Genomic DNA, 54826 nt, shown 5'->3' with positions numbered 1-54826 from the left:
CACCGGAGACGTCCGACCCGGCGGCGAGGCGCAGGTGCGCGAGCTCGCGCACCTGAGCATCACCAAGGTCGCGGTCGACCCGGAGATGTCCAACAACTGCTACCTGCTGCGCTGCCGCGAGAGCGGCGAGCAGGTGCTCGTCGACGCCGCCGCCGAGCCGGAGACGCTGCTGCCGCTCGTCGGGGCGGCCGGGCTGTCGGCCGTCGTCACCACGCACCAGCACTGGGACCACCACCGGGCACTGGCCGCCGTCGTCGAGGCCACGGGGGCCGAGGTCCTCGTCGGCGAGCCCGACGCCGACGCCGTCACCGAGCAGACCGGTGTCGAGGTCACCGGCCGCCTCGCGCACGGCGACACCGTGCGGGTGGGGCGGTGCAGCCTGCGCGTGCTGGCCGTGGCCGGGCACACGCCCGGCTCGGTGGCGCTGGTCTACGACGACCCCGCCGACCCCGACGGGCACCCGCACCTGTTCACGGGCGACTCGCTGTTCCCCGGGGGCGTCGGGGCCACCTTCGGCGACGAGGCGGCCTTCCGGCAGCTGGTCGACGAGGTGGAGCACAAGATCTTCGCCACGCTGCCCGACGAGACCTGGTTCTACCCCGGCCACGGGGGCGACTCGACCCTCGGTGCCGAGCGTCCGCACCTGCCCGGGTGGCGCGAGCGCGGCTGGTGAGAGCCGTCCGTCAGGCGGCGTGGCCGTCGCGGCCCGCCTCGGGCCCGTCGGTGGAGCCCAGGATGTCGCGGATGTCGCCGTAGGGCCACGAGCCCGGGCCGAGCACGGGCGGCAGCGCCCGCGCGGCGGGCTCGTCGGCCTCGGTGCGCGCGGTGACCGTGGGGGCCGCGGGCCGCTGCGCGGGCGCCACGGCGGCGGCCACCGGCAGCGCCGGACGCGACGGCTCGGCCGCCGAGCGGGTCAGGCCGTTGAGCGCGGCGAAGACCTCGAGCTCGGCCAGGTCCGGCACGGTGCCGTGGGCCAGGTGGGCGATGAGCTCCTCGTGGGACAGGTCGGCGGCCACCACGACCGCCAACGTGTGCACCCCGCGCTGCTGGATCCACATCCACATGGTCAGCGGCCGGATGCCCCGGCGGCGGGCCTTGGCCGAGAGGAGGCGGATCTCCTCCTCGGGCAGCTCGTGGACGCGCAGCAGCGTCTCGATGTCGCCGAGGTTCACCCGCTGGGGGTGCCGCTCGACGTAGCGCAGGCGCCGGGTGCGCTCACGGGACCGCTGCCGGTCGCCGAGCGGCGCCGCGGCGAGGCCGGCGGCGGTACAGACGAGCAGGACGACGAGGAGCACGGCGACGGTGGCCATGGGTGCCTCCGGGGGATCGGGGAGGGTGCGGACACCCATCTCAACGACATCCCTACCCCGGAGGAACTTGTTGCCAATCATTTGAGATTGCTGTCTAGACCGCCTCGGGCCACCCGCTCAGGGCGCGCAGCCCCTGGCAGAGCGGGATCCGGGAGGAGGGGCGGTTGTTACCGTCCTGTGGATTTAACGTGGCCATGGTGTGGCACCGGCCCCGTCGGCCCACCAGGACTCAGTGGTACGTCGCCCGCACGCTGTCGGTGACCGGGTGCGACTGGCAGGCCAGCCGGATGCCGTCGGCGAGGTCCTCGTCGTCGAGCACGTCGTTGTTCGTCATGCTCACCTCGCCCTCCAGCAGCCGCACCGCGCAGGCCGAGCACTCGCCCTCGCGGCACGAGAACGGCGCGGCCACGCCCTTGGCCTCCAGGTGGTCGAGCAGGGTGGTGCCGGGGGCCCAGTCGTCGAAGGAGTGGGTGGTGCCGTCGAGCTCGACCTCCAGCCGCACGGGTCCCCGCCCGACCTCGGTCTCGGCGTCGGTGTCGGTGACCTCGACCTGGGTCTCCCCCGCGCCGACGGCGTCGCCGAACGGGTTGCCGCCCAGCGAGACGAACTTCTCCTGGTGGCGGCGCGCGCGGGGGAAGTCGAGCTCGCGCAGGGCGGCGACGGTGGCCTTCATGAACGGGGCCGGGCCGCAGACGAAGGCGTCGCGATCGGCGTACGCCGCGGCGAAGGCGCGCAGCTGGGCCTGGTCGGGCAGGCCCTGCACCGACTCGAGCCAGTGCACGACCTGCAGCCGCTCGGGGTGCTCCCGGGCCAGGCGCGCCAGCTCGGCGGCGAAGATCACCGACCTCTCGTCGCGGTTGGCGTAGAACAGCACGATCCGTCCGGTGCCCCGGGCCAGCGCGGTGCGCAGGATCGACATGACCGGGGTCACGCCGCTCCCGCCGCCGAAGAGGAGCAGGTCGGCATCGAGGGAGGCCGGGGTGAAGATGCCGCTGGGGGGCAGCGAGCGGATGGTCGACCCGGGCCGCAGGTGGTCGCAGATCCAGTTCGACGCGTAGCCCTCGGCGGTGCGCTTGACGGTCACGGTCAGCGGGCCGTCGTCGTGCGGGCTGGAGGACAGCGAGTAGCAGCGCGCGGCCACGCCGGTGCGGTCGGAGGGCACCGCGAGGGTCAGGAACTGCCCCGGCTTGTAGCGGAAGTGCTCCTCGGCGCCCTCGGGGACGCGGAACGAGATGGAGCGGGCGTCGGCGGTCTCCTCGACCACGTCGACGACCTCCAGGTCGAAGCTGTCGATGTCCACGCGCTCAGTATCCGTCCTCGGCCCCGACGGGGACCGCGCCGTCCCGCACAGCGGCCTCGATGCTCGCGGCCAGGCGCGAGCAGCCCTGCTGCAGGCCCCGCCCCGACCGGTCGCTGCCCCGCCGGGACAGCTCGGGGCAGTGCTCGCGCGCCGCGGTGCTCCACTGGACGGAGGTGTGGTGGTCGCTGTTCTTCTTCACACCGACCCGGGCCCGGCAGTCCAGGCAGTCGACCGGGGTCAGCCTGGCCGCGGTGTAGAGCCGCTGGTCCTCCAGCGTCTCGGGGCTGGTCGGCACGAACGAGGCCATCAGCTGCCTGTCATGACGCCGGGGTCCCCAGCCTGGTCCCCGGCCTGGCGGCGGGCCAGGTTCTCGGCCACCTCCTGCTGCCAGTACTCGTTGGCCAGCGTCGTGTCGACCTCGAACTCGAAGCGCTCGGTCATCTCGGGGGTGACGTCGGCGGCGTCGACGTAGAACTGCTCGTACCAGCGGCGCAGCTGGTAGACGGGGCCGTCCTCCTCGCAGAGCAGCGGGTTCTGCACCGGCACCTTGTTCTTCCAGATGGCGACGTCCTGGAGGAACCCGCTGCCGAACATGTCGGCGTACTTCGCGGCGATGAACTGCGCGGTGGCCTCGTCGAGCCCGTCGGGCTTCTTGACCGAGATGCCGTACTGGAGGGTGAAGGAGTCGGGCCCGGTCGGCACGTGGCAGTTGATCAGCACGACCTCGGTGCGGAAGCCCTTGTAGTCCACGTCGAGCCAGTTGATCATGTACGACGGTCCGTAGTAGGTCGCCTCGGACCTCAGGAAGAGGTCCTCGTCGCCGTAGCCGCCGCTCACGTCGGGGCGGCCCTTGGACTCCATGTACTGCGTGGCCCGCGGCCCCTCGAACACGTTGCGGAAGCTGGTCGGGAACGACAGGTGCACGTAGTAGAAGTGCGCCATGTCGACGACGTTGTCGATGAGCTCGCGGCAGTTGGAGCCCTCGATGGGCACGACCTCCCAGGCCCAGTCGGTGTAGGCGTCGGTGCCGATCCCGGGCAGCTCGGGCGGCAGCAGGTCGTGGTCGGGGGCGGAGCCCTCGGGGTCGTGCCAGATCAGCAGCTGGCCGTTGCGGACCTCCGTGGCGTACCGCTGGGTGCGGGCCCGCAGCGGCACGCGCTTGGCGTAGGGGATGGACTTGCAGCGCCCGTCGCCGCCCCAGCGCCAGTCGTGGAAGGGGCAGGCGATCTCGTCGCCCTTCACGCTGCCCTGCGAGAGGTCCCCGCCCATGTGGCGGCAGTAGGAGTCGAGCACGTTCAGCCCGCCCTGGGAGTCCTGCCAGACGACCAGCTGGCCGCCGAAGCCCTGGACGCGGTGCGGCAGGCCGTCGGCGAAGGTGCTCGCCAGTCCCAGGCAGTGCCACCCGCGCGCGTAGCGGTCGGGTGCGGTGCCCCGGTCGAGGAGGCGGGGGGTGCTGCTGGTCGTCCCGCTCATGGCGTCTCTCCAGTCGTGTCGGTGGACCAAAACGAGAACAGGTTATAGTTTTCTCCAGTGTGGCGCCAGCCACACCCGTCGCGACCCCGGCGAGCGGGACCCCACCGAAGCGGAGACCCACCATGCACCTGGCTCTCGAGCCCGAGCAGCTCGCCCTGCGCGAGGAGCTGCGCGAGTACTTCTCCGCGCTCGTCACCCCCGAGGTGCGGGCAGGGCTGTCGGCGGCGACCGGCGAGTTCGGCGAGGCCGGCGTCTACAAGGACGTGATCCGCCGGCTGGGCAGCGACGGCTGGCTGGGCATCGGCTGGCCCGCGGAGTACGGCGGGCAGGCACGCTCGATGGTCGACCAGCTGGTCTTCACCGACGTCGCGGCCGACTTCGGGGTGCCGATCCCCTACCTGACGCTCAACACCGTCGGTCCCACGATCATGCGCTACGGCAGCGAGGAGCAGAAGGAGTACTTCCTGCCCCGCATCCTGGCCGGCGAGCTGCACTTCTCGATCGGCTACTCCGAGCCCGGCTCGGGCACCGACCTCGCCTCGCTGCGCACCCGGGCGGTGCGCGAGGGCGACGAGTTCGTGATCAACGGCCAGAAGATGTGGACCTCGCTCATCCAGTACGCCGACTGGCTCTGGCTGGCCTGCCGCACCGACCCCGACCTGCCCAGGCACAAGGGCCTGTCGATGATCCTGGTGCCGGCCGACTCCCCCGGCTTCTCCTACACCCCGGTGCACACGGTGGCCGGCGTCGGCACCAGCGCCACCTACTACGAGGACGTGCGGGTGCCGGTGGGCAACCTCGTCGGCGAGCTCAACGGCGGCTGGTCGCTGATGACCAACCAGCTCAACCACGAGCGGGTCGCCCTGACCTCGTCGGCACCGCTGGTGCAGTCGCTGGCGCAGGTGCGCCGGTGGGCCCAGGAGACCAAGAACCCCGACGGGCAGCGCGTCGTCGACACCGAGTGGGTGCAGGTCGCGCTGGGCCGGGCGCACGCCCGCATCGAGATGCTGACCCTGCTGAACTGGAAACTGGCCTCCGACGCCGACCAGGGCGTCGACCTGTCCCCCGCCGAGGCGTCGGCCACCAAGATCTACGGCTCCGAGCTGGCCACCGAGGTCTACCGCTCGCTGATGGAGGTCGTGGGGCCCCAGGCGGGCCTGGCCGCCGGGTCGGCGGGCGCGGTCCTCGCGGGCCGGCTCGAGCGCTACCACCGCTCGGCGCTGGTGATGACCTTCGGCGGCGGCACCAACGAGATCCAGCGCGACATCATCGGCTACGTGGGCCTCGGCCTGCCGGCAGCGAAGAGGTAGGACCCATGGACTTCACCTTCACCCCCGAGCAGGACGAGGCGGCCGAGCTGGCCGCCCGCATCCTCGCCGACCGCACCGGCACCGAGCGCCTCAGGACCGTCGAGGCCGCCGGCGACCGCTTCGACCGCGACCTGTGGGCCGCCCTCGGCGAGGCCGGTCTGCTGTCCCTGGCCGTGCCCGAGCAGCACGGCGGGGCCGGCCTCGGCCTCGTCGAGCTGTGCCGCGTGCTCGTCGAGGTGGGCCGCCGGGTCGCCCCGGTGCCGCTGGCCACCCACGGCGCCGTCGCGCTGCTGCTGGCCGAGCACGCCGACGGCGTGCAGCAGGACCGCTGGCTGCCCGGCGCGGCCGACGGCACCACGGTGCTCGCCGCCGCGGTCTCCGAGGAGCGCAGCCACCTGCCCTCGCGCCCGGTCGTCCGCGCCGAGCCCGAGGGCGAGGGCTGGGTGCTCAGCGGCACCAAGGTGATGGTGCGCGCCGGCGGGGCGGCGGCGGCGTACGTCGTCAGCGCGAGCACGGACCAGGGTGCCGGGCTCTTCCTGGTCGAGGCCGGGACCACCGGGCTGCGCAGCGCGCCGGGGCGCACCAGCGACGGTGACGAGGTGGCGCGGCTCGACCTCGACCGCGCCCCCGCGCAGGCGGTCGGCACCCCCGGTGACGACGCGGCGACCCGGCTGGGCCGGCTGCTGACCGCGTGCACCGCCGCCGAGCTGCTGGGCGTCACGGAGGGCGCGCTGCACCTGACCGCCGGATACGCGAAGACCCGTGAGCAGTTCGGCCGCCCGATCGGTACCTTCCAGGCCGTCTCGCAGCGCCTGGCCGACGGCTACATCGACGTGCTCGGCCAGCGCCTGGTGCTCTGGTCGGCGGTGTGGCGCCTGGCCGAGGGCCTGCCCGCCGCGACCGAGGTCGCCGTCGCCAAGCTCTGGGCGGCCGACGCCGCGCACCGGCTGGCGCACACCACCGTCCACGTGCACGGCGGCGTCGGCATCGACCTCGACGGCGAGGCCCACCGCTACTTCACGACGGCCAAGCGCTTCGAGCTCGCCTTCGGCAGCGCCACCGAGCAGGCACTCAGCATCGGTCGCGCACTCGCGACCGAGCCGGCCTAGTCACCAGACCCGGGCCGGCACCACCCAGCACCACCAGCACCACCCAGGAGCACCGAGGGAGAGGGAGCACGACATGGCGGAGACGGTGCAGCAGCTGCTGCGCGAGCGCCTCGAGGACGACGGACCGGCGATGGTGCACGGCGACCGGTCCTGGACCTGGCGCCAGCACCTGGCCGAGGCCTCGGCCGAGGCGGCGGCGCTGGTCTCGGGGCTCGACCCCGACCGCCCGGTGCACGTGGGGACCCTGCTCGACAACGGCCCCGAGATGCTGCGCGCCATGGCGGGAGCAGGCCTGGGCGGCTACGTGCTGTGCGGGATCAACACGACCCGGCGCGGCGAGCCGCTGGCAGCCGACGTACGCCGCGCGGACTGCCAGGTGCTCCTCACCGACGCCGCGCACCTGCCGCTGGTCGAGGGCCTCGACCTCGGCGGGGCCCGCGTCGTCGACGTCGGCTCCGAGGGGTGGGCCGACGAGGTGGCCGCGGCGGGGCCACTGGTACCGCACCGCGAGGTCGGCGCCATGGACACGATGATGATGATCTTCACCAGCGGCACCAGCGGCGACCCGAAGGCGGTGCAGGTCCCGCACATCCTGCCCGTCTTCTCGGGCCTCGACCTGGTCGGCCGCTTCTCGCTCGGGCCCGACGACGTCTGCTACCTGGCGATGCCGCTGTTCCACTCCAACGCGGTGGCCGCCGGCTGGGCGGTGGCGCTGACCTGTGGCGCCACGATGGTGCCGGCCACCTTCTCGGCCTCGCGGTTCCTCGACGACGTCCGCAAGCACGGCGTCACCTACATGAACTACGTCGGCAAGCCACTGGCCTACGTGCTGGCCACGCCCGAGCGCGACGACGACGCCGACAACACGCTGCGCGCGGCCTTCGGCAACGAGGCCAGCGACCGCGACATCGACGACTTCGCACGCCGCTTCGGCTGCCGCGTCGTCGACGGCTTCGGCTCCACCGAGCTGGCCATCATCATCCAGCGCGAGGACGGCACCCCGCTGGGCTCGGTCGGCAGGGGCACCGACGGCGTGGCGATCTACGACAGCGAGAGCGTGACCGAGTGCCCGGTCGCGGTCTTCGACGAGCACGGTGCGCTGACCAACGCCGACGAGGCGGTCGGCGAGCTGGTCAACACCCAGGGCCGCGGCTACTTCTCCGGCTACTACAACGACCCGCAGGCCGACGACGAGCGGATGCGCCACGGCATGTACTGGTCGGGCGACCTGGCCTACCGCGACGCCGACGGCTGGATCTACCTCGCCGGGCGCACCGCCGACTGGATGCGCGTGGACGGCGAGAACCTGGCCGCCGGGCCGATCGAGCGGATCCTGCAGCGCCTCCCGGGCCTGAGCCGGGTGGCGGTGTACGCCGTCCCGGACGAGCGGGTCGGCGACCAGGTGATGGCCGCGATCGTGCTCGAGGACGAGGCCCGGCTCACGCCGCAGGAGCTCGAGGAGTTCCTCGCCGCCCAGCCCGACCTGTCCCCCAAGGCGTGGCCGCGCTACGTGCGCCTCAACGACGACCTGCCCTCGACGGCGACCAACAAGGTGCTCAAGCGCGAGCTGGTCGCCGAGGGCGTCAGTGCCGGCGGCGGCACGCTCTGGACGCGCGAGGAGCGCGGGCGCGCCTACGCCTGAGGAGCCGCCTCAGCCGCGGACCTTCTCGAGGCCGGCGACGGCCTCGTCGAAGCCGGCGACCAGCTCGGCCATCACCTCGGCGACCGGGCGCACCTGGTTCATCCGGCCCACGATCTGCCCGACGGGCATCGCGACGACGTCGGGGTCGCCGGAGGCGTTGATCCGGTTGTGGGCGTCGGAGACCAGCAGGTTCTGCAGGGGCATCGGCAGCGGCGCCGGGGCACCCTCCTGCGCCCAGGCCTCGGTCCAGCGGGTCTTGAGCAGCCGCGCGGGCTTGCCGGTGTAGACCCGGCTGCGCACGGTGTCGCTCGAGGTGGCGCGCAGGAACGCGGTCTCCCAGCCGGCGCTGCTCGACAGCGAGCGGTACTCCTCGGTGCCGAGCCAGATCGAGCCGGTCCACACGCCCTGGGCGCCCAGCGCCAGCGAGGCCGCGACCTGGCGTCCCGAGCCGATGCCGCCGGCCCCGAGCACCGGCACGTCGGGCCCGACGGCGTCGACGATGTCGGGGGTCAGCACCATGCTGGCGATCTCGCCGGTGTGCCCGCCGGCCTCGTAGCCCTGGGCCACGATGATGTCGACGCCGTTGGCGACGTGGCTGGTCGCGTGCTTGGCCGCGCCGGCCAGGGCCGCGACCGCGACCCCGTGCTCGTGGCACTTCTCGATGACGTCGACCGGGGGCGAGCCCAGTGCGTTGGCGATCAGCACCGGACGGTGCGCCAGCGCGATGTCGAGGTGCGAGCGGGCCACCGAGTGCAGCCACCCGAGCACGCCCTCGCGGCCCTCGCCCTCGGGCAGCGGCGGCACGCCCAGCTTGAGCAGCGTCTCGTCGACGAACCGGCGGTGCTCCTCGGGGATCATCGCCCCCAGGTCGAGCGAGGAGCCCTCGGTCGGCACCTTCATCGGCATCACGATGTCGACGCCGTAGGGCTTGCCGTCGGTGTTGTCGTCGAGCCAGCTCAGGGTGCGCTCGAGCTCGTCGGTGTCGTTGAACCGCACGCAGCCCAGCACGCCGAGCCCGCCGGCGCGCGAGACCGCGGCCGCGACGTGCTCGGAGGGGGTGAAGGCGAAGATCGGGTGCTCGATGCCGAAGCGGTCGCAGAGGGGGGTGCGCACGGGGGTCTCCTGGTCCGGGGGTCAGACCGACGCGACGCTGGCGTCGGTGATCATCTTCTTGGCCGCGACGTACTGCGCCTTGCCGGTGGCGTTGCGGGGCACGCGGTCGACGAGCGTGAGGTGGCGCGGCAGCTTGTAGCCGCTGAGGTGCTCGCGCAGGTGCTCGCGCAGCTCGTCGAGCTCCAGGCTCGCGCCCTCGCGCAGCTCGCACACCGCGGCCACCGCCTGGCCGTAGGTCTCGTCGGGGATCCCGACCACCAGCACGTCGTACACGGCCGGGTGGCCCTTGATGGCCATCTCGACCTCCTCGGGGAAGACCTTCTCGCCGCCCGTGTTGACGCAGTTCGAGCCGCGGCCCAGCAGCGTGATGCGGTTGTCGGTCTCGATGCGGGCGAAGTCGCCGGGCACCGAGTAGCGCTCGCCGTCGATCTCGATGAAGGTGGCGGCCGACTTCTCGGGGTCCTTGTAGTAGCCGACGGGCACCGAGCCGCCGCGGCCGAGGCGGCCGGTGCGGCCGACGTCCTCGGTCATGTCGAGGAGGCGCCCGTCCTCGCCGATGACGACGCTGCGCGGCCCGAGGCCGATGACCGGGCCGTCGGTGCTGATGTGGTCCTTGTCCTGCATCCCCATCCCCTGGAAGCCGGTCTCGGAGGCGCCCACCGAGTCGGTGAAGATGGCGTCGGGGAAGGCCTCCATCCAGCGCTGCTTGATGGGGTGGCTGAAGATCGCGGCGCTGCTGGAGATCGCGAAGAGGCTCGAGGCGTCGTACGCCGTGCCGGTCGCGGCCTGGCGCTCGTACTCCTCGATCAGCGGGCGGGCCATCGCGTCGCCGGTCATGAAGACGAGCTGCACCTTGTCCTGCTCGATGACCTCCCAGGTGCGGCGGGCGTCGAACTTGGGCTCGAGCACCGTGAGGTGGCCGGCGAAGAGGTGCATGAGCAGGCCCGCCTGGGCCCCGCCGTGCATGAGCGGGCTGAGCGGGAAGGTGACCATCCGCGGGTCGGTGGCCTGCTTGGACTGGTCGTGCTCCTCCAGCTCGGCGCCGGTGTAGAAGTCGATGCCGCCGCCGAGCACCCGCCAGAAGTCCTCGTGGCGCCACATCACGCCCTTGGGGAACCCGGTCGTGCCGCCGGTGTAGATGATGTGCAGGTCGTCGGGGCTGCGCTCGGCGAAGTCGCGCTCGGCGCTGTGGCCGGCCACCGCCTCCTCGAGCGTCACGCCGCCGAAGGACGTCAGGTCGCTGTCGTCGTCGGGTGCCCCCACGTCGCGGATCGCGACGTAGGTGCGCAGCCGCTCGTGCTGCGGGGCGCAGGCCGCGACGAGCGGCGCGTAGGTGCGCTCGTGGACCAGGGCCACGAGGTCGGCGTTGTCGAAGAGGTAGTTGAGCTCGCTCTCGACGTAGCGGTAGTTCACGTTGATGCTGACGGCGCGGATCTTGAGGACCGCCAGCACCGCCACGACGTGGTCGATGGAGTTCTTGGCGTACACCCCGACGTGCTGGCCGGGCTCGACGCCCTGGGCCTGCAGGTGGTGGGCCAGGCGGTTGGCCCGGGCCTCCAGGTCGGCGTAGGTCGCCACCTCGTCGCCGAGCTTGACGGCAGGGTTCGCGGGGACGACGTCGACGGCGTGCTCGAAGAGGTCAGCTATGTTCTTGGCCACATCGCGAGACTAGAACACGTTCTCGTTCTTGGCTAGAGTCTCTCGACATGACCGCCCAGAGCGACTTCCCGACCGCCCCCGACGGCCCCGACGGCACCGCTGAGCAGCCGCACTGCCTGGTCGAGCAGGAGGGCCACGTCCTCACCGTCACCATGAACCGGCCCGAGCGGCGCAACGCGTTGTCGGGGCAGATGCTGCGGATCATGGAGCAGGCCTGGGACCGGGTGAACTCCGACGATGAGATCCGGGTCTGCATCCTGACCGGCGCCGGCGGCTACTTCTGCGCCGGCATGGACCTGCAGGCCGCCGACGAGAAGCCGCCCTCCGAGAGCTTCGAGTCGGGCGAGTACGACCCCACGGTGATCAAGGGCCTGCTCAAGGGCTTCCGGCTCACCAAGCCGCTGGTCGCCGCCGTCGAGGGCCCGGCCATCGCCGGCGGCACCGAGATCCTGCAGGGCACCGACATCCGGGTGGCCGGCGAGTCCGCGAGGTTCGGGGTGGCCGAGGCCCGCTGGTCGCTCTACCCGATGGGCGGCTCCGCCGTCCGGCTTCCGCGCCAGGTCCCCTACACGGTCGCGGCCGAGCTGCTGCTCACCGGTCGCACGCTGCGCGCACCCGAGGCCAAGGAGCTCGGCCTCATCGGCCACGTCGTGCCCGATGGCCAGGCGCTGGCCAAGGCCCGCGAGCTGGCCGACCTGGTCGCCGCCAACGGCCCGCTGGCCGTGCAGGCGATCCTGCGCACGATGCGCGACTCCGAGGGCAGGCACGAGGACGACTGCTGGGCCGACGACGCCCGCGTGGGCGCGGCCGTCTTCTCCTCCGACGACGCCAAGGAGGGTCCGCGCGCGTTCCTGGAGAAGCGGGCACCCCGCTTCACCGGCCGCTGACGCGGGGCGGCGCCGCGGTCCTCGTTGGGCTCAGTCTGGCTCAGCCGACGGCGCGCTCCCCCGTCCAGTACTGCGCGCGCAGCGCCTTCTTGTCGGGCTTGCCGAGCCCGGTCAGGGGCAGCGCGTCGGTCGCCAGCACCTGCTTGGGCACCTGCACCGAGCCCTTGCGGTCCTTGACCAGCTGCTGGATCTCGGTGACCACCTCGTCGGTGAGCTCGCACCCCTCGCGCAGCACGACGATCGCGGTGACGGCCTCGCCGAACTTCTCGTGCGGCGTGCCGATCACGCCGACCTGCGCGATCGCCGGGTGCTCGGCGACGACGTCCTCCACCTCGCGGGGGAAGACGTTGAAGCCGCCGGTGACGATCATGTCCTTGGTGCGGTCGACGATGTACCAGAAGCCGTCCTCGTCCTCGCGGGCCACGTCGCCGGTGTGCATCCAGCCGTCGCGGAAGGTCTCGGCCGTCGCCTCGGGCAGCCTCCAGTAGCCGCCGGCCAGCAGCGGGCCGGCGACGCAGATCTCCCCCGGCTCGCCGGGCGCCACCGGTCGGCCGTCCTCGCCGAGCAGGGCGGTGCGCAGGAAGGCCGACGGCCGCCCGCAGGAGGCCAGCCTCCGCTCGTCGCCGCTCACGTGGTCGTCCTTGGCCAGGTAGGTGATGACCATCGGCGCCTCGGACTGCCCGTAGTACTGCGCGAAGACCGGGCCGAAGCGGTCGATCGCCTCGCGCAGCCGGACCGGGTTGATCGCCGAGGCGCCGTAGTAGACGGTCTCGAGCGACGAGAGGTCGCGGGTGCGGGAGTCGGGGTGGTCCATCAGTGCGTAGAGCATCGAGGGCACCAGCATCGTGGCGGTGATGCGCTGCTCCTCGATGGTGCGCAGCACCTCGGCGGGGTCGAACCTGCCGAGGACGAAGAGGGTGCCGCCCTTCATCACCGTCGGCACGAAGAACGCCGCGCCGGCGTGCGAGAGCGGGGTGCACATCAAGAAGCGCGGCGACTCCGGCCACTCCCACTCCGCCAGCTGCACCTGGGTCATCGTGGTCATCGCCTGCGCGGTGCCCACGACGCCCTTGGGCCTGCCCGTGGTGCCACCGGTGTAGGTGACGGACACGACGTGGTCGGGCGCCAGCGTGGCCGCCTCCAGGCGACGTGGCTCGCAGTGCTCCGCGGCCGCGGCGAGGTCGTGGCCGACGTGGGCCAGCTCGTGCGGCACCGGGCCGATGGTCAGCACCTTCTCGAGCCGGGGGCACCTCTCGAGCAGCCCGAGCGCCCGCTCGACGAACATCGGTTGCGGGTCGATGGTCAACGTGGTGATCTCGGCGTCGTTGATGACGTAGGCGTGGTCCTCGAGCGAGCCGAGCGGGTGCAGCGACGTGCGCCGGAAGCCCTGGGTCTGCCCCGCGCCGATGATGAACAGCACCTCGGGCCGGTTCAGCGCCAGCAGGGCGCCGGCGGTGCCGCGCCCCGCCCCGAGCGCCTCGTAGGCCTGCACGTACTGGCTGATCCGGTCGGCGACCTCCCCGCCCGTGAGGGTCACGTCGCCGAGGTGCATGACCGGGCGGTCGCGGTGGCGCTTGAGGGCGGCCGCCATCAGGTGGCCGTTGTGGGTACCGGTGCGCAGGTCGGAGTCGCTCATGGCGCTGAGACTAGAACGTGTTCCAGTTCTGCGCCAGGGGACCTTCCCCGTCGGTCGAGCAGCGAGGGCCGAAGGCTCGAGCGACGCCGAGACCCAGCGAGCACACGGCGTACGGCGACCACGTCGGTCACCGGGTCTCGGCGACGCTCCTCGCTGGCGCTCGTCACTGCTCGACCAACGACCACCGCCGTTGGTCGAGCAGCGAGGGCCGAAGGCTCGAGCGACGCCGAGACCCAGCGAGTCCATGGCGTACGGCGACCACGTCACTCACCGGGTCTCGGCGACGCTCCTCGCTGGCGCTCGTCACTGCTCGACCAACGACCACCGCCGTTGGTCGAGCAGCGAGGGCCGAAGGCTCGAGCGACGCCGAGACCCAGCGAGCACACGGCGTACGGCGACCACGTCACTCACCGGGTCTCGGCGACGCTCCTCGCTGGCGCTCGTCACTGCTCGACCAACGACCACCGCCGTTGGTCGAGCAGCGAGGGCCGAAGGCTCGAGCGACGCCGAGACCCAGCGAGCACACGGCGTACGGCGACCACGTCGGTCACCGGGTCTCGGCGACGCTCCTCGCTGGCGCTCGTCACTGCTCGACCAACGACCACCGCCGTTGGTCGAGCAGCGAGGGCCGAAGGCTCGAGCGACGCCGAGACCCAGCGAGTCCATGGCGTACGGCGACCACGTCACTCACCGGGTCTCGGCGACGCTCCTCGCTGGCGCTCGTCACTGCTCGACCAACGACCACCGCCGTTGGTCGAGCAGCGAGGGCCGAAGGCTCGAGCGACGCCGAGACCCAGCGAGCACACGGCGTACGGCGACCACGACGGTCACCCGGTCTCGGCGACGCTCCTCGCTGACGCTCGTCACTGCTCGACCAACGGCGGGGCCGAAGGCTCGAGCGACGCCGAGACCCCGCCCCCACACGGCGTACGGCGCCGGCCTCAGGCGAGCAGCTCGGCGACCGAGCGGACCTCGTCGGCCGTGTTCAGGGAGAGCATCAGCGTGGTCACGCCGGTCTCCTCCCACTGCGCGACCCGCTCCTTGACCTCGCCGGTGGTGCCGATGATGTGCATGTCGTCGACGAGCTCGTCGGGGATCAGTGCGGTGGCCTGGTCCTTCTTGCCGGCCAGGTAGAGCTCCTGCACCTCGGCGGCGAGCGACTCGTAGCCCATCCGCACGAAGACCTGGTTGTGGAAGTTCGCCTCCTTGGCGCCCATCCCGCCCATGTAGAGCGCCACGACCGGCTTCATCCCGTCCACGACGCGCTGCTTCTCGGCGGCGTCGGCGACGACCTGGAAGTGGCAGGTCGCGGCGATCTCGAAGGTCTCGCGGGTGCGCCGGGCGCCTTCGCGGGCGAAGCCCTCGTCGAGCCAGGGCCGGTACATGCCGGCCGACCTCGGCGTGTAGAAGATCGGGATCCACCCGTCGGCGATCTCCGCGGTCTGCGCGACGTTCTTGGGCCCCTCGGCGCCCAGCCAGATGGGGATGTCGGCCCGCAGCGGGTGGGTGATCGACTTCAGGGGCTTGCCCAGGCCGACCGACCCCTCGCCGGCGTACGGCAGCGGGTAGTGCGGTCCGTCGTTGGTGACGGGACCCTCGCGGCGCAGCACCTGGCGGATGATGTCGACGACCTCGCGGGTGCGGGCCAACGGCTTGGCGAAGGGCTCGCCGTACCAGCCCTCCACCACCTGGGGCCCGCTCACGCCCATGCCCAGCACCATCCGGCCACCGCTGAGGTGGTCGAGGGTCAGCGCGTGCATGGCGATCGAGGTGGGGGTGCGCCCCGACATCTGCACGATCGAGGTGCCCAGCCGCACGCTCGTGGTCTCCCGGCCCCACCAGGCCAGCGGCGTGAAGGCGTCGGAGCCCCAGGCCTCGGCGGTGAAGACCGCGTCGAAGCCCGACTCGTCGGCGGCCCGGACGATCTCGGCGTGGTGGGTGGGCGGCTGTGCGCCCCAGTACCCCAGCTGCAGTCCCAACTTCATGGGCGACAGCCTGCCAGACCCCTTGCACGGAAGATAGAACGTGTTCTACTTTCGTCCTCATGTCGCGCACCCTGTCTGCCCCGGTCACCGTCGCCTTCGACTACACCCGGTCGACCGGGCCGGTCCTGGGCCGGTTCCTGACCGGCCTGCGCGACGGCGTGGTCGTCGGCGGGCGCACCAGCGACGGCGAGGTCGTCGTCCCGCCCCCGGAGTACGACCCCGTGACCCACGCCGCGACCACCGACTTCGTCGAGGTCTCCCCCACCGGCACCGTGGCGAGCTGGTCGTGGGTGGCCGAGCCCGTCGCCGCCCAGCCCTTGGACCGGCCCTTCGCCTTCGCCCTGGTGCTGCTCGACGGGGCCACCAGGCCCTTCCTGCACGCGCTCGACGTGGCCTCGCCCGGCGACGTGGCCACGGGCATGCGGGTGCAGGTCCGCTGGCGCGCCCAGCGCACCGGCGCCATCACCGACATCGAGTGCTTCGAGCCGGTCACCGACCAGGCGGCCCCGCCGCCCGGCCCGCGCAGCACGCTCGACCCCGTCACCGGCGTGGTCACCCCGGTCGCCCTCGACTACACCTACGCCGCCTCCCCCGAGGAGTCCGCGTTCTACCGCGGGCTGGCCGAGGGCCGCGTCCTGGGGCAGCGCTGCCCCACCTGCGCCAAGGTCTACGTGCCGCCTCGCAGCGCCTGCCCGGCCGACGGCACTCCCACCACCGACGAGGTCGAGCTCTCCCAGACCGGCACGGTGACGACCTTCTGCATCGTCAACGTGCCGTTCCTGGGCCAGCGCATCACGCCGCCCTACGTGTCGGCGTACGTGCTGCTCGACGGGGCCGACATCGCCTTCCTGCACCTGATCCTCGACGTCCCCGCCGACCAGGTGCGGATGGGGATGCGGGTCGAGGCCGTCTGGAAGCCGCGCGAGGAGTGGGGCACCACCATCGAGAACATCAGCCACTTCAGGCCGACCGGCGAACCGGACGCCGCCTACGACACCTACAGCCAGCACCTCTGAGCCGGGAAGAGAGACGCATGAGAGACGTCGCCGTCGTCGGGTTCGCCCAACGGCAGATGCAGGAGTTCGACGGGTCCCCCACGTGCGTGGAGCTGCTCGTGCCGCTCTTCGCGGAGTGCTACGAGCAGACCGGGTGGACCCGGCGCGACATCGGCTTCTGGTGCTCCGGGTCCTCCGACTACCTGGCCGGCCGCTCGTTCTCGTTCGTGCAGGCCGTCGACGCGATCGGGGTGATCCCCCCGGTCAACGAGTCGCACGTCGAGATGGACCTGGCCTGGGCGGTCTACGAGGCCTGGCTCAAGATCCAGACCGGCGAGGTCGACACCGCGCTGGTCTACGCCTTCGGCAAGAGCTCGGCGGGGCTGCTGCGACGCACCCTGGCCCTGCAGCTCGAGCCCTACACGATGACGCCGCTGTGGCCCGACACCGTGTCGCTGGCCGGGCTGCAGGCCCGCGCCGGCCTCGACGCCGGGCTCTGGGACGAGCAGGCCATGGCCGAGGTCGCCCACCGCTCGCTCACCGACGCCGAGACCAACGAGTACGCCGTGCGCAGCGGCGGCTCCTCGGTCGCCGAGCTCCTCGCCCGCCCGGTGTACGCCGACCCGTTGCGCAAGCACGACTGCGCACCGGTCACCGACGGGGCGGCCGCCATCGTGCTGGCCGCCGGCGACCGGGCCCGCGAGGTCCGCGACCGGCCCGCATGGCTGAGCGGCATCTCCCACCACGTCGACCCGATGAGCATGGGCACCCGCGACCTGACCCGCTCGCCCTCGACGGCACGCTCGGGCGCGGCGCTCGACCTCGACGGGGTCGACCTCGCCGAGCTGCACGCGCCGTTCAGCCACCAGGAGCTGGTGCTGCGCCGTGAGCTGGGGCTGGGCGACGACGTGCGGATCAACCCCTCGGGCGGCGCCCTGACCAGCAACCCGATGTTCTCGGCCGGTGGCATCCGGATCGGCGAGGCGGCCCGGCGGGTGTGGGACGGGGAGTCCGACAAGGCGCTGGCCCACGCGACCAGCGGCCCGGCGCTGCAGCAGAACCTCGTGTGCACCCTGGAAGGACAGCGATGAGCAAGCAGCCAGCCGCCGTGATCGGGGTGGGCCAGACCCACCACCGCGCCAAGCGGGACGACGTGTCCATGGCCGGGCTGTGCCGCGAGGCGATGGACCGGGCCCTCGAGGACGCCGGCCTCACCCTCGACGAGATCGACGCGATCGTCGTCGGCAAGGCCCCCGACCTCTTCGAGGGCGTGATGATGCCCGAGCTGTTCCTGGCCGAGGCGCTGGGCGCGGCCGGCAAGCCCCTGCTGCGGGTGCACACCGCCGGGTCGGTGGGCGGGTCGACCGCGATCGTGGCGGCCTCGCTGGTGCAGGCCGGGGTGCACAAAAGGGTGCTCACCGTCGCCTACGAGAAGCAGTCGGAGTCGAACGCGATGTGGGCGCTGTCGGTGCCCGTGCCCTTCAACATGCCGGTGCACGCGGGCGCGGGCGGCTACTTCGCCCCCCACGTGCGCTCCTACATCCGCCGCTCGGGCGCGCCCACCCACGTCGGGGCGGTCGTCGCGGCCAAGGACCGCACCAACGCCCTGCGCAACCCCTACGCGCACCTGCACAACGAGGGCACCACCGTGGAGTCGGTGCTGGCCTCGCAGATGCTCTGGGACCCGATCCGCTACGACGAGACCTGCCCCTCCTCCGACGGCGCCTGCGCGCTGGTGATCGTCGACGAGGACGTCGCCGCCTCCTCGCCCAACCCCGCGTGGATCCACGGCACCGCGATGCGCTCGGAGGCGACCACGGCCGCCGAGCGCGACCAGGTCAACCCCCAGGCCAGCCGCGACGCCGCCGCCTCGCTGTGGAAGCAGGCCGGCATCACCTCCCCCATCGACGAGATCGACGTGGCCGAGATCTACGTGCCCTTCAGCTGGTTCGAGCCGATGTGGCTGGAGTCGCTGGGCTTCGCCGAGGAGGGCGCCGGCTGGAAGCTCACCGAGTCGGGCGAGACGGCCATGGACGGGCGGCTGCCGGTCAACTGCTCGGGCGGGGTGCTCTCGTCGAACCCGATCGGCGCCTCCGGCATGCTGCGCTTCGGCGAGGCGGCGCTGCAGGTGCGCGGCGCGGCCGGGGAGCACCAGGTCGACGGTGCGCGCCGGGCCCTGGGACACGCCTACGGCGGTGGCTCGCAGTTCTTCTCGATGTGGGTCGTGGGGGCGGAGAAGCCCCAGCACTGACGCCGTAGGCTCAGCGCATGATCGAGCTGCGCACGCCCACCCAGATCGAGCAGATGCGTCCCGCGGGACGCTTCGTGGCCGACGTCATCACCCGGCTCTCCGAGGTCGCCGACGTCGGGATGAACCTGCTCGAGCTCGACGCGGTGGCCCACGAGATGATCCGCGAGCGCGGCGCGGAGTCCTGCTACATCGACTACCACCCCTCCTTCGGCGCCTCGCCCTTCGGCAAGGTGCTGTGCACCTCGGTCAACGACGCGGTCCTGCACGGCCTGCCGCGCGACTACGTGCTCGCCGACGGCGACCTGCTCAGCGTCGACTTCGCCGCCAGCGTCGACGGCTGGGTCGCCGACTCCGCCTTCAGCATGGTCGTGGGCACGGCGCGGGCCGAGGACCTGCACCTGATCGAGGTCACCGACCGGGCACTGGCCGCCGGCATCGGCGCCACCACGGTCGGCAACCGCATCGGCGACATCTCGGCCGCCATCGGCGAGGTGGCCCGGGCCGAGGGCCTGAAGGTCAACCTGCAGTTCGGCGGGCACGGCGTGGGCCGCACGATGCACGGCGACCCGCACGTGCCCAACGACGGGCGGCCCGGGCGCGGCTTCAAGCTCAAGCCGGGGCTGGTCATCGCGATCGAGCCGTGGTTCGTGCACACCACCGACGAGATCTACACCGACGCCGACGGCTGGACCATCCGCAGCGCCGACGGCGCCCGGGGCGCCCACATGGAGCACACCGTGGCGGTCACCGAGGACGGCCCGCTGGTGCTCACCGCGCGTGGCTGAGGCCGCTCAGGCGTAGGCCACGCCCAGCTCCTTGATCCCGTTGATCCAGCTGTGGCGCAGCCGCCGCTCCGGGTCGGTGCGCCGCACGACCGGCGCGTGCTCGGCCAGCGCCTCGAAGATCAGCCGCACCTCGAGCCTGGCGAGGTTGGCGCCGATGCAGTAGTGCGCACCGTGGCCGCCGAAGGACAGGTGCGGGTTGGGGTCGCGGGTGATGTCGAAGCGGAACGGGTCCTCGAAGACGTCCTCGTCGAAGTTCGCGCTGGCGTAGAACAGCCCCACCCGCTGGCCCGCGCGCACCGCCACGCCACCGACCTCGACGTCGCGCAGCGCCGTACGCTGGAAGACGCTGACCGGGGTCGCCCAGCGGATCACCTCGTCGACCATCGTCGAGGGGCGCTCCCGCTTCCACAGCTCCCACTGGTCGGGGTGGTCGAGGAACGCGGCCATGCCGTGCGAGATGGCGTTGCGGGTCGTCTCGTTGCCCGCCACGGTCAGCAGGATGACGAAGTAGCCGAACTCGTCGTCGGTGAGCCCCCGGCCCTCCTTCTCGGCGCTGAGCAGCTTGGTGATCAGGTCGTCGCGGGGCTCCTCGCGGCGCGCGGCGGCCAGGCCCATGGCGTAGCCGAGGATCTCGGCGGCGGCGACGTCGGGCTCCCCCTGGTAGTCGGGGTCGTCGGAGGCCAGCATCTCGTTGGACCACTCGAAGAGCTTGCGGCGCTCCTCCTGCGGCACGCCGATCAGGTCGGCGATGGCCTGCAGCGGCAGCTCGGCGGCGACCTCCTCGACGAAGTTCCCGCTACCCCGCTCGACGGCCTCCCGCACGATCTGGTGGGCACGCTGCTCCATGACCTCCTCGAGCCGCGCGATCGAGCGCGGCGTGAACCCGCGCGAGATGATCTGGCGGGTGGAGGTGTGCTCGGGAGCGTCCTGGTTGAGCAGGATGACGCGCTGCAGCTCGATCTGCTCGCGCTGCATGCCCTCCTGGAACCGGATGATCGCGCCGTTCTCGGAGGCCGAGAAGTCCTTGCTGTTCTTGGAGACCGCGGCCACGTCGGCGTACGCCGACAGCGCCCAGTAGCCGCTCCCGGACTCGACCGACATGCCGTCGCGCGAGGACTGCGGCTGCTCGACCCAGTGCACCGGCTCGTGGCGTCGCATCGCCCGCAGCTGCTCGTGCGGGACGCCCTCCCACAACACGTCGGGGTCGGTGGGGTCGAAGGTCGCGGGGACCGCCCCCTCGACGCTCATCGGTAGGCCACCTGCAGCTCCTTGACGCCGTTGACCCAGCCGCTGCGCAACCGGTTCGGCTCACCGAGCTGACGGATCTGCAGCCCCCGGTCGGCGATCGCGTTGAACATCAGGTCGACCTCCATGCGCGCCAGGTTGGCGCCGATGCAGTAGTGCGCACCGTGCCCGCCGAAGGCCTGGTGCGGGTTGGGGTCGCGGGTGATGTCGAAGCGGAAGGGGTCCTCGAAGACGTCCTCGTCGAAGTTCGCGCTGGCGTAGAGCAGCCCCACCCGCTCCCCCTTCGGCACCAGGACCCCACCGATCTCGACGTCGCGCAGCGCGGTGCGCTGGAAGGCGGTGATGGGGGTCGCCCAGCGGATGATCTCGTCGGTCGCGGTGCGGGGGCGGTGCTCGCGGTAGTGCTCCCACTGCGCGGGGTCGGCCATGAAGGCGTGCTGGCCCCAGGTGATGGCGTTGCGGGTGGTCTCGTTGCCGGCCACCGCCAGCAGGATCATGAAGAAGCCGAACTCGTCGTCGGTCAGGCCGCGCCCGTCGACGTCGGCGCTGATCAGGCGGGTGACGATGTCCTCACGGGGGTGCTGGCGCCGGTCGTCGGCCAGCGCCATGGAGTAGGCGAGGATCTCGGCGAAGGCCACCATCTGGTCGCCCTCGACCTCGGGGTCGTCGTAGGACATCAGCTGGTTGGACCACTCGAAGAGCCGGCCACGGTCCTCCTGGGGAACGCCGAGCAGGTCGGCGATGGCCTGCAGCGGCAGCTCGGCGGCCACGTCCTCGACGAAGTTGCCCTCGCCCTTGGCGACCGCGTCGTCGACGATCTTCTCGGCCCGTTGCTTCAGGCTGTCGTGCAGCGCGTTGATGGCGCGCGGGGTGAAGGCGCGCGAGACGATCTGGCGCAGCTTGGTGTGGTCGGGGGCGTCGTTGTTGATCAGCAGGAAGCTCGAGCCCTCCACCTCGTCGCGCGTCATCTCCGGGCCGAAGCGGATGATCACGCCGTTCTCGCGTGTCGAGAAGTCGGTCTGGTTCTTCGAGACCGCGGCCACCTCGGCGTGCCGGCTCACCGCCCAGAAGCCCTCGTGGTCGGGGAACCCAGCGCGGGCCTCGGCCCGCTGGGGGACGAAGGAGACCGGCGCGGTGCGGCGCAGGCGCAGCAGCTCCTCGTGGGGGACCCCCACCGCCAGGGTGTCCGGGTCGGTGGGGTCGAAGACCGTGTCACGGGTGTCGAGCTGGGTCACTGGCACTTCTCCATCGTGGCGGCGGGTGGAACGTGTTCTAGTGAGAGAGGTTACATACCGGCAGTACGCCGTGCTAGCCGTCTGACGAGATTTGTTTGGCTGAAGTGAGAACGTGTTCTAGTTTGCTCCCATGGGCACCCCAGTGATCGTCGACGCCGTCCGCACCCCCCTCGGCAAGCGCAACGGCTGGCTGGCCGGTGTGCACCCCGCGCAGCTGCTCGCCTTCGTGCAGCGCCAGGTCGTCGAGCGCGCGGGCATCGACCCCGAGCTCGTCGAGCAGGTCGTCGGCGGCTGCGTCACCCAGGCCGGGGAGCAGTCCAACGACATGGTCCGACGCGCCTGGCTCTACGCCGGCCTCCCCCAGCACACCGGCGCGACCGCCATCGACGCCCAGTGCGGCTCGGGCCAGCAGTCCGCCCACCTGGTCGCCGACATGGTGGCCGCCGGCACCATCGACGTCGGGATCGCCTGCGGGGTCGAGGCGATGTCGCGCATCCCGCTGGGCGCCAACGTCCCGGCCGGGATGGGCGACCCGCGACCCGCGGACTGGTCGATCGACCTGCCCAACCAGTTCGAGGCCGCCGACCGCATCGCGCGGAACCGCGGGCTGGGCCGCGCCGACCTCGAGGCGTTCGGGCTGGCCAGCCAGCAGAAGGCCCGGGTCGCGGTCGACGAGGGTCGCTTCAAGCGCGAGATCGCGGCGTACGACGCGCCGGTGCTGGGCGAGGACGGCTCCCCCACCGGCGAGACCCGGCTGGTCGACACCGACCAGGGGCTGCGCGAGACCACGCTCGAGGGGCTGGCCGGGCTCCGCACGGTGCTGCCCGACGGGCTGCACACCGCCGGCACCTCCTCGCAGATCTCCGACGGGGCCTCGGCGGTGCTGATCATGGACGAGGCGAGGGCGCGCGCCCTCGGGCTGCGCCCGCGCGCGCGGATCGTGACGCACTGCCTGGTCGGCTCCGACCCCTACTTCCACCTCGACGGGCCGATCGACGCGACCCAGCGGGTGCTCGACCGCACCGGCATGTCGATCTCCGACTTCGACCTCTTCGAGGTCAACGAGGCCTTCGCCTCCGTCGTGCTGTCGTGGGCAGGCCAGCACCACGTCGACATGGACCGGGTCAACGTCAACGGCGGCGCGATCGCCCTGGGCCACCCCGTCGGCTCCACCGGCACCCGCCTGATCACCACCGCCCTGCACGAGCTCGAGCGCCGCGAGCTCTCCACCGCCCTGGTCTCCATGTGCGCCGGCGGCGCCATGGCCACCGGCACCCTCCTCGAGCTGATCTGAGCGCCGCCCGCGGGAGTTTTATCGGGGACCTGATGGAACTCGCGCTGCCCTACTGATCCTTCGTGCAGGCGACGCGAGTTCCGTGTTGCTGCGGCGGCCGGCGGACTCAGTTATCCACAGGCGCGCGTCCTGACGGGTGCACCCGGCGGGCACCCGGAGCCAGACTCCGACCATGCTGGCTCACCTCACGGACGACCTCGGGGTCGTGCTGCGCCGCGACCTGGTCGCCGCGGGGCTCGACGACAACGCCATCGCGCGACGATGTCGAACGGGCGAGCTCACCCGCCTGCGGCAAGGGGTGTACGTCGCCACCGCGGCGTACACCGCCGCCGACGCGTCGGGGCGGCACCTCATGCTCTGCCGCGGGGTGATGCGCCTGTACCCCGCCGACGTGGCGCTGTCCCACACGAGCGCCGCCCTGGCGTACGGCGCCCCTGCGTGGCAGGTCCCTCTCGACGTCGCTCATGTCACCGGGCTCGAGCCGCAAGGGACGCGAACCCAGGCGCGGGTACGGCACCACGAGGGTGTGTGCCGTGTGGGGGACGTCTCGCGGCGTGAGGGGCACTGGATCACCGCCCCGGCTCGCACGGCGCTCGATGCGGCGTCGCTGCTCGATCGCGACGCGGCGGTGTGCGTGATCGACTGGTTCGTCGAGAGCGGTCACACCACCCTGGCCGAGTGCCGCCAGCAGCTGCTGTCGAGGCGGGAGTGGACCGACCACCTCGATCTGACCATGAAGCTCGACCACGCTCGCGAGGGGTCCCAGAGCGTCGCGGAGAGCCGCTGCCACCTGCTCTTCTCCGACCACGGACTGCCCAGGCCCCTGCAGCAGGTGGAGGTCCGCGACGAGCGGGGCTGGCTGGTCGGCATCGTCGACTTCGCGTGGCCGGAGCACCGGGTGGTGCTGGAGTTCGACGGGATCGAGAAGTACCACCGCTACCGCAGGCCCGGCGAGAGCATCGAGGAGATGGTCCTGCGGGAGAAGTGGCGAGAGGACCGCATCCGCGAGGTCACGGGCTGGACGATCATCCGGATCTCGTGGGCCGACCTGGAGCACCCCGCGCGCCTGGTCGAGCGGCTGCGACGCCAGCTCGCCCGGTCTGCCTGAGGTACGGAACTGGCGCTACCTGCACGAACCTTCAGCCAGGTAGCGCGAGTTCCATCGGGCACCCGATAAAACTCCCCCGCGGCGGCCTCAGGAGGGGCGGTAGCCGGAGGGGACGGCCCAGCTGCCGCCGGCGGAGCGCAGCTGCTCGTAGATGTCGTACTCAGGGGCGTAGTGCTCGAGGAGGCGGGTGCGGGTGGTGTCGGAGAGGGCGGGGGTGGCGGTGGAGGTCGACCAGTTCTTGGTGACCAGGTCGACCTGCTGGCCCAGCTGCTGGGCGATCCACGACTGCCACACGTCGGCGGCCTCGAGGGCGAAGATGCGGTCGACGCCGATGGTCAGGTCGTCGTCGAGGGCCACGAAGCGGGCCTGGCGCCCGGTGATGGCGCCGGGGGCGCCGTCGAGGTGGGCGGCCACGAAGTCGTCGAAGCTGGTCTCACCGGTCCACTTGCCGTCGGCCTTGCCCTTCAGCGCCGGGCGCTGGCGGTAGCGCCACCACGACTCCAGCCACGACACCGGCTCGCGGAAGAGCGTCACCAGCTCGTAGTCGCTGCGCTCGTAGCCGGCGCCCTGCAGCACCGGCACCATCCGGTTGGTGAAGGTACGGCAGTTCATGTGCTTGAGGCGGGGGTTGACCCGCATCAGGATCTCGGCGTGGCCCTTGAGCGTGGTGACCAGCGTCGTCGAGGCGCACTTGGGCATCGACAGCATCACGAACCCGTGGGCAGGCAGAGCGATCACGTGCCCGAACCTACCGTTCACCCGCCCGACCGGAACCGGACGCCCCCGCATGCGTTGATACGACCATGTGCGACGACCACGCGCCCCACCACGCGCCCCACCGCGAGCTCACCGCCCCCGACGCGGCCACCCGTGCCCGCCTGACCCGCCGCAGCACCCTGGGCGCCGCCGGCGCAGGTCTGCTGATGGCCGGCGCGGCGGGGGCCCTGACCGGCGCGGCCGCGGCCCCGGGCAGCCCGGCCGCCCGCACCGGCGCCTCCCGCACCTCGCGGCTGACCCGGGGCACCCACCTCGTGCACGCCGACCTGCACAACCACACGCTGCTCAGCGACGGCGACGGCGACCCGGCGGCGGCGTTCGACTCGATGCGCGAGGCCGGTCTCGACGTGGCGGCCCTGACCGACCACGCCACCCTGTCCGACAACCTGCTCGGCGACGTGCTCACCGACCTGCTGCCGCCCGAGTACACCCAGGCCGCCGGCCTCACCCCGCGCGGGTGGCGCGCCACCGGTGCGTACGCCGACGCCGCCGACGTCGACGGGGCGTTCACCGCGATCCGTGGCTTCGAGTGGTCCGAGCCGCTGATCGGCCACGTCAACGTGTGGTTCAGCGAGCACTACACCGACGTCCTGCAGGCCGGCCTGATGCAGCCGCTGCTCGCCTGGCTGCGCCGCGAGCCCGGGCTGGTGCTCGACGGCGGCGCCGGCGCGCTGGCCGGCTTCAACCACCCGGGCCGCGAGCCCGGACGCTTCCAGGAGTTCGTGTACGACGCCCGCGTGCGCGACCAGGTCGTGGGCCTGGAGATGTTCAACCGGCGTGACGACTACCTCTTCGAGGGCTTCGCCGACGGCCGCGACTCGCCGCTGTGCGTGTGCCTCAACAACGGCTGGCGCACCGGCATCACCGGCGTCACCGACGAGCACGGCACCGACTGGGGCTTCCCCGAGGGCAAGGGCCGCACGGGGCTGTGGGTGCGCGACCACAGCCGCCAGGGGGTCAAGCGCGCCATGCGCCGGCGCCGCTTCTTCGCCACCCGCACCTCCGGGCTGCGCCTCGACGCCACCGCCGCCACCCGCCAGGGTGCCCCGGTGCGGATGGGCTCGGTCGTCACCCTCCCCCGCCGCGGCCGTACGACGCTGACGCTGCGGCTGGACCTGGCGCGCGACCGCTCGTGGCGCGGGCGGCGCCTGGCCGCCCAGGTGCTGCGCCCCGGCACCGACGCCCCGCTCGTGGCCGACGTGGTCGACTTCGAGGTCGGTCCGCTGCTCGACCTGCGCGTGCCGGTCGACCTGGCCGACGGCGACTGGCTGCTGGTGCGGGTCTCCGACCCGGACGAGCCCAACGCGACACCGGGCCCGGAGGGCCACCCGTGCAACGACCTGGGGATCGCCTACACCAGCCCGTGGTGGCTGGAGACCCGCTGAGCCGCCGCGGGGAGGCTCACTCGGGCGCGGTGGTGCGGTACTGCCCGCGGAAGAACAGCAGCGGGTCGGACTCCTGGGCACCGACCTGCAGGTCGAGGGCTCGCCCGATCACCACGTAGTGGTCGCCGGCCTCGTGCACGGCGTGCACGGTGCAGTCGATGTGCGCCAGGGTGCCGCTGAGCACCGGCGACCCGGTGTGCTGCGAGGGCGTCCAGTCGACGCCGGCGAACTTGTCGACGCCGCGGCTGGCCATCTGGTTGGACAGCGCGGCCTGGTCGGCGGCGAGCACGTTGACGCAGAAGCGGCCCGAGCGCTGGATCAGCGGCCAGGCGCGCGCGGTCTTCGACGGCACGAACAGCACCAGCGGCGGGTCGAGGGAGACGCTCGAGAACGACTGGCAGGTCATCCCGACCGGCTCGTCGCCGCTCATCGTGGTGACGACGGCGACGCCGGAGCCGAACTGGCTCAGCACGTCGCGGAAGCGGCGGGCCGCGGCGGTCGCCGCCGGGTCCTCGCCGGGCACGGCGACGTCCTCGCCGGGCCCGAGGTGCAGGTCGTAGACCGAGTCGCCGAGCCAGGACTCGATCAGCTCGGGGCTGGGCCAGGTCTCCCGGGCGTCCGGGTTCATCCCCTCGGGGATCTGGGCGTGCTCCGACATGGTCTCGACCTTAGACATCACTGCCCACCCGAGAAGTCGTGCCCCCAGTAGGAGACCGCCGTCGACTCGCGCGCCACCCACCGGGCGTCGTCGACCTGGAGGCCGTCGGTGCCGAACTCGATGTCGAAGCCACCGGGCGAGCGGACGTAGAAGGAGACCATCTCGTCGTTCATGTGCCGGCCCAGGGTCGCCGAGAGCGGCGCACCGTGCTTGCGCACCCGCTCCAGCGCCCGCCCGACGTCGTCGAGCTCCTCGACCTCGAGCATGATGTGCACGCAGCGCGCCGGGTTGGGCATCGGCAGGAACGCCAGCGAGTGGTGGCGCGGGTTGACGCCCAGGAAGCGCAGCCACACCTTCGAGCCGGCCTCCTTGCCGACGAACTCACCGGGCATGCTCATCGAGTCGCGCAGCCGGAAGCCGAGCACCTCGGAGTAGAAGCGAAGCGCCTCGACGTCGTCGTCGACCGGCACCACGATGTGGCCCATCCCCTGGTCGCCGGTCACGAAGCGCGCGCCGTACGGCGTCACGACGGGCCGCGACTCGTAGGTGATGCCGTGGAAGAGCTCGAAGACGTTGCCGAAGGGGTCCTCGAAGCGCAGCAGCTCCTGGACCCGGCGCTCGTCGAGCTCCTCACCGCTGCCCTCCTCGAAGGCGACCCCGGCCTCCTTGAGGTGCTCCCTCGCGGCCTGGAGCGCCTGGTGGTCGGCGACCTCCCAGCCGGTGCAGGCGAGCTGGTCGACGTCGGCGGGCACCACGACCAGGCGCGCGGAGACCGCGTCGATGCGGAAGTAGAGGTGGTCGGGGTGCGGCCCGCGCCCCTCGGCGAGGCCGAGCACCTTGGTCGCGAAGTGGCGCCACTGCTCGGGGTCGGTGCTGGCCACCCGCACGTAGCCCATGGAACGGATGTCGATGCTCACGGGCGAGCCCTCTCCTGGTGGCGGGCGAGGAAGGCGGTGGCCACCTCGCGGAACTCCTCGGCGGCCTCGATCTGGGCCCAGTGGCCGCAGTGGGGGAAGACGTGCAGGCTGGCGCGCGGGATCAGCTTGAGCGCGGCCATCGCCCCGTCGAGCGGGTTGACGCGGTCCTCGCGGCCCCAGGTCAGCAGGGTGTGCTTGCGCAGCCGGTGCGCCTCGCGCCACAGCATCCCGTCCTCGGCGGTCTCGGGGTCCCAGAAGGACATCCCCATCGAGCGCATCGCCTCCTGCGCGCCGGGCGCGGTGGCGTCGGCGTACCGGGCGGCGACGAGCTCGTCGGTGACCAGCGACTGGTCGACGACCATGGTCGAGATGAAGGCGCGCAGCCGCTCGGGGGTCGGGTCGCCGCCGAACTCCATCAACCGCTGCACCCCTTCGGTCGGGTCGGCGTGGAAGAGGTTGAGCGAGAGCCCGCCGGGGCCCATCAGCACCAGCCGCCCGACCCGGTCGGGGTAGGACAGCGCCAGCCGCATCGCCGTGCCGCCGCCGAGGCTGTTGCCGAGCAGGTGGACCCGCTCGATGCCCAGCTCGTCGAGCAGCGCGACCACGGCGTCGGCGGCGAAGCGGTAGTAGTTGCCGACCACCGGCGGCTTGTCGGAGCCGCCGAACCCGGGCTGGTCGACCAGGACCGTGCGGAAGGTCTGCGCGAACCCGGGCAGCGCCGGGCCGAAGTTCGACCACGACGAGGCGCCGGGCCCACCGCCGTGCAGCATCACCAGTGGCAGCCCACCGCCGACGTCAGTGGGCTCCCCCGCCTCGTAGTAGCGCAGGGTGATCTCGCCGGCGGCGTCGGTGGCGACCGTGGCCTCGTGCTGGACGGAGTCGGGAGTCACGGTCAGTACATCCCCGGGTCGACCTTGTGGCCGAACTCGTGGGCGCCGAACATCTGCAGGGCGCGCTCGGGGTCGTTGGCGGCGTGCACCCGCCCGGCGTGCGCGTCGCGCCAGGCGCGCTGCAGGTAGGTGCCCTGGGCCAGCGCCCGGCCCCCGGACGCCTCGAAGAGCTCGTCGATGGCGTCGATGGCGCGCTGCGAGCCGATGACCTGGTCGCGGCGCACCTTCAGGCGCAGGCGCAGCGGGATCTGCTCGCCCCGGGCCACGTGCGCCTGCTCCTCGCGGATGTTGCCCACCAGCAGCGCCCAGGCCGCGTCGATCTCGCTGGAGGCGCGGGCGATGCGGACCATCGCGAAGGGGTCCTTCGAGGCCTTCTCCCCCAGGTACGCCGCGCGGCTGCGCTGCTGCTGCATCTCGACGTGCTCGGCGTAGGCGCCCATCGCCATCCCGATGATCGGGGTGGTGATGGTGCCGGTGAAGATCGAGTGGAAGGGCAGCTTGTAGAGGTCGCTGGTGTTCTGCGCCTGGCCCGGGCCCCGGCACGAGCCGGTCTCGCCCATCGAGAGCGTGAAGGCCTCGGGCACGAACACGTCGTCGACCACGACGTCGTTGGAGCCGGTGCCCGAGAGCCCGACCATGTGCCACACGTCGTTGATGGTGTAGTCGGGGCGCGGGACCATGAACGTCTTGAAGTCGACCACGTTGCCGTCGCCGTCGAGGACCAGCCCGCCCAGCAGCACCCAGCTGCAGTGGTCGGCGCCCGAGGAGAAGCTCCACTTGCCCGAGAGCCGGTAGCCGCCTTCGGTGACCACCGCCTTGCCCGTGGGGGCGTAGGAGGAGGAGAGGCGGGTGGCGGTGTCCTCGCCCCACACCGCCTGCTGCGCCTCGTCGGCGAAGAGCGCCACCTGCCAGGGGTGCACGCCCACGACGCTGCTGACCCAACCGGTCGAGCCGCAGGCCGAGGCGATGTCGCGCACCGCGGTGTAGAAGTCGACCGGGTCGGCCTCGAAGCCGTCGAAGCGGCGCGGCTGCAGGAGCTTGAAGAAGCCGGTCTCCTCCAGCTCCTTGATGTTGGCGTCGGGCACCACCCGGAGACGCTCGGCCTCGTCCGCACGCTCGCGGAGGCCCGGGAGCAGGTCGCGCACCCCGTCGAGAACAGCCTGGGTCATCATGATCTCCTGTCGGTGGAACGTGTTCCACCAAGATTAGAACACGTTCTAGTCTTGGACAAGGAGCCGCTCCTCACCCGTCGACCGCCGCCTTGTCCAGCTCGGCGCGCAGCATCAGCGCGATGTCGACCAGCTGGTCCTCCTGACCGCCGATCAGCTTGCGGCGCCCCGCCTCGAGCAGGATCTTGGCCCCCGAGACGTCGTAGCGCTCGGCGGCGTTGCCCGCGTGCTTGAGGAAGCTCGAGTAGACCCCCGCGTAGCCCATCATCAGCGTCATCCGGTCGAGCCGGCACTCCTCGGGCATCGCCGGGCGGATGACGTCCTCCGAGGCGTCGACGACCTGCAGGAAGTCGACGCCGGTGCGCCAGCCGAGCTTGTCGCACACCCCGATGAAGGCCTCCAGCGGCGTGTTGCCGGCGCCGGCGCCGAAGCGGCGTACGGAGCCGTCGATCTGGGTGGCCCCGGCACGCGCGGCGATCACGGTGTTGGCGACCCCGAGCCCGAGGTTCTCGTGGCCGTGGAAGCCCACGTCGGCGACGTCGCCGATCTCGGCGACGACCGCAGCGACCCGGTCGGCGGTCTGCTCCATCACCAGCGCCCCGGCCGAGTCGACGACGTAGACGCACTGGCAGCCCGCGTCGACCATGGTCCGGGCCTGCGCGGCGAGCACCTCGGCTGGCTGGGTGTGGCTCATCATCAGGAAGCCGACGGTCTCGAGCCCCAGCTCGCGGGCCAGCCCGAAGTGCTGGATCGAGGTGTCGGCCTCGGTGCAGTGCGTGGCGATGCGGCAGATCTGGCCGCCGTTGTCCTGCGCGGCACGGATGTCGTCCTTGGTGCCCACACCGGGCAGCATCAGGAACGCGATCCGGGCCCGGGTCGCGGTCTCGGCCGCGGTGCGGATCAGCTCCTGCTCGGGGGTGCGCGAGAAGCCGTAGTTGAACGACGAGCCGCCCAGCCCGTCGCCGTGGGTCACCTCGATCACCGGGACGCCCGAGGCGTCGAGGGCGGCCACGATGTCGCGCACCTCGGTGGTGGTGAACTGGTGGCGCTTGTGGTGCGAGCCGTCGCGCAGGCAGGTGTCGGTCAGGCGCAGGTCGAGGTCGCCGCCGTGGCGACCGCTCCAGGTGCGGGCCAGGTCGTCGCGTGCGGTGCTCATCGGGTGGCCCCCTGGGTGAGGATCGAGGTGGATCGGGCGATGGTGTCGCCGACGCGGGCGGCCGCGGCGGTCATGATGTCGAGGTTGCCGGCGTACGGCGGCAGGTAGTCGCCGGCGCCCTCGACCTCGACGAAGACCGAGACCTTGAGCTGGCCCTGCGTGGCCGGCGAGGGCTCGTCGAGCTGGGGCTCCTGGAGCAGCCGGTAGCCCGGCACGTACTCCTGGACCGCCTTCTCCATGGCGGTCACCGAGGCCAGGATCGCGTCGCGGTCGGCCTCGGGCGGCACCGCGCAGTAGATGGTGTCGCGCATGATCATCGGCGGCTCGGCCGGGTTGAGGATGATGATCGCCTTCCCGCGGGCGGCGCCACCGATGCTCTCGACGCCCGCGGCCGTGGTGCGGGTGAACTCGTCGATGTTGGCGCGGGTGCCGGGGCCGGCCGACATCGACGACACCGAGGCCACGATCTCGGCGTAGGAGACGCCGCCGACGTCGGCCACGGCCCGGGAGACCGCCGCCACCATGGGGATCGTCGCCTGGCCGCCGCAGGTGATCATGTTGACGTTCATCGCGTCGGCGTGGTCGGCGCCGTTGACCGGAGGGATCACCGCCGGTCCGACCGCGGCCGGGGTGAGGTCGACCGCCCGGATGCCCCGCTCCTCGTAGCGGGGCGCGTACTCGCGGTGCACGTGGGCCGAGGTCGCCTCGAAGACCAGGTCCGGCAGCTCGTCCTGCCCGAGCAGCCAGTCGACCCCCTGGTGGGAGGCCTGCAGGCCCTGCTCGGTGGCGAGCCGCAGACCCTCGGAGGCGGGGTCGACCCCGACCATCCACCGGGGCTCCACGTGCTCGCTGCGCAGCAGCTTGAACATCAGGTCGGTGCCGATGTTGCCGGGCCCGACGATGGCGGCGGTCAGCTTCTGGTTGCTCACGGCCGTCATGCTAGAACCTGTTACAGTTTTGCGCCATGACGGGTACGCCGCGCGCTCCTCGAGCCGCCACCAGCACCATCACGGCCGCCGACCCACTGCCCACCGAGGTCGACGTCGTCGTCGTGGGTGCGGGCGGCGCCGGGATGACCGCGGCGCTGGCCGCCGGCACCGCCGGGCTCGACACCCTCCTGGTCGAGAAGAGCGGCTACTTCGGCGGCTCGACCGCCCGCTCCGGTGGCGGAGTGTGGATCCCCGGCAACTACGCCCTGCGCGAGGCCGGCCAGGTCGACGACGACGACCATGAGCAGGCGATGGCCTACCTCGAGGCGATCGTGGGCGACGTGGTGCCCCGGGTGCGCCGCGAGACCTACCTGCGCCGCGGCCCCGAGGTGATGGACTTCCTGCGCGAGCGCACTCCCCTGCGCTTCGCGTGGGTGCCGGGCTACAGCGACTACCTGCCCGAGCAGCCGGGCGGCCGGGCGGCGGGCCGCAGCTGCGAGCCGGTGCCGATGGACGCCTCCTTCCTGGGCGCCGAGCTCGAGCGGCTGCACCCGGCGTACAGCAAGGCGCCGGCCAACATGATCGTCACCCAGGCCGACTTCCGCAGGATCAGCCTGGGCATGCGCACCTGGCGCGGCCCGGCGACGATGCTGAAGGTGCTGGTCAGGCGGGTCGTGGCCGGCCTGCGCCGGCACCGGATGTACGCGATGGGCAACGCCATCGTCATCAGCCTGCGCCAGGGGCTCATCGAGGCCGGCGTGCCGCTGGCCTACGACACCGCCCTCGACGAGCTCGTGCTCGAGCACGGCCGGGTGGTGGGCGTGCGCGTCACCCGCGGCGGGCAGCGCCACGAGGTCCGCGCCCGGCGCGGCGTGGTGCTGGGCAGCGGCGGCTTCGAGCGCAACCTCGAGCTGCGCGAGCAGCACCAGCCGCGCCCGACCTCGGTGGAGTGGACCACCGGCTCGGAGTTCAACACCGGCGCCGGGCTGCTGGCCGGCATCGCCGTCGGCGCCCAGACCGACCTGCTCGACGACGCCTGGTGGGGCCCGACCATCCCGCTGCCGGGCCGGCCGTGGTTCTGCCTGGCCGAGCGCAACCTGCCCGGCTCGATCATCGTCAACGGCGCGGGGCGTCGCTTCATGAACGAGGCGCTGCCCTACGTCGAGGCCGTGCACGAGATCTACGCCGGCGAGGCCACCGGGGTGCAGCACGTGCCGGCCTGGATGGTCTTCGACCAGCGTTACCGCAACCGCTACCTCTTCGCCGGCCTCGGGCCCCGCCAGCCCTTCCCCGGGCGCTGGTACAAGGAGGGGGTCGTGAAGAAGGCCGACTCGCTCGCGGCGCTCGCGGAGCAGATCGAGGTGCCGGTCGAGGGCCTCACCTCGACCGTGCAGCGCTTCAACACCTTCGCGGCCAGCGGGGTCGACGAGGACTTCCACCGCGGCGACTCGGCCTACGACAAGTACTACTCCGACCCGACGGTCAAGCCGAACCCGTCGCTGCACCGCATCGACCAGGGCCCGTTCTACGCCGTCAAGATCGTGCCCGGCGACCTGGGCACGAAGGGCGGGCTGGTCACCGACGAGCAGGCGCGGGTGCTGCGCGAGGACGGCTCGGTGGTCGAGGGCCTCTACGCCGCGGGCAACGTCTCGTCGGCGGTGATGGGCCGCACCTATGCCGGCCCCGGGGCGACCATCGGGCCCGCGCTGACCTTCGGCTGGCTCGCCGTGGAGCACCTGGCCTCGCAGGAGCCCGCGACCAGCACCCCCGGACCGGCCGAGGAGGCCTCCTGATGCCCATCGACCCCGACGTCGCCATCGGCGCCGACCTCGGCACCCGCACCTTCAGCTGGGACGCCAGCGACGTGCTGCTCTACCACCTCGGCATCGGCGCCGGCTCGCACCCGGGCGACCAGGTCGACCCCGGCGCGCTGCGCTGGACCCTCGAGGGCCCCGGGCTGCAGGTGCTGCCGTCCTTCGGCGTCGTGGCCCCGACCTTCCACGAGACCGACCCGCCTCCGCTCGACCTGCCCGGCTGCGACATCGACCTGGCCCAGGTGGTGCACGGCTCGCAGTCGATCACCGTGCACGCACCACTGCCCACGGCCGGCTCGGCCAGCGTCACGACCCGCATCAGCGACGTGTGGGACAAGGGGAAGGCCGCGGTCGTCTGGCAGGAGGCGACCGCGTCGTCCGCGGACGGCGAGGCGCTGTGGACCACCCGCTCGTCGATCTTCGTGCGCGGCGAGGGCGGCTGGGGCGGCGAGCGCGGCTCCTCGCAGCCGGTCGAGCTGCCCGACCGGGCTCCCGACACCGAGACGTCGTACGCCGTCACCCCGCAGCAGGCGCTGCTCTACCGGCTCTGCGGCGACCGCAACCCGCTGCACGCCGACCCCGGCTTCGCGGAGGCCGCCGGCTTCCCCGCCCCCATCCTGCACGGGCTGTGCTCCTACGGCATCGTGCTGCGAGAGCTGACCGAGCAGCTGCTCGGCGGCGACGCCACATCGGTCGGCGGCTTCTCCGCACGCTTCGCGGGAGTGGTCTTCCCCGGGGAGACGATCGGGGTGCGGGGCTGGCGCGAGGACGGCCGCGTGGTGGCCTCGGCGAGGATCGCCGGCGGCGGGCGCGACGGCTCGCCGGTGCTGGCCGACTGCGTGCTCGACCTGGCCTGAGCTGGCCTGAGCCGGCTACCGGCCGCGGGCTCCGGCCAGCTGCTCGCGCACCCAGCGCAGCGACGGGGCGGTGCGCACGCTGCCGCGCGAGAACACCGTCGGCACGGTCGCGTCGCCGCCGTTGACGCTGCGCACCCGCGCCAGCGCGTCGGGGTCGCGGGAGATGTCGACCCACACCACCCGGGCGCCGGTGACCAGCAGCCCCAGGCGCAGCTTGAGGCAGTGGTGGCAGCCGGGGCGCCAGTAGACCACCGGCACGCCCTGCTCGCGGCCGCGCTTGCGACCGGCGGCGTCGCCCGGCGAGCTCGGGAAGAGCAGCGGCGAGAGCAGGTACGCCAGCAGCACCATCAGCGCGGCCAGCACGACCGACCCGGGGCCGGGGTCGCTGCCGAGCATCACGCCGGCCGCGACCAGCAGCGCGGCCGAGCCACCCCACCGGCCCATCAGGCCCTCCTGCCCAGCACGTAGAGGCGCTGGCTGGTCTCCCCCAGCGCCGGGCGGGGACCGCGCACGAACCACTCGACGTCGACGAGCCCGGCCGCCTCGACGGCCGCGACCACGTCGGCCGGGTCGTGGTGCACGAACGTGAGCCCGCCCTCGCCGAGGTCGACGTCGAGCCAGCTCTCGATCCGGCGCACCTCGTGGCCGGCCTGCAGGCCCAGCAGCAGCACTCCGCCGGGCGCCAGCGGGCGGGCCAGCGCGGCGACGGCGTCGGCGAGCTCGGAGCCGGCGAGGTGGACCAGCGAGTACCAGCCGAGCACCGCGCCCCACCCCTCGGCGCTCTCGGGGCGGATCAGCCGCCGCAGGTCACCGACGTCGAAGCGCACCCCGGGGTGCCGCTCCCTGGCCTGCGCCACCATCTCGGCCGAGACGTCGAGGCCCCGGGCGTCGACCCCCAGCCCGGCGAGGTGGGCGGTGACGTGGCCCGGCCCGCACCCGGCGTCGACCACCGGCAACCCGGCCGCGTCCTGCGCCGCCCGCTCCAGCAGCCAGCGCTCGAAGGGCAGGTCGGCCAGCTCGTCCGTGAAGCGCTCGGCGTAGGGCGCGGCCACGGCGTCGTACGCCGCCCGCACCCGCGCGTCGCGACGCTCGGCGCCCTCGGCCAGCGGGACCTCGCGGTCGACCGGGGCGACCGCAGCGCCCGGCACGGACGCCGGGTCGGCCTCGGCGGGCCCCAGCAGGTGCGCCCAGCGGTGGTCCTGCTCGCGCGGGCGCCGCTCCAGCTGCTGGACCAGCGGCTCGTCGCGGGCGGCGAGCCGGGAAAGGCACGCCGCCACCTCGTCGCGGTCGGCGAAGGCGTGCAGCCGCTCGGTGCGGGTGCGCAGCTCGCCCGGGGACTGCGGCCCGCGCAGCAGCAGCACCGTGAGCGCCGCGCGCTCGTCGTCGTCGAGGCCCAGCACCTCGTCGAGGACCTGGTGGTACTTCAGGGTGCGGCGCCCGGTGTCGGACCACACGATCCGCAGCAGGCCCCGCTCCTTGAGCGCGTGGGCGCACTGCTTGACGTCGTCCTCGTCGAGGTCGGTGACCGGGTCGCGGCTGCTGGACTGGTTGCAGGCGGTGCGCAGGCCTCCCAGCGTCATCGGGTAGGACGCCGGCACGGTCACCTGCTTCTCCATCAGCGCGCCGAGCACACGCTGCTGGGTGGCGTCGAGGGGCTGGTCGAGCATGTCCCCAACCTAGTGGGCGCCCCCGGCCCGGGCCGAGGCAGGACTCACAGGTCGTGGACCTCGCCGGCGTCGGGGTCCCAGCGCCGCAGCGAGGTCAGGCGCAGCTCGAGGCTGGCGTCGCGCTCGGCGTCGAGACCGGCCAGCACCTCCAGGGCCCGCGGCACGTCGGCCCGCGCGAGCCGCCGGGCCAGGGTCAGGTGCGGCACCCAGCCCAGGTGCCGGCGCTCCGGCACCTGCACGCGCACCGCGAGCACGCGGCGTACGACGTCGTCGGCGAGCTGGACCGGCCGGGCCAGGGTGACCCGGCCCTCGCCGAGCAGCAGCACCCCGCCGACCAGCGCCGTGACCGGCAGCAGGCCGCCCAGGCGGGCCCGGGCGACGTCGAGAGCGGCGTCGGGCAGCGCCTCGGCCTCGACGACGCTGACGTGCGGGGCGTTGGTGGCGCCCCGGTGCTCGAGCTGGGAGGGCAGCCCGGCGTCCGCCAGGGCCTGCCACTGGGCACGGACCGACTCCTGGCCCTCGTCGTCGGGGAGCAGCTCGAGGGAGTGCAGGCGCGGCATGGGCCCATCCTGCCCGGTGGGCGGCCCTGTGCCACGATCCACCGCATGGCCTGGTTGGTGCTCGTCGTCTCCGGTGTCCTCGAAGCGGTGTGGGCCACGGCCCTGGGCCGCTCGGAGGGCCTGAGCCGGCTGGTGCCGTCGGTGGTCTTCGGCGTGGCGGTGGTGCTGAGCATGCTCGGCCTGGCCCAGGCGATGCGCACCCTCCCGGTCGGCACGGCGTACGCCGTGTGGGTCGGCATCGGCGCGTCGCTGACGGTGGCCTACGCGATGGTCACCGGCGACGAGCCGGCCGACCTCGCACGCGTCGCGCTGCTCGTCGGCCTGGTCGGCTGCATCGTGGGTCTCAAGCTCGTCAGCTGAGCCAGCGTGCGGCACGACGGGTGTGCGCGGCCCTGGTGGCGGGCTCCATCCGATCGTGCACCCGGCGGGTCAGAGCGCCCAGCTCAGCGACACGATCGTGCCGACCACGAGGACCTCCAGGACCAGGAGCAGCACGGTGACGCTGGTCAGGGTGCTGGTGCACGTGGACCGCCCGGGCGCGGGGGCGAGGTCCGGGCGACCGAAGCCCGCACCCACCCAGGCGAGACCGATCAGCGTGGCCACCGGGACCACGAGGACGGCCGTCACCCAAGGCACGACCGTCAACACCCACCACGTGCCCACATGCAGGCCCTCTGCGAAGGCCGAGACGACCCACGGCAGCTGCACGAGGACCACGAAGCCCACCAGGACCCAGGCCGCGACCACGAGGACGCGCCGCTGGCCGTCCTGCTCCTGCTCGAGCCCACCGGGCTCCTCGCCGTCCTCGCGCGGGAAGCGGCGGTCGTGCTGCGCCCGGGACGACATGCGTCGAGCCTAGTCGCGCCAGGCGCCGGACCCGGCCCGCCCTGCGGCGCTCACCCCGGCGGGCGTGTGTGCCGCGCCGCTGGCGGGGGTACCCGGAGGGCCGACAGACCCGCCGTCAGCGCCTGGGAGGCGACATGGACCACGAGGCCTCGGAGACCACCCTGCGGTTCGTCGGCACCGCGACGACACTGCTCGACCTCGGGCCGTTCACGGTGCTCACCGACCCCAACTTCCTGCACCAGGGCCAACGCGCCTACCTGGGCAAGGGGCTGTTCGCCCGGCGGCTGACCGAGCCCGCGCTGCAGCCCGAGGACCTGCCCCGGCTCGACGGGGTGCTGCTCTCGCACCTGCACGGCGACCACTTCGACCGGGTGGCGCGCCGAGCGCTCGACCGGTCGCTGCCGGTCTGGACGACCCCGGCCGCCGCGCGGCGACTCGGGAAGTGGGGCTTCGACGAGTCCGCGGGGATGAGCACCTGGGAGAGCGTCGAGCTCGAGCGCGACGGCTGGCGTCTGCGGATCACCTCGGTGCCCGGCGTGCACGGGCCCGGGCCCGCACGGTTCCTCCTGCCGTCGGTGATGGGCTCCGTCCTCGAGCTGTCCCGCCCCGACGCCTCGCGGCCCTTCCGGCTCTACGTCAGCGGCGACACGCTCTACCGGCCCTGGCTGCGCGAGGTCGTCGAGCGGTGCGGCCCCCTCGACGCGGCCGTCGTGCACCTGGGGGGCACCCGCGTGCTGGGCCTGACCGTGACGATGGACGACCGGCAGGGCGTCGACCTGGTCCGGCTGCTCGGGCCGGCCGTGACGGTGCCCGTGCACCACGACGACTACGGGGTCTTCCGCTCGCCGCTGTCCGACTTCGTGTCCAGGCACGCCGAGGCCGACCTGGCCGACACACTGCGGCTGGTGGAGCGCGGCGCGACCGTCGACCTGGGGAAGCCCGCGGGGGGCAGCTCCGCGCCCTAGAGTCCTGGCATGACGATGCCCGCATGGCCCGGCTCCTGGACCCCCGGCTCGCACACGGCCGACGGGGTCACCCACCCGACGTACCGTCGCGGGACCGGCCCCGGCGTCGTCGTCGTCCACGAGATCCCGGGGCTGACCGCCGAGGTCATCGGCTTCGCCGACGAGCTCGTCGAGGCCGGCTACACCGTGGTGCTGCCGCACCTCTTCGGCGAGACCGGGCGCCCGATGAGTGTGGGCCAGGTCGCGAAGGTGCTGCCGAAGGTGTGCATCAACCGCGAGTTCACCGTGATGGCGGCCGGGGAGACGTCACCCGTCGTGGCGTGGTTGCGCGACCTCGCCCGGTCGCTGCACGACGAGCTCGGCGGGCCCGGCGTGGGCGCGCTCGGTATGTGCCTGACCGGCGGGTTCGCGCTGGCCATGGCCGTGGACACCTCTGTGGCCGCGCCGGTGCTGTGCCAGCCCTCGCTGCCGTTCCCGGTGGGTCGCCGACGCGCCGCCGACCTGGGCCTCTCCCCCGCCGACCTCGACGTCGTCAAGCAGCGCGGCTGCAGCGTGCTGGGCCTGCAGTTCGAGAAGGACCCCACCACCGGCACCCGATTCGACACCCTCGACCGCGAGCTCGGCGACGCCTTCATCCGCGTCGACCTCCCCGGCCGCGGCCACTCCACCGTCACCGTCCACCGCCGCCAGGAGGCCGTCGACCGGGTGCTCGGCTTCTTCGACGACCTGCTCAGCGGCTGAGAGCGGCTCAGCGCCCGAGCGCCGCGCCGAAGAGAGTCTGGGACTCGTCGACGCCGTCGAGGGCGACCCGGTCGCCGAGGCGGACGAGGCCGCCCTCGAGCACCCGGCACACCGAGCCGCCCCGGCGACGCAGGGCGGCCTGGGCGCCGTCGCCGATGGTGTCGTCGAGGAGCTTGCAGGGCGCGGCGACCCGCACGACCTCCAGCACCACGGGCCCGACCCGGATGATGCTGCCGGGGGCCTGCGGCACGACCCCGTCGGAGACGGTGATGTTGCGCCGGGTCAGCGCGGCGGGCACCAGGGAGCCGAAGACGTCGCTCGCCTCGTCGAGGGACGACTGGCTCTGGATCGTCACCTGCCGGTGCCTCGCGCCGTGGTAGCGGTCGCCCACGATCCCCTTGGCGGTCTCGACCTCGAGCTGCTCGAAGGACCGCATCGGGAGCCGTCGGCCCTTGGCGGTGTGGAGCTGAGAGACGGTCGGCACCCGGTGAGCCTAGGCAGACAGCACCAGCCCGCTCGTCGGGACGCCGGTGCCGGCGGTGACCAGCACGTGCGACGACGCGGCCGCCTCCACCTGGTTGACCGCGGTGCCGCGCACCTGGCGCACCGCCTCGGCGATGCCGTTCATCCCGTGGATGTAGGCCTCGCCGAGCTGGCCGCCGTGGGTGTTGAGCGGCAGCCGCCCCCCGACCTCGATGGCCCCGTCGGCAATGAACCCGGGCGCCTCGCCGCGCCCGCAGAAGCCGAGCTCCTCCAGCTGCATCAGCACGTACGGCGTGAAGTGGTCGTAGAGGATCGCCATGGGCATGTCGTCGGGCCGCAGCCCCGACTGCCGCCAGAGCTCGCGCCCCACCACGCCCATCTCGGGGATGCCGATGTCGTCGCGGTAGTACGACGTCATCACGAACTGGTCGCGGCCGCTGCCCTGCGCGGCCGCCGTGACGTAGGCCGGCCGCTGGGCGAGGTCACGAGCCCGCTCGGCCGAGACGACCACGATCGCCTGCGCGCCGTCGGACTCCTGGCAGCAGTCGAGCAGGTGCAGCGGGTCGACGATCATCCGCGAGGCCTGGTGGTCCTCGAGCGTGATCGGCCTGCCGTGGAAGAAGGCGTGCGGGTTGGTGGCTGCGTGCCGACGGTCGGCGACGGCCACGCGGCCGAAGTCCTCGGAGGTGGCGCCGTAGTCGTGCATGTAGCGGCGGGCCTGCATCGCCACGGTGGCCGCGGGCGTGCCCAGGCCCATCGGGTAGGACCAGGCGTTGTCGAGCCCGTTGGTGTTGACCTGGGCGTTGGCGGCCACCGAGACCTGCCCGAAGCGGTCGCCGGAGCGCTCGTTGAACGCGCGGTAGCAGACCACGACGTCGGCGACGCCGGTGGCGACCGCCATCGCGGCCTGCTGCACGGTGGCGCACGCCGCGCCCCCGCCGTAGCTGATCCGGCTGAAGAAGCGCAGCTCGCCGATGCCGAGCTCGCGGGCGACGGCGATCTCGCTGTTGGCGTCCATGGTGAAGGTGGTCAGCCCGTCGACGTCGGCCATCGTCAGCCCGGCGTCCTCGACCGCTGCGCGGACCGCCTCGACGGCCAGCTGCAGCTCCGAGCGCCCGGACTCCTTGGAGAACTCGGTGGCGCCGATCCCGGCGATCGCGGCCTTCCCCGAGAGCGAGCGGCTCACGCGGCGACCTCCCCGACCGACACCCGCACGGTGCCGACGACGTGGTCGCCCAGCGACACCGCTCCCGTCACCCGCAGCACGACCATGCCGTCCTCGACCGCGACGACCTCGCCGGCGAAGTCCAGCGTGTCGTAGGGGTAGGCCGGCGCGCCGAGCCTGATCGAGATGCCGCGGACGTCGACGTCGTGGCCGAGGTGGTCGGTCACGTAGCGCTCCACCAGCGCCGTCGAGGTCAGGATGTTGAGGAAGATGTCCTTCGAGCCGGCCGCCTGCGCCACGTCACGGTCGTGGTGGACGTCCTGGAAGTCGCGGGTGGCGATGGCGGTGCTGACCACCAGCGTCGGGGTGATCGGCAGGCTCCACCCGGGCAGGGCCGCCCCCGGGGTCAGTGCCACGGTCGGGGTCTCGGTGCTCACGCGCGCCTCCAGGTCGGCAGGGTCAGGTCGTCGTCGACACGGTGCAGGTCCACCCGCACGGCCATCCCGATCTCGACCTCGTCGTGGGCGACGCCGACGAGCTCGCCCAGCATCCGGGGGCCCTCCTCGAGCTCGACGAGCGCGATCAGGATCGGCAGCTCCTTGCCGGGCACCGGCGGGTAGCGGTGCACGACGTAGGAGAAGACGCTGCCGCGCCCCGAGACGACGACGTGGCCGCGGTCGAGGGCCAGGCAGTCGGGGCAGGAGGGGCCGGGCGGGTGCCGCAGCGCGCCGCAGGCGTTGCAGGTCTGCACCCGCAGCTCACCGAGGGCCGTGCCCTCCCAGAAGAACGCGGTGTCGCGGTTCCGCTGGGGTCGCAGCACGGTGCTCGCCGGGGTGCTCGCCGGGGTGCTCACGACGCGCTCCGGGGCACGAACTTGAGCACCCGGAAGAGCATCGAGGCCACCTGCTCGGGCTCTCCGCCGTCGTGGTCGACGTACCAGGTCGAGCGCGAGGTCACGAAGTAGCCGACCCCCATGCCGGTGCGCTTGGGGCCGACCACCGAGTCGAGCGCGGTCGTCACCCGCACCCGCTCCCCCACCAGCAGCGTGCGGTGGTAGGTCTGGTCGGAGTCGGTGCCCAGCACCGCGGTGAAGCCCGCGTCGGTGAGCACCCCCATCATCGCGTGCAGCGGGTCGTCCTCGGAGGCTCGGCCGCCCTGGCCGTACATCGTCCACACCTGCGCCATCGACGGCGGGGCCTCGCCCTGGAGCCAGCGCGGGTTGTCGTTGCCCATCGCCTCGACCCAGCTGCTGATCGTCGGCTGGTTGACCGGGTCGCGCGCCCAGCGCTCCGCGGCCTCCCCCCAGCCCCGGATCCGCTCGGCCTCGGCCATCACCCGCTGGTGCACGTCGGGTGCCACCCCGTGCAGCTCCTGCACCTCCGCGCTCATCGGGGCACCCGCGGCAGCCCCAGGCCGAACATCGCGATCAGCTCGCGCTGCACCTCCTGCACCCCACCGCCGAAGGTGAGCACCAGGTTCCGCTTGGCCTGCGCGTCGAGGTACTCCAGCAGCGCCCGGGTCGCGGGCTCGGCCGGGTCGCCGTGCCGGTGCACGACGGCCACCAGGTCGGCGGCCAGGTGCTGCACCTGGTCGGCGGCGAAGACCTTCGACGACGACGCGTCGCCGACGGAGACCTCGCCGTGCTCGCCGGCGCGGGCGACGTCCCAGTTGAGCAGCTCGTTGACCCGGAAGGCGGCGGTGACCCGCCCCATCACCGAGGCCACGTCGGGCTCCTCGAGCACGCCGTGCGCGGCCGCCCACCGGGCGACCCGGTCGCGCAGCCCCTCGATGCGACCGGCGGGCCCGAGCATGACCCGCTCGTGGTTGAGCTGGGTGGTGATCAGGCGCCAGCCCTGGTTCTCCTCGCCGACGAGCATGTCGACCGGCACCCGCACGTCGTTGAAGTACGTCGCGTTGACGTGGTGGGAGCCGTCGGCGGTGATGATCGGGGTCCAGGAGTAGCCGGGGTCGGAGGTGTCGACGATCAGGATCGAGATGCCCTGGTGCTTGGGCGCGTCGGGGTCGGTGCGCACGGCCAGCCACAGGTAGTCGGCCTGGTGGCCACCGGTGGTCCACAGCTTCTGGCCGTTGACGACGTAGTGGTCGCCCTCGCGGCGGGCGGTCGTGCGCAGCGACGCCAGGTCGGTGCCGGCGTCGGGCTCGGAGTAGCCGATCGCGAAGTGCACGTCGCCGCGCAGGATCCGCGCGAGGAACATCTCCTTCTGCTGGGCGGTGCCGTAGCGGATCAGGGTCGGCCCCACGGTCTGCAGCGTGACGGCGGGCAGGTGCACGTCGGCCCACTGCGCCTCGTTGGCGAAGATCGTCTGTTCCAGCTCGCCGAGCCCGCGACCGCCGTGCTCGGTGGGCCAGCCCACCCCCATCCAGCCGTCCTCGCCCATCCGCCGCACGGTGCGCTGGTAGGTCTCCCCGTGCCGGTCGACGCCCATCTCGCGGTGGTCCTCGGCTCCGGCGAGCCGGGAGAAGTAGTCCCGGAGCTCGGCCTTGAGCCCGCGCTGGGCAGCGGTGAGCTCGAGGTTCTTGGCCGCTGCCGACTCGACCGGCACGTCGCCGGGCAGGGTGTCGAGGTCGTGGGCGATGTCGGTGATCCACGAGAAGTAGCGGTGCAGCGGGTAGGTCTCGTCGACGCCGGTGCCCCCGTGCAGGTGGTGGCAGGTGCGCAGCGCGGCCGGCCCCTGCGAGCACACCCAGTACGCAGCCACGGCCAGGTCGTCGGCGGCCTCGAGGCCCGCGTCGACCCGCCAGGCGGCGTTGCGCGCCGCGAGGTCGGTGGTGCGCGCGGCGATGTAGACGTCGGCGACCTGCATCGCGACGGCCTGGAACTGTGCCAGCGCGCGCCCGAACTGCCGGCGGTCCTTGACGTAGCCGGCCGTGAGGTCGCGGGCGCCGGCCAGGACGCCGGCGGCGGTGAGGCACAGCCCCGCCGTCGCGTGCGCCTCGAGGGTGGCGGCCGCGCCGTCCTCGAGCAGCTCGGCCGGGGCGCCGTCGAGCACCACGGTGTGCCGGGCCAGGCGGCTCGACGAGGGCGACTCCTCGAGCCGGACGCCGGGGCCGGCCGGGTCGACGAGCACCACGACGCTGCGCTCCCCGTCCCGGGCGGTGACCAGGAGCCGGGCCGCGGTGTCGGCGTGGGTGACCGCGATCTTGCGCCCGCTCACCGCCCCGTCGGCGTACGTCGTGCGCGGCTGGCGGCCCGCTCGCGGTCGGGCGCCGGCCTCGCGCAGCGCGGGACTCAGCACGACCTCGCCCGAGACGACCCCCGGCAGCCACTCCTTGCGCTGGGCGTCGGTGCCGTGCCCGACCAGGGTGGGCACCGCGCAGGCCAGGGTCTCCCAGACCGGCAGGCGCACGGCCCGGGCGCCGGTCTCGTGCAGCAGCGCGCCCACCGCGGCCAGGCCCAGGCCCTCGCCTCCGAGCTCCTCAGGGACCGGCAGGCCCAGCAGCCCGGCCGCGGCCAGGTCGGCCCAGGTCGCGTCGCGGTCGAGCGCCTCGCGCACGACCGTGCGCACCGCCTGCACCGACTCCCGGTGCTCCTCGGCGTCGTATCCGTCCGACACGGCCGGCCTCCACTTCCTCGTCGTGCGTGCTCGTGGACAGAACTGTAACGTGTTCTACTTCAACCGTCAGGCGTCGTCCCGCCCCGTCGGACCCCCACCCGCGGGTGCGGTCACCGCCTCCAGCAGCTCGGCCAGCGCCACCGGGAACCGCTGCACCAGGTCGTCGACGTCGGGCACCGACTCCCGGCAGGCGATCACCCCGACGTGCAGCTCACCGGCGTTCGACATCACGGTGATGTTGAGCCCGGCGCCGTGGAAGACCGGACCCAGCGGGTAGAGCGCCTCGATCCGGGCGCCGACGAAGAACAGCGGCACCGGCGGCCCCGGCACGTTGGAGATCACCAGGTTGTGCACCACGGGGTGCCGCTCGGCCAGGCGCAGGCCCGCGTAGGCGCGCACCGCCAGGCCGAAGGTCCGCGGGGCCGCGAACTCGGCCCAGTCCTGCAGCGAGTCGGCGCTGATGGCGTTGTGGTGGTCCTTGGCGTGCCGGTTGCGCACGGCCAGGTCGCGCACCCGCTCCAGCGGGTCCTCGATGTCGGTGCCGAGCCGGGTGAAGAGCGCCGAGACCTTGTTGGCCCCCTCGGAGCGGCGCGACGAGCCACGCACCGAGACCGGCACGGTGGCCAGCAGCGACTCGGTCGGCAGCTCGCCACGCTCCTGCAGGTAGGAGCGCAGCGCACCCCCGGCCACGGCCAGCACCACGTCGTTGACGGTGGTGCCGCTCGCCGACTTGACCGCCCGCACGTCGTCGAGGTCCATGTCGGCCAGCCCGATGCTGCGGTGCCCGGTGATGGTGCCGTTGAACGACGTGCGGGGCGCGGTCAGCGGCGCGGCCATGGCGGTGCCGGCGCGGGCCCGACCCACGGTCCGGGTCACCAGTGAGGCCGACGGACTCACGAGGCGGGCCAGGTGCAGGGGGCGGGCAGCCGTGCTGAGCACACCGCGCCCCAGCAGCTCGGCCGGACCTGCCTCACGGGCACGCGCGACCTCGGGGACGGGAGCGAGCGGGGCGTCGGTGGCCGAGAGGGCGCACAGGTGGGAGATCAGGTTGGCCCCCGAGACACCGTCGACCGTCGCGTGGTGCATCTTGCTCAGCACCACGACCTTGCCGTCCGCGTAGCCCTCGACCACCCACATCTCCCACAGCGGGCGGGACCGGTCGAGGGGCAGCCCCGCCAGGTGCCCCGCCAGCTCGGTCAGCTCCCGGTAGCCGCCGGGCGTCGGCAGCGCGAGCCGGTGCACGTGCCGCTCGATGTCGAACGAGCGGTCGCGCACCCACACCGGGTGGTCCAGCCCGAGCGGCACCCGCCGCAGCCGGCGGGTGAAGGCCGGCACCTCCCGCACGTGGGCGTCGATCTGCGAGCGCAGCCCCTCGAAGTCGTACCCGCCCGGCATCGTCGACACGTCCAGGACCAGCAGCCCGCACACGTGCATCAGCTGGGCCGGCGTCTCGAGGTACAAGAAGCTGGCGTCGAGGCCTGAGAGCCGGTCCATGGACACCTTCCGTCAAGTGAAACGTGTTCTAGTTTTGCACATCGGTGGACATCTCGCACTCCCGCGACGCGGCTGCGGCCGGCGACCTAGAGTGCGCGCCATGGCCTTCCTCCGTCGCCAGGTCGTGACCGCTGCCCTCACGGCGAACGCCGTGCGCCCGCTGCCCGGCTACCGGACCTCGCTCGCCACGTTCTTCCCGAGCTGGCTGGTCGGCGAGCTCGCTCCCCACGTCCTGGCGGTGACGGTGGCCGACGCCGCCGCCCACGCCACCGGCCGGCGGCGCGACACCCGCGGGCTGGCCCTGGCCGCCGCCAGCTCGCTCGGCCTCGCCTTCCTGGTCGCCCAGAGCCGCCGGGTGCGCGAGGTCGCCGAGGAGTCCCTCGTCGAGGCCCTCGGCGCCGACTACGCCGACGACCTCGAGGACCGGCCCACCCCGGCCGACCTGGCGGTGCCCTGGCGGCGCCTGGCCTACCCGTTCCGGATGCGTGAGCCGCGGGTGCACGTCGAGCGCGACATCGTCTACGACGACGCCCTGGGGCGTCGCGGCATGCTCGACGTCTATCGCCCCGCCGACACGCCGCTCGAGGGAGCGCCGGTGCTGCTGCAGGTCCACGGCGGCGGCTGGACCATCGGGCGCAAGGACCAGCAGGGCATCCCGCTCATGCACCACCTGGCCCTCAAGGGGTGGGTGTGCGTGGCGGTCAACTACCGCCTGGCACCGCGCGACCTGTGGCCCGCCCAGATCGAGGACGTCAAGAAGTCGATCGCGTGGGTCCGCGAGCACATCGGCGCCTACGGCGGGGACCCCGGCTACATCGCCATCACCGGCGGCTCCGCCGGCGGCCACCTGGCGGCCCTCGCAGCCCTGACCCCGCACCGGCGCGAGTGGCAGCCCGGCTTCGAGGACGCCGACACCAGCGTGCAGGTCGCGGTGCCGCACTACGGCATCTACGACGTCGCCGGCTCGACGGGCGTGCGGGCCACCGAGCTGATGCGCGACCACTTCCTGGGTCCTCGTGTCCTGGGCCGGCGCTGGGAGGAGGACCCCGAGGTCTTCGAGTACGCCTCGCCCATCCTGCAGATCAGCGACGAGGCGCCCGACATGTTCGTGCTGCACGGCAGGCACGACTCGCTGGCGCCCGTCGAGCAGGCCCGCCTGTTCGTCGAGCGCCTGCGGCGCACCTCACGACGCTCGGTGGTGTACGCCGAGCTGCCGGGCGCCCAGCACGCGTTCGACGTCTTCCCCTCGATCCGCAGCCAGCACGTGGTGCGCGCCATCGACCGCTACCTGCACTGGCACTGGAACCGACACCGCGCGCAGGCCCGCGGCGGGGTCCGGGCCTAGTCGGCTCCGGCCACGGCCCGGTGCTCGAGCGCCACGGCCAGCCGCGCCGCCCGGGCCAGCGTCGCGTCGAGGTGGCCCAGCGGCGCCCCGACCGAGCGGCGCTCCTCCTCGCTCAGCGACGACCGCTCGAGACGACCCTGGGCCAGGTGCACCCCGAGCTGCAGGGCGGTCAGGGCGTTGTTGAGGTCGTGCACCAGGGCCCGGGTGTCGTCGTCCGGCCCCGGGTCGGGCTCGGCGCGCTCGGGCTCGGCCGGCATCTCGGCGATCCACCGGTACCCCGCGCCGCTCTCGGTGGCGACGTAGACCGGACGGTCGGCGGGGTCCTGCAGCTTGGCGCGCAGCGAGCGCACATGGGTGCGCAGCGCGGCCCGCGACTCCTCGCCCCGGCCGTCCTCCCAGACGCGGGACAGCAACCAGCCGTGCGTGAGCAGCCGGCCGGGGTGGGCCAGCAGCTCCTCGAGCAGCCGCCACTCGGTGGGTGTCAGGTGCACCGAGCGGGTGTCGACCTCGACCGTGCGCGCACCCAGGTCGACGACGAGCCGGCCCAGGTCGTGCCGCACCGGCCGGCCCCCCGAGAGGTCCGCGGCGCTCGCGCCGCTGCGGCGCAGCAACGCCCTCAGGCGGGCCCCGAGCTCGTCGATGCCGAACGGCTTGTCGAGGTAGTCGTCGGCCCCCGCCTCGAGGGCCTGGACCTTGCGCGACTCCTCGGTCGACCCCGACAGGATCAGCATCGGCACGCTGCCGAGCGAGTGGAAGCGGCGCACCACGTCGAGGCCACGCGCGTCGGGCAGGCCCAGGTCGAGCACCACCACGTCGGGCTGGGCCGTGCTCAGCAGGTCGATCCCGCCGCGGGCGTCGGGGGCCACCACCACGTCGAAGCCGACCCGGCCCAGCGCCCCGCGCAGCGCCTGGCGCAGGGCGGGGTCGTCGTCGACCACGAGCACCTTCGCCATGACGCGAGCCTAGTGCGGGGTCCGCCGATCCTCACGTTTTCCTCACACCGCCCCCTCCGGTCGACACACGGCACCCACGGCGCCAGGGGCACCGTGGAGACATGGCAGAGATCATGGTCGTGGACGACGACGAGGACATCCGAGAGCTGGTCGAGCTCGCGCTCTCGACCGAGGGCCACCGGGTCGTCACCGCCCCCGACGGCGCGGCAGCGCTGCGGCACCTCGAGGAGGACCAGGTCGACCTGGCCATCGTCGACGTGACCATGCCCGTGCTGGGCGGCATCGGGTTCACCGCCGCCCTGCGCAGCCTCGAGCGGCGCTCGTACGGGCTCCGGCCGCGCACCAGCGTGGTGCTCCTCTCGGCCCTGACCTCGCCCGACGACATCGATGCCGGCCTGGCCGCTGGAGCCGACGGCTACCTGCCCAAGCCCTTCCGCATCGCCGACCTGCTGCGGGTGGTGCGGGTGCACCTGGCCCGCCGCGACCGTGCCCAGGCCGGTGACGGCCTCGACGACGGGGAGCCGGTCGAAGATCTCTGCGGGGCGTGGCACGGCCGGTGACGCCACGCCCCGGCCCATCCCTCGACTCACCGGCACCGGTGCTCGCCCCGGGGCAGCTCGGACCCGATGATGGACCGATGCCCCCCTCCCCCCATGATGGCGAGCACCGGGTGCCGGTGTCCGCGACAGCCGGCCTGCTGGGCCTGGTCCTCGTGCTGGGCGTCGTGTCCGTCCGCTTCGCCGTGCCCGGCACCGAGGTCGCCGCGTGGTGGCCGGCCTCCGGCGTGGGCGCCGGCCTCCTCCTGCTCCACCACCGCCGCCACTGGCCGCTGCTGGTCGCCCTGCTGGTGCCGATGTCGGCCGCGGCCAACATCGTCGGCGGCCGCCCCGTCCCGCTCTCGCTCGTCTACGGCGTGGTCAACGCCGGGGAGGTGCTCGCCTTCTGCATCGCCCTCGGCGGCCTGCGGGGGCGCCCCTCGCTGCTCACCGGGGAGGACTTCCGACGCCTCCTCGTCGTGGGGGTGGGCACCGGCCTGGGCATCGGCGCCGTCGCCGCTCTCGTGGTCGCCCTGATGACCGACGGCGACCCCTGGAGCACCGCGCGCAGCGTCGCAGCGTCGCACTCCGCCGCCCTGCTGGCCGTCGTGCCCGTCTTCCTCAGGTCCACCCGGGCCCGAGACCTCCTCGACCGGCGGCGCGCTGCCGTGGTCGCCCAGCTCACGCTCACGGCGGTCGTCTCGGCGTTGGTCTTCGCACCGGGCCAGGAGCTGCCCCTGACCTTCCTGGTGGTGCCCCTCGTCGTCTGGGGGGCCGCCGTGCTCCCGGTGCGCTGGCTGACCTGGCAGATCCTCGCCGTCAGCACCGGGGTGACCCTGATGACCTCGGAGGCGGCGGGACCTTTCGGCGCCCCCGACAGGATCGACGCCCAGATGCGTGGCGCCATGGTCCAGCTCTTCATCGTGACGCTCGTCGTCGTCGCGCTCCCCCTCGCCATCGCCGTGCAGCAGCGTCGCACCGCCCTCGAGGACGCCCGGCGGGCGGCGTCGGCGCTACGTCGCGAGCGCGAGCTGACCTCCGCGGTGCTCAACTCCGCCACCGACACCGCGATCATCGGCACCGACTCCGCGGGGATCATCACCTACGCCAACCCCGGGGCCGAGACCCTGCTGCGACGGGCCGCAACCGGCCTCGTGGGTGCACCACTGACCTCCATCTACGCTCCGCAGGCGCTGCGCGCGCGGCGCGAACCGGGCAGTGACGACCTCTCTACCGCCATGCGCTCCGTCGCCGACGGCACCCCGGTGCGCCAGGACTGGTGCTGGCTGCGCGGCGACGACTCCCAGGTCACCGTCAACGTCGCCACCACCGCCCTGCTCGACGACGACGCCCGGCCGGCCGGCTACCTCGCGGTCGCCCATGACGTCTCGGAGCGCCGCGCCGCCGAGCGCGTCCTGCGTACCGCCCTCGACCGCGAGCAGCAGGCGGTCGAGCGCCTCGAGGAGCTGGACCGCGAGAAGTCGGAGTTCGTCTCGTCGGTCAGCCACGAGCTGCGCACCCCCATGACGAGCGTCCTGGGCTTCACCCAGCTGCTCGGCAGCGGAACAGGAGGCAGCCTCACCGAGCGTCAGCGCGACATGCTCGACCGCATCGAGCGCAGCGGTCACCGGCTCCTGGGGCTGATCGAGAACATCCTGTCGCTCTCGCGCGTCGAGTCGCAGCGGGAGGACGCCGAGGCCGAGCCCTGCGACCTGCGAGACGTGGTGGGCGCGGCACTGGCCGAGACCGAGGAGCTGGTGCGCCCCCGCGACCTCGAGCTGGGCACCGCCCTGCCCGCGGACCCCGTCGTGGTGCTCGGCCAGCGCGACCAGCTCGAGCGCGTCGTGATCAACCTCGTCTCCAACGCCGTCAAGTTCACCCCCGACGGTGGCCGTGTCGGCGTCGACCTGACGGCCGCGGGGGGCGAGGCCGTACTGCGCGTCAGCGACACCGGGATCGGCATCCCGGACGCCGAGCAGGCCCGCCTCTTCGAGTCCTTCTTCCGAGCCAGCACCGCGCTGAGCACCGGCGTGCAGGGCACCGGCCTGGGGCTGACCATCGTCCGATCGATCGTCGAGCGCCACGACGGCAGCGTCGCGGTGACGTCCACGGAGGGCGCCGGCACGACGTTCGAGATCCGGCTGCCGCGCACCTGAACCGGCGGCTCACCCCAGCAGGACGGCGACCCGGCCGAGCAGGGCGTCGGTGTCGAAGGGCTTGAGGACGTACTCCGTGGCGCCCGCCTCGATGCCCTGCTCCTCGTCCTGGGGCCGGGAGCGGGCCGTCAGCATCAGCACCGGCACCTCGGCGGTCAGCGGGTGGGCCCGCAGGGCCCGCGCGACGTCGAGGCCGTCGAGCTCGCCGGGCAGCGCACCGTCGAGCAGCACCAGGTCGGGGGCCTCCCCCGTCCCGGTGGCCAGGGTGAGCGCGGCCTGGCCGTCGGTGCACGACCACACCGTGTGGCCGGCGTCCTCGAGCAGCATCTGCAGCAGGGCGTGCACGTCGGCATCGTCCTCCACCACCAGGATGCGCGCCACCGAGACTCCTTGTCGTCTGTTGCCCCGGACTTTACCTTGCGCCGGGTCGTCACCGCGGCAGTCCCAGGATCCGCTCGCCCGCGACGTTGCGCAGCACCTGGGTGGTGCCACCGGCGATCGAGAGACAGCGGGTGTTGAGCATCTCACGGACGTCCTCGGCCAGCCGCTCGCCCGAGGCGTCGGGCCGGTACGCCGCCACGGCGGCACGCTGCAGGTCCACCACCAGCTCGGCGGCGTCCTGGCGGTTGCGCACGCCGAGCAGCTTGGCCACGCTCGACTCGGGCCCGGGGCCCTGGCCGTCGAGCGAGCGCAGGGTGGAACGCACCCCCAGGAGCATGCACACGGTGGAGAGCGCCACGGTGCGACCCACCGCGATCCGCTCGCCGGTCTCCAGGCCGCCGGCGCCCGCCAGCTCGACGGCGCGCTCGGTCGAGGTCGTCAGCCGGCTGCCGGCCATCGCGACCCGCTCGTTGGCCAGGGTGGTGCGCGCCAGGCGCCACCCGTCACCCGGCTGCGCGACCACGCAGTCGTCGGGCACGAAGACGTCGTCGAGGAAGACCTCGTTGAAGAGGGCCTCCCCGGTGATCTCGCGCAGCGGCCGCACCTCGATGCCCTCCGAGGCCCGCATGTCGACCAGGAAGTAGGTGATGCCCCGGTGCTGGGGCACGTCGGGGTCGGTGCGGGCCAGGCAGATGGCCCAGTCGGCGCGGTCGGCCAGTGACGTCCACACCTTCTGCCCGCTCAGGCGCCAACCGCCGTCGACACGCACCGCCCGGGTGCGCAGCGAGGCGAGGTCGGATCCGGCCCCGGGCTCGGAGAACAGCTGGCACCACACGATCTCGCCTCGCAGCGACGGCAGCACGAACCGCTCGCGCTGCTCGTCGCTGCCGTGCTGGACGATCGTGGGCAGCGCCCACCCGGCGATCACGATGTCGGGCCGCTCGATCCCCGCGCGGGCCAGCTCCTCGTCGATGACGACCTGCTCGACCGCACCGGCGCCGCGGCCGTAGGGCGCCGGCCAGTGCGGCGTCAGCAGCCCGCCGCGCACCAGCGCCTCGCGGCGCCGACCGACCGGCAGCGCCGCCACGGCGGCGACGTCGTCGCGCACGGCCGGCCGCACGGTGTCGTCGCGACCCTGCAGGTCGAGCCGCACGCGCCGCCGGCGGCCGGCCACCGTCGCCGCCACGAGCCGTTGGGCCGCCTCGTCGCGGCGCCCGAGCAGGCCACGCAGGGCCAGCGCACGCCTCAGGTAGAGGTGGGCGTCGTGCTCGAAGGTGAACCCGATGCCGCCGAGCACCTGGATGCACGACTTCGCCACGTCGACGGCGCCGTCGAAGCAGGTCACCGCGGCGACGTCGACGGCGAAGTCCCACTGCTCGCGGTCACCGTCGGCCGCGGCCGCGGCCACGTCCCAGGCGGCCGCGGTGACCGCCTCGGCGTTCTCGAGCATCTCGGCGCACAGGTGCTTGACCGCCTGGAAGCTGCCGATCGGCCGGCCGAACTGCTCGCGGACGCCGGCGTAGGAGACCGCCGTGCCCAGGCACCAGCGCGCGAGGCCCGCGGCCTCGGCGGCGCCGTAGGTGACGGCCGCCCGGCGCAGATCGCCGGCGTCGGCACCCACCACCCGGACACCCGAGGAGCGGTCGACCGCGGTGACGCGGCCGAAGCGGCGGCTCAGGTCGAGCCCCGTGACCTGCTCGGCCTGGACGGCGCCGCGATCGAGGAGCAGCAGGCCGTCGTCGTCGACCACCAGCAGGCGGTCGGCGCACGGCGCGTCCCACGCCAGGTCGTCCAGCACGAGCGAGACGACGCCGTCACCGATCGCCTGGCCGGGAGCCAGGTGGGCGGCCACGACCGGTCCCAGCAGCGGGCCCGGCACCAGCTCGTGGGCACAGGCCTCGAGGGCCACCGCGACGTCGAGAGGCCCACCGCCTCCGCCGCCGTGCTCCTCGGCGACCGCGATGGCAGGCACCCCCATCTCCACCAGCGCCTCCCAGGCCTCGGCGAACCCGGCCGTCGCGTCGCCCTCGGCCGCCCGGGCGAGACCCGGGCCGCCCAGCACGCCTGCCCATGACCGCAGGCTGGCCGCCAGCTCGGTGTGCTCCGCGGAGATCCCGATCGACATGCTGTGCCCTCCAGAACTAGAACGTGTTCCAACTCTATAGGCTGCACCGCGTGAGCGACGACTGGCTGTCCCATGCCCTGGCCGCGAAGGGCTTCATGCCCGAGGACGAGGGCGACCTGCTCCACCGGCGGGCGCTCGAGCGGCTGCCCCACGGCCCGGTGCTCGAGGTGGGCACCTACTGCGGGAAGTCCGCGGTCTACCTCGGCGCGGCCGCGCGCGAGGTCGGTGGCGACCGGGCGGTCGTCTTCAGCGTCGACCACCACCGCGGCTCCGAGGAGAACCAGGCCGGCTGGGAGCACCACGACCCCGAGGTCGTCGACGGCGACGTGGGCCTGATGGAGACCCTGCCCTTCGCCCGGCGCACCCTGCACGACGCAGGGTTGAGCGACCACGTGGTGCTGGTGGTCGGACGCTCGACCACCGTGAGCCGGCACTGGGCCACGCCACTGTCGCTGCTGTTCATCGACGGCGGGCACGCCGAGGAGCACGCGCAGGCCGACTACGCCGGCTGGGCGCACCACCTGCTGGCCGGCGGGCTGCTGGTCATCCACGACGTCTTCGCCGACCCCGCCGACGGCGGCCAGGCGCCGTACCACGTGCACCAGCGCGCGCTGGCCTCCGGCGCCTTCGAGGAGGTCGAGGCGCTCGGCTCGATGCGGGTGCTTCGCCGGGTCTCAGGCGCGCCGGGAGAACCCGTCGGCTGAGACCGGCTCGTCGACGCAGCCGCACTCGAGGCCGATCTCGGAGAAGTGCGGCGCCAGCGAGGTGCCGCGCATGATCCCCGAGCCCGGGGTGGCGTGGCCGTGGGTCTCCCCCAGCGCGTCGACCGCCAGCAGCACCGCGGCGGCGGTGTAGGTGGTCCACTCGGGCGGCCAGTTGACGTTGACCGGCTCGGTGGCCGTGGCCTCGTCGCCGTAGACCCACCCGGTCCAGTACCTGCCGTCC

The 54826-nt window shown here is 73.0% G+C and carries 53 protein-coding genes (2 of these 53 cut by a window edge); 21 read left to right on the top strand and 32 right to left on the bottom strand.

Annotated features, from left to right (window positions below; all coding sequences use genetic code 11):
- Window positions 1-673 carry the 3' portion of an MBL fold metallo-hydrolase gene (locus JOE61_RS21090; RefSeq protein WP_193670664.1) on the top strand. Its footprint begins 8 nt before the window's first position, so the window shows 673 of its 681 coding nt (coding positions 9-681); its start codon lies off the left edge, out of view; the stop codon is at window positions 671-673.
- Between the two features lie 10 nt (window positions 674-683).
- Here JOE61_RS21090 and JOE61_RS21085 read toward each other — a convergent pair whose 3' ends face one another.
- The 4 genes from JOE61_RS21085 to JOE61_RS21070 all read right to left on the bottom strand — a co-directional run bounded on the left by JOE61_RS21085 (window position 684) and on the right by JOE61_RS21070 (window position 4083).
- Complete coding sequence (locus JOE61_RS21085; protein ID WP_193670663.1) at window positions 684-1310, bottom strand: hypothetical protein; 627 nt, start codon at window positions 1308-1310, stop codon at window positions 684-686.
- A 229-nt stretch (window positions 1311-1539) separates the two neighbouring features.
- Window positions 1540-2610, bottom strand: a complete 1071-nt coding sequence (locus tag JOE61_RS21080; protein ID WP_193670662.1) for a ferredoxin--NADP reductase — start codon at window positions 2608-2610, stop codon at window positions 1540-1542.
- 4 nt (window positions 2611-2614) lie between these two features.
- The gene (locus JOE61_RS21075) at window positions 2615-2917 is read right to left on the bottom strand and encodes a hypothetical protein (RefSeq protein ID WP_193670661.1); all 303 of its coding nucleotides are present in this window, start codon (window positions 2915-2917) and stop codon (window positions 2615-2617) included.
- Window positions 2917-4083, bottom strand: a complete 1167-nt coding sequence (locus tag JOE61_RS21070) for a 3-ketosteroid-9-alpha-monooxygenase, oxygenase component (RefSeq protein ID WP_193670660.1) — start codon at window positions 4081-4083, stop codon at window positions 2917-2919. Before JOE61_RS21070 ends, JOE61_RS21075 begins: the two co-directional genes overlap by 1 nt.
- Before the next feature lie 122 nt (window positions 4084-4205).
- Here JOE61_RS21070 and JOE61_RS21065 point away from each other — a divergent pair, with 122 nt between their 5' ends.
- The 3 genes from JOE61_RS21065 to fadD1 all read left to right on the top strand — a co-directional run bounded on the left by JOE61_RS21065 (window position 4206) and on the right by fadD1 (window position 8144).
- Entirely contained in the window at window positions 4206-5393 is a 1188-nt protein-coding gene (locus JOE61_RS21065; RefSeq protein WP_193670659.1) for an acyl-CoA dehydrogenase family protein, read from the top strand.
- A 5-nt stretch (window positions 5394-5398) separates the two neighbouring features.
- Window positions 5399-6502 carry an acyl-CoA dehydrogenase family protein gene (locus JOE61_RS21060; RefSeq protein WP_193670658.1) on the top strand — a complete coding sequence of 368 codons (1104 nt, stop codon included), beginning with the start codon at window positions 5399-5401 and terminating at the stop codon, window positions 6500-6502.
- A gap of 73 nt (window positions 6503-6575) precedes the next feature.
- Window positions 6576-8144, top strand: a complete 1569-nt coding sequence (fadD1, locus tag JOE61_RS21055) for a fatty-acid--CoA ligase FadD1 (protein WP_193670657.1) — start codon at window positions 6576-6578, stop codon at window positions 8142-8144.
- 9 nt (window positions 8145-8153) lie between these two features.
- On the opposite strand, the gene JOE61_RS21050 is transcribed toward fadD1, so the two are convergent.
- Both JOE61_RS21050 and JOE61_RS21045 read right to left on the bottom strand, forming a co-directional pair.
- Window positions 8154-9257: an NAD(P)H-dependent flavin oxidoreductase gene (locus JOE61_RS21050; protein WP_193670656.1), complete on the bottom strand. Its 1104-nt coding sequence runs from the start codon at window positions 9255-9257 to the stop codon at window positions 8154-8156.
- A gap of 21 nt (window positions 9258-9278) precedes the next feature.
- Window positions 9279-10916 carry an acyl-CoA synthetase gene (locus JOE61_RS21045; protein WP_193670655.1) on the bottom strand — a complete coding sequence of 546 codons (1638 nt, stop codon included), beginning with the start codon at window positions 10914-10916 and terminating at the stop codon, window positions 9279-9281.
- Between the two features lie 47 nt (window positions 10917-10963).
- Between JOE61_RS21045 and JOE61_RS21040 the strand changes: the two genes are divergently transcribed.
- On the top strand, window positions 10964-11803 hold the full coding sequence (locus JOE61_RS21040; RefSeq protein WP_193670654.1) for a crotonase/enoyl-CoA hydratase family protein: 840 nt from the start codon (window positions 10964-10966) through the stop codon (window positions 11801-11803).
- A gap of 40 nt (window positions 11804-11843) precedes the next feature.
- Here the strand turns inward: JOE61_RS21040 and fadD8 are convergent, their stop codons facing one another.
- Complete coding sequence (gene fadD8 / locus JOE61_RS21035; protein WP_193670653.1) at window positions 11844-13439, bottom strand: fatty-acid--CoA ligase FadD8; 1596 nt, start codon at window positions 13437-13439, stop codon at window positions 11844-11846.
- A gap of 941 nt (window positions 13440-14380) precedes the next feature.
- Window positions 14381-15424, bottom strand: a complete 1044-nt coding sequence (locus JOE61_RS21030; RefSeq protein ID WP_193670652.1) for an LLM class F420-dependent oxidoreductase — start codon at window positions 15422-15424, stop codon at window positions 14381-14383.
- A gap of 59 nt (window positions 15425-15483) precedes the next feature.
- Between JOE61_RS21030 and JOE61_RS21025 the strand changes: the two genes are divergently transcribed.
- The 4 genes from JOE61_RS21025 to map are packed head-to-tail and all read left to right on the top strand — an operon-like array spanning window position 15484 to window position 19455.
- A complete protein-coding gene (locus JOE61_RS21025; RefSeq protein ID WP_193670651.1) occupies window positions 15484-16440 on the top strand; it encodes a Zn-ribbon domain-containing OB-fold protein in 957 nt (318 codons plus the stop codon).
- Between the two features lie 17 nt (window positions 16441-16457).
- Entirely contained in the window at window positions 16458-17510 is a 1053-nt protein-coding gene (locus JOE61_RS21020; RefSeq protein WP_193670650.1) for a thiolase family protein, read from the top strand.
- A complete protein-coding gene (locus JOE61_RS21015; RefSeq protein WP_193670649.1) occupies window positions 17507-18670 on the top strand; it encodes a thiolase family protein in 1164 nt (387 codons plus the stop codon). The genes JOE61_RS21020 and JOE61_RS21015 overlap by 4 nt, the downstream gene beginning before the upstream one ends.
- Before the next feature lie 17 nt (window positions 18671-18687).
- On the top strand, window positions 18688-19455 hold the full coding sequence (gene map / locus JOE61_RS21010) for a type I methionyl aminopeptidase (protein ID WP_193670648.1): 768 nt from the start codon (window positions 18688-18690) through the stop codon (window positions 19453-19455).
- Between the two features lie 6 nt (window positions 19456-19461).
- Here the strand turns inward: map and JOE61_RS21005 are convergent, their stop codons facing one another.
- On the bottom strand, window positions 19462-20703 hold the full coding sequence (locus JOE61_RS21005; protein WP_193670647.1) for a cytochrome P450: 1242 nt from the start codon (window positions 20701-20703) through the stop codon (window positions 19462-19464).
- The gene (locus tag JOE61_RS21000) at window positions 20700-21941 is read right to left on the bottom strand and encodes a cytochrome P450 (protein ID WP_307823147.1); all 1242 of its coding nucleotides are present in this window, start codon (window positions 21939-21941) and stop codon (window positions 20700-20702) included. The genes JOE61_RS21005 and JOE61_RS21000 overlap by 4 nt, the downstream gene beginning before the upstream one ends.
- A 124-nt stretch (window positions 21942-22065) precedes the next feature.
- Between JOE61_RS21000 and JOE61_RS20995 the strand changes: the two genes are divergently transcribed.
- Together JOE61_RS20995 and JOE61_RS20990 are read left to right on the top strand one after the other, a co-directional pair.
- Window positions 22066-23229, top strand: a complete 1164-nt coding sequence (locus tag JOE61_RS20995; protein ID WP_193670645.1) for a steroid 3-ketoacyl-CoA thiolase — start codon at window positions 22066-22068, stop codon at window positions 23227-23229.
- A gap of 172 nt (window positions 23230-23401) precedes the next feature.
- The gene (locus JOE61_RS20990) at window positions 23402-24337 is read left to right on the top strand and encodes a type IV toxin-antitoxin system AbiEi family antitoxin domain-containing protein (RefSeq protein ID WP_193670644.1); all 936 of its coding nucleotides are present in this window, start codon (window positions 23402-23404) and stop codon (window positions 24335-24337) included.
- Window positions 24338-24424: 87 nt separating this feature from the next.
- On the opposite strand, the gene JOE61_RS20985 is transcribed toward JOE61_RS20990, so the two are convergent.
- Window positions 24425-25075 carry a hypothetical protein gene (locus tag JOE61_RS20985; protein ID WP_193670643.1) on the bottom strand — a complete coding sequence of 217 codons (651 nt, stop codon included), beginning with the start codon at window positions 25073-25075 and terminating at the stop codon, window positions 24425-24427.
- Window positions 25076-25140: 65 nt separating this feature from the next.
- Between JOE61_RS20985 and JOE61_RS20980 the strand changes: the two genes are divergently transcribed.
- Window positions 25141-26499, top strand: coding sequence for a PHP domain-containing protein (locus JOE61_RS20980; RefSeq protein ID WP_227492246.1), 1359 nt, complete (start codon window positions 25141-25143; stop codon window positions 26497-26499).
- Between the two features lie 16 nt (window positions 26500-26515).
- Here the strand turns inward: JOE61_RS20980 and JOE61_RS20975 are convergent, their stop codons facing one another.
- From JOE61_RS20975 to JOE61_RS20950, 6 genes are all read right to left on the bottom strand, one after another.
- Window positions 26516-27157 (bottom strand): flavin reductase family protein, encoded by a 642-nt coding sequence (locus JOE61_RS20975; RefSeq protein WP_227492245.1) that lies wholly within the window; start codon window positions 27155-27157, stop codon window positions 26516-26518.
- A gap of 17 nt (window positions 27158-27174) precedes the next feature.
- Window positions 27175-28074 carry an iron-dependent extradiol dioxygenase HsaC gene (hsaC, locus tag JOE61_RS20970; protein WP_307823146.1) on the bottom strand — a complete coding sequence of 300 codons (900 nt, stop codon included), beginning with the start codon at window positions 28072-28074 and terminating at the stop codon, window positions 27175-27177.
- Window positions 28071-28964 carry a 4,5:9,10-diseco-3-hydroxy-5,9,17-trioxoandrosta-1(10),2-diene-4-oate hydrolase gene (gene hsaD / locus JOE61_RS20965; protein WP_193670642.1) on the bottom strand — a complete coding sequence of 298 codons (894 nt, stop codon included), beginning with the start codon at window positions 28962-28964 and terminating at the stop codon, window positions 28071-28073. The genes hsaC and hsaD overlap by 4 nt, the downstream gene beginning before the upstream one ends.
- A 2-nt stretch (window positions 28965-28966) precedes the next feature.
- Window positions 28967-30133, bottom strand: a complete 1167-nt coding sequence (hsaA, locus tag JOE61_RS20960; protein WP_193670641.1) for a 3-hydroxy-9,10-secoandrosta-1,3,5(10)-triene-9,17-dione monooxygenase oxygenase subunit — start codon at window positions 30131-30133, stop codon at window positions 28967-28969.
- Window positions 30134-30206: 73 nt separating this feature from the next.
- Entirely contained in the window at window positions 30207-31289 is a 1083-nt protein-coding gene (dmpG, locus tag JOE61_RS20955; RefSeq protein WP_193670640.1) for a 4-hydroxy-2-oxovalerate aldolase, read from the bottom strand.
- Complete coding sequence (locus JOE61_RS20950; protein WP_193670639.1) at window positions 31286-32227, bottom strand: acetaldehyde dehydrogenase (acetylating); 942 nt, start codon at window positions 32225-32227, stop codon at window positions 31286-31288. The genes dmpG and JOE61_RS20950 overlap by 4 nt, the downstream gene beginning before the upstream one ends.
- Window positions 32228-32253: 26 nt before the next feature.
- On the opposite strand from JOE61_RS20950, the gene kstD reads away from it, so the two are divergent.
- Both kstD and chsH3 read left to right on the top strand, forming a co-directional pair.
- Window positions 32254-34011: a 3-oxosteroid 1-dehydrogenase gene (kstD, locus tag JOE61_RS20945; protein ID WP_193670638.1), complete on the top strand. Its 1758-nt coding sequence runs from the start codon at window positions 32254-32256 to the stop codon at window positions 34009-34011.
- Window positions 34011-34889 (top strand): enoyl-CoA hydratase ChsH3, encoded by an 879-nt coding sequence (gene chsH3, locus JOE61_RS20940; protein WP_193670637.1) that lies wholly within the window; start codon window positions 34011-34013, stop codon window positions 34887-34889. Before kstD ends, chsH3 begins: the two co-directional genes overlap by 1 nt.
- A gap of 15 nt (window positions 34890-34904) precedes the next feature.
- On the opposite strand, the gene JOE61_RS20935 is transcribed toward chsH3, so the two are convergent.
- Genes JOE61_RS20935 through JOE61_RS20925 form a run of 3 tightly spaced genes read right to left on the bottom strand, consistent with a single transcriptional unit; the run spans window position 34905 to window position 37116 of the window.
- Window positions 34905-35333 carry a glutaredoxin domain-containing protein gene (locus JOE61_RS20935; protein ID WP_193670636.1) on the bottom strand — a complete coding sequence of 143 codons (429 nt, stop codon included), beginning with the start codon at window positions 35331-35333 and terminating at the stop codon, window positions 34905-34907.
- Window positions 35333-36556, bottom strand: a complete 1224-nt coding sequence (locus JOE61_RS20930; protein ID WP_193670635.1) for a DUF480 domain-containing protein — start codon at window positions 36554-36556, stop codon at window positions 35333-35335. The genes JOE61_RS20935 and JOE61_RS20930 overlap by 1 nt, the downstream gene beginning before the upstream one ends.
- 44 nt (window positions 36557-36600) lie before the next feature.
- Complete coding sequence (locus tag JOE61_RS20925) at window positions 36601-37116, bottom strand: 2'-5' RNA ligase family protein (RefSeq protein WP_193670634.1); 516 nt, start codon at window positions 37114-37116, stop codon at window positions 36601-36603.
- Window positions 37117-37161: 45 nt separating this feature from the next.
- On the opposite strand from JOE61_RS20925, the gene JOE61_RS20920 reads away from it, so the two are divergent.
- Window positions 37162-37476 carry a DMT family transporter gene (locus tag JOE61_RS20920; protein ID WP_193670633.1) on the top strand — a complete coding sequence of 105 codons (315 nt, stop codon included), beginning with the start codon at window positions 37162-37164 and terminating at the stop codon, window positions 37474-37476.
- 69 nt (window positions 37477-37545) lie between these two features.
- Here the strand turns inward: JOE61_RS20920 and JOE61_RS20915 are convergent, their stop codons facing one another.
- Window positions 37546-37962, bottom strand: coding sequence for a hypothetical protein (locus JOE61_RS20915; RefSeq protein ID WP_193670632.1), 417 nt, complete (start codon window positions 37960-37962; stop codon window positions 37546-37548).
- A gap of 134 nt (window positions 37963-38096) precedes the next feature.
- Between JOE61_RS20915 and JOE61_RS20910 the strand changes: the two genes are divergently transcribed.
- Together JOE61_RS20910 and JOE61_RS20905 are read left to right on the top strand one after the other, a co-directional pair.
- Entirely contained in the window at window positions 38097-38927 is an 831-nt protein-coding gene (locus JOE61_RS20910; protein WP_193670631.1) for an MBL fold metallo-hydrolase, read from the top strand.
- A 9-nt stretch (window positions 38928-38936) separates the two neighbouring features.
- Window positions 38937-39668, top strand: coding sequence for a dienelactone hydrolase family protein (locus tag JOE61_RS20905; RefSeq protein ID WP_193670630.1), 732 nt, complete (start codon window positions 38937-38939; stop codon window positions 39666-39668).
- A gap of 7 nt (window positions 39669-39675) precedes the next feature.
- Here JOE61_RS20905 and JOE61_RS20900 read toward each other — a convergent pair whose 3' ends face one another.
- From JOE61_RS20900 to JOE61_RS20870, 7 genes are all read right to left on the bottom strand, one after another.
- Window positions 39676-40152: an MOSC domain-containing protein gene (locus tag JOE61_RS20900; protein WP_204797335.1), complete on the bottom strand. Its 477-nt coding sequence runs from the start codon at window positions 40150-40152 to the stop codon at window positions 39676-39678.
- A gap of 9 nt (window positions 40153-40161) precedes the next feature.
- Window positions 40162-41337: a lipid-transfer protein gene (locus JOE61_RS20895; RefSeq protein WP_193670629.1), complete on the bottom strand. Its 1176-nt coding sequence runs from the start codon at window positions 41335-41337 to the stop codon at window positions 40162-40164.
- The gene (locus JOE61_RS20890) at window positions 41334-41753 is read right to left on the bottom strand and encodes a MaoC/PaaZ C-terminal domain-containing protein (RefSeq protein WP_307823144.1); all 420 of its coding nucleotides are present in this window, start codon (window positions 41751-41753) and stop codon (window positions 41334-41336) included. Before JOE61_RS20890 ends, JOE61_RS20895 begins: the two co-directional genes overlap by 4 nt.
- Window positions 41750-42169, bottom strand: coding sequence for a Zn-ribbon domain-containing OB-fold protein (locus JOE61_RS20885; RefSeq protein WP_204797334.1), 420 nt, complete (start codon window positions 42167-42169; stop codon window positions 41750-41752). Before JOE61_RS20885 ends, JOE61_RS20890 begins: the two co-directional genes overlap by 4 nt.
- A complete protein-coding gene (locus JOE61_RS20880) occupies window positions 42166-42705 on the bottom strand; it encodes an FAS1-like dehydratase domain-containing protein (RefSeq protein ID WP_204797333.1) in 540 nt (179 codons plus the stop codon). The genes JOE61_RS20885 and JOE61_RS20880 overlap by 4 nt, the downstream gene beginning before the upstream one ends.
- Window positions 42702-44891 (bottom strand): acyl-CoA dehydrogenase family protein, encoded by a 2190-nt coding sequence (locus tag JOE61_RS20875; RefSeq protein WP_193670628.1) that lies wholly within the window; start codon window positions 44889-44891, stop codon window positions 42702-42704. The genes JOE61_RS20880 and JOE61_RS20875 overlap by 4 nt, the downstream gene beginning before the upstream one ends.
- 66 nt (window positions 44892-44957) lie before the next feature.
- A complete protein-coding gene (locus JOE61_RS20870) occupies window positions 44958-46385 on the bottom strand; it encodes a WS/DGAT/MGAT family O-acyltransferase (RefSeq protein WP_193670627.1) in 1428 nt (475 codons plus the stop codon).
- Between the two features lie 100 nt (window positions 46386-46485).
- Here JOE61_RS20870 and JOE61_RS20865 point away from each other — a divergent pair, with 100 nt between their 5' ends.
- Window positions 46486-47730, top strand: a complete 1245-nt coding sequence (locus JOE61_RS20865; protein ID WP_193670626.1) for an alpha/beta hydrolase — start codon at window positions 46486-46488, stop codon at window positions 47728-47730.
- On the opposite strand, the gene JOE61_RS20860 is transcribed toward JOE61_RS20865, so the two are convergent.
- Window positions 47727-48683 carry a response regulator transcription factor gene (locus JOE61_RS20860; protein WP_193670625.1) on the bottom strand — a complete coding sequence of 319 codons (957 nt, stop codon included), beginning with the start codon at window positions 48681-48683 and terminating at the stop codon, window positions 47727-47729. The two genes, JOE61_RS20865 and JOE61_RS20860, sit on opposite strands and share 4 nt — an antisense overlap.
- Window positions 48684-48784: 101 nt before the next feature.
- Between JOE61_RS20860 and JOE61_RS20855 the strand changes: the two genes are divergently transcribed.
- Together JOE61_RS20855 and JOE61_RS20850 are read left to right on the top strand one after the other, a co-directional pair.
- Complete coding sequence (locus JOE61_RS20855) at window positions 48785-49243, top strand: response regulator (RefSeq protein ID WP_193670624.1); 459 nt, start codon at window positions 48785-48787, stop codon at window positions 49241-49243.
- A gap of 77 nt (window positions 49244-49320) precedes the next feature.
- The gene (locus JOE61_RS20850) at window positions 49321-51375 is read left to right on the top strand and encodes a sensor histidine kinase (RefSeq protein WP_193670623.1); all 2055 of its coding nucleotides are present in this window, start codon (window positions 49321-49323) and stop codon (window positions 51373-51375) included.
- A gap of 9 nt (window positions 51376-51384) precedes the next feature.
- On the opposite strand, the gene JOE61_RS20845 is transcribed toward JOE61_RS20850, so the two are convergent.
- Together JOE61_RS20845 and JOE61_RS20840 are read right to left on the bottom strand one after the other, a co-directional pair.
- Window positions 51385-51756 (bottom strand): response regulator transcription factor, encoded by a 372-nt coding sequence (locus JOE61_RS20845; RefSeq protein WP_193670622.1) that lies wholly within the window; start codon window positions 51754-51756, stop codon window positions 51385-51387.
- 49 nt (window positions 51757-51805) lie between these two features.
- On the bottom strand, window positions 51806-53881 hold the full coding sequence (locus tag JOE61_RS20840) for an acyl-CoA dehydrogenase family protein (protein WP_193670621.1): 2076 nt from the start codon (window positions 53879-53881) through the stop codon (window positions 51806-51808).
- Between the two features lie 50 nt (window positions 53882-53931).
- On the opposite strand from JOE61_RS20840, the gene JOE61_RS20835 reads away from it, so the two are divergent.
- The gene (locus JOE61_RS20835) at window positions 53932-54585 is read left to right on the top strand and encodes a class I SAM-dependent methyltransferase (protein ID WP_307823143.1); all 654 of its coding nucleotides are present in this window, start codon (window positions 53932-53934) and stop codon (window positions 54583-54585) included.
- Here the strand turns inward: JOE61_RS20835 and JOE61_RS20830 are convergent.
- Window positions 54556-54826: the end of a prenyltransferase/squalene oxidase repeat-containing protein gene (locus JOE61_RS20830; RefSeq protein ID WP_307823142.1), read on the bottom strand. Its footprint extends 881 nt past the window's final position; the window shows 271 of its 1152 coding nt (coding positions 882-1152); its start codon lies off the right edge, out of view — the gene reads right to left on this strand; the stop codon is at window positions 54556-54558. The genes JOE61_RS20835 and JOE61_RS20830 overlap by 30 nt on opposite strands.

Source organism: Nocardioides salarius, assembly GCF_016907435.1.
Taxonomy (GTDB): Bacteria; Actinomycetota; Actinomycetes; order Propionibacteriales; family Nocardioidaceae; genus Nocardioides; species Nocardioides salarius.
The sequence above is the reverse complement of the archived record's forward strand: the minus strand, read 5'-3'. Positions and strand labels throughout refer to the sequence as shown.

Excerpts from the sequence above, each read along its gene's own strand:
- JOE61_RS21085 (WP_193670663.1), bottom strand. The coding sequence starts at position 1,310 with ATGGCCACCGTCGCCGTGCTCCTCGTCGTCCTGCTCGTCTGTACCGCC.
- kstD (WP_193670638.1), top strand. The coding sequence starts at position 32,254 with ATGACGGGTACGCCGCGCGCTCCTCGAGCCGCCACCAGCACCATCACG.
- JOE61_RS20995 (WP_193670645.1), top strand. The coding sequence starts at position 22,066 with ATGGGCACCCCAGTGATCGTCGACGCCGTCCGCACCCCCCTCGGCAAG.
- JOE61_RS20865 (WP_193670626.1), top strand. The coding sequence starts at position 46,486 with ATGGCCTTCCTCCGTCGCCAGGTCGTGACCGCTGCCCTCACGGCGAAC.
- JOE61_RS21040 (WP_193670654.1), top strand. The coding sequence starts at position 10,964 with ATGACCGCCCAGAGCGACTTCCCGACCGCCCCCGACGGCCCCGACGGC.
- JOE61_RS20855 (WP_193670624.1), top strand. The coding sequence starts at position 48,785 with ATGGCAGAGATCATGGTCGTGGACGACGACGAGGACATCCGAGAGCTG.
- JOE61_RS20905 (WP_193670630.1), top strand. The coding sequence starts at position 38,937 with ATGACGATGCCCGCATGGCCCGGCTCCTGGACCCCCGGCTCGCACACG.
- fadD1 (WP_193670657.1), top strand. The coding sequence starts at position 6,576 with ATGGCGGAGACGGTGCAGCAGCTGCTGCGCGAGCGCCTCGAGGACGAC.
- JOE61_RS20950 (WP_193670639.1), bottom strand. The coding sequence starts at position 32,227 with ATGACGGCCGTGAGCAACCAGAAGCTGACCGCCGCCATCGTCGGGCCC.
- map (WP_193670648.1), top strand. The coding sequence starts at position 18,688 with ATGATCGAGCTGCGCACGCCCACCCAGATCGAGCAGATGCGTCCCGCG.
- JOE61_RS21065 (WP_193670659.1), top strand. The coding sequence starts at position 4,206 with ATGCACCTGGCTCTCGAGCCCGAGCAGCTCGCCCTGCGCGAGGAGCTG.
- chsH3 (WP_193670637.1), top strand. The coding sequence starts at position 34,011 with ATGCCCATCGACCCCGACGTCGCCATCGGCGCCGACCTCGGCACCCGC.
- JOE61_RS21060 (WP_193670658.1), top strand. The coding sequence starts at position 5,399 with ATGGACTTCACCTTCACCCCCGAGCAGGACGAGGCGGCCGAGCTGGCC.
- JOE61_RS20910 (WP_193670631.1), top strand. The coding sequence starts at position 38,097 with ATGGACCACGAGGCCTCGGAGACCACCCTGCGGTTCGTCGGCACCGCG.
- JOE61_RS21075 (WP_193670661.1), bottom strand. The coding sequence starts at position 2,917 with ATGGCCTCGTTCGTGCCGACCAGCCCCGAGACGCTGGAGGACCAGCGG.
- JOE61_RS20975 (WP_227492245.1), bottom strand. The coding sequence starts at position 27,157 with ATGTCGGAGCACGCCCAGATCCCCGAGGGGATGAACCCGGACGCCCGG.
- JOE61_RS20850 (WP_193670623.1), top strand. The coding sequence starts at position 49,321 with ATGCCCCCCTCCCCCCATGATGGCGAGCACCGGGTGCCGGTGTCCGCG.
- JOE61_RS21005 (WP_193670647.1), bottom strand. The coding sequence starts at position 20,703 with ATGAGCGTCGAGGGGGCGGTCCCCGCGACCTTCGACCCCACCGACCCC.
- JOE61_RS20935 (WP_193670636.1), bottom strand. The coding sequence starts at position 35,333 with ATGGGCCGGTGGGGTGGCTCGGCCGCGCTGCTGGTCGCGGCCGGCGTG.
- JOE61_RS21025 (WP_193670651.1), top strand. The coding sequence starts at position 15,484 with ATGTCGCGCACCCTGTCTGCCCCGGTCACCGTCGCCTTCGACTACACC.
- dmpG (WP_193670640.1), bottom strand. The coding sequence starts at position 31,289 with ATGAGCACCGCACGCGACGACCTGGCCCGCACCTGGAGCGGTCGCCAC.
- JOE61_RS21030 (WP_193670652.1), bottom strand. The coding sequence starts at position 15,424 with ATGAAGTTGGGACTGCAGCTGGGGTACTGGGGCGCACAGCCGCCCACC.
- fadD8 (WP_193670653.1), bottom strand. The coding sequence starts at position 13,439 with ATGAGCGACTCCGACCTGCGCACCGGTACCCACAACGGCCACCTGATG.
- JOE61_RS20860 (WP_193670625.1), bottom strand. The coding sequence starts at position 48,683 with ATGGCGAAGGTGCTCGTGGTCGACGACGACCCCGCCCTGCGCCAGGCG.
- JOE61_RS20915 (WP_193670632.1), bottom strand. The coding sequence starts at position 37,962 with ATGTCGTCCCGGGCGCAGCACGACCGCCGCTTCCCGCGCGAGGACGGC.
- JOE61_RS20920 (WP_193670633.1), top strand. The coding sequence starts at position 37,162 with ATGGCCTGGTTGGTGCTCGTCGTCTCCGGTGTCCTCGAAGCGGTGTGG.
- JOE61_RS21070 (WP_193670660.1), bottom strand. The coding sequence starts at position 4,083 with ATGAGCGGGACGACCAGCAGCACCCCCCGCCTCCTCGACCGGGGCACC.
- JOE61_RS21020 (WP_193670650.1), top strand. The coding sequence starts at position 16,458 with ATGAGAGACGTCGCCGTCGTCGGGTTCGCCCAACGGCAGATGCAGGAG.
- JOE61_RS21015 (WP_193670649.1), top strand. The coding sequence starts at position 17,507 with ATGAGCAAGCAGCCAGCCGCCGTGATCGGGGTGGGCCAGACCCACCAC.
- JOE61_RS20990 (WP_193670644.1), top strand. The coding sequence starts at position 23,402 with ATGCTGGCTCACCTCACGGACGACCTCGGGGTCGTGCTGCGCCGCGAC.
- JOE61_RS20980 (WP_227492246.1), top strand. The coding sequence starts at position 25,141 with ATGTGCGACGACCACGCGCCCCACCACGCGCCCCACCGCGAGCTCACC.
- JOE61_RS20925 (WP_193670634.1), bottom strand. The coding sequence starts at position 37,116 with ATGCCGCGCCTGCACTCCCTCGAGCTGCTCCCCGACGACGAGGGCCAG.
- hsaA (WP_193670641.1), bottom strand. The coding sequence starts at position 30,133 with ATGACCCAGGCTGTTCTCGACGGGGTGCGCGACCTGCTCCCGGGCCTC.
- JOE61_RS20930 (WP_193670635.1), bottom strand. The coding sequence starts at position 36,556 with ATGCTCGACCAGCCCCTCGACGCCACCCAGCAGCGTGTGCTCGGCGCG.
- JOE61_RS20870 (WP_193670627.1), bottom strand. The coding sequence starts at position 46,385 with ATGGACCGGCTCTCAGGCCTCGACGCCAGCTTCTTGTACCTCGAGACG.
- JOE61_RS20840 (WP_193670621.1), bottom strand. The coding sequence starts at position 53,881 with ATGTCGATCGGGATCTCCGCGGAGCACACCGAGCTGGCGGCCAGCCTG.
- JOE61_RS20880 (WP_204797333.1), bottom strand. The coding sequence starts at position 42,705 with ATGAGCGCGGAGGTGCAGGAGCTGCACGGGGTGGCACCCGACGTGCAC.